The sequence below is a fragment of the Variovorax sp. P4_B10 genome (assembly GCF_056402375.1).
Map to the genome: position 1 here is coordinate 1 of NZ_JBFUHN010000052.1, position 50,095 is coordinate 50,095.

Genomic DNA, 50,095 nt, shown 5'->3' on the forward strand with positions numbered 1-50,095 from the left:
GGGCGCTGATCCTCCACGGGATCATCCTGCGCGTGCGGCCCGCCAAGTCGGCGGCCAAGTACGCGAGCATCTGGATGCCCGAGGGCTCGCCGCTCAAGGTCTGGACGCAGAAGCAGGCCAGCCTGCTGGCAGGCTGGCTCGGCGAGCGCGGCCACCGCGTGACGGTGCGCGACGCGATGCGCTACGCCAACCCGTCGATCGCTTCGCGGCTCGATGCGCTGCAGGCCGAAGGCGCAACGCGCGTGCTGGTGCTGCAGGCCTATCCGCAGTACTCGGCGACCACCACCGCGAGCGTGATCGATGCGGTGAACGACTGGAGCCGCCGCCAGCGCCGCGTACCCGAATTCCGCTTCGTCAACCAGTACCACGACGACCCCGCCTACATCGAGGCGCTCGCGCAAGGCATCGAGCGCCACTGGAAAGCCGAAGGCCGCGGCGAGGTGCTGCTGATGAGCTTTCACGGCATCCCCGCGCGCAACATCGCGCTTGGCGATCCGTACCAGGCACAGTGCCTCGAAACCGCGCGCCTGCTGGCCGCACGCCTGCGCCTCACGGCCGCACAGCACCGCGTGACCTTCCAATCGCGCTTCGGCCGCGCCAAGTGGCTCGAGCCCTACACCGAGCCGACCCTGCGCGAGCTCGGCACAAGCGGCGTGAAGCGGGTCGACGTGGTATGCCCGGGCTTTCCGGCCGACTGCCTCGAAACACTGGAAGAGATCGCAATGGAAGGCCGCGAAGCCTTCATGCATGCCGGCGGCCAGGCCTTCAGCTACATCCCCTGCCTCAACGACAGTCCGGCGTGGATCACTGCGCTCGCGGGCATTGCCGAACGCAACCTCGCGGGCTGGCCCACCCGACCACCGGCGGCGTAAGCGGCTTCTGCTGCGAACTCAGCCGACCGCCTTCTTCGCCAACAGCGCCTGGATCGCCGCCTCCATCTCGGCGTACTCGCCTTCGCCGAAGTGCTGCCGCATCACCTGGCCCCTGCTGTCGACCAGATAAAAAGCCGGCCAGTACTGGTTGCTGTACGCCTTCCAGGTGGTGAAGCTGTTGTCCTGCGCCACGGGGTATCGGATGTTGAAGCGCTCGATCGCGTCCTGCACGTTGCGCGTCGACCGCTCGTAGGCGAACTCCGGCGAGTGGACGCCCACCACGACGAAGCCCTGGTCCTTGTACGTCTCGTACCAGCGCACCACATGCGGCAGCGTGCGGATGCAGTTGATGCAGGTGTAGGTCCAGAAGTCGACCAGCACCACCTTGCCGGCCAGGCCCTGCATCGTGAGCGGGCCCGAGTTGAGCCACTTGTCGATGCCCGCGAACTCCGGGGCGCGTCCGTAGTCCTTGAGGCCCGGCGATGCAGCGAGCGCGCCCCGCATCGGCCAGCCAGCCCCTACGGCAGCACCCGCGGCGAACCCCGAAAAAGCCCTTCTCGACAGCAACTTGCCCATGATCGCAACCTCGCTCGTGTCAGACCGACAGCGGTCTGGCGCGATTGTTGGGCGCGCGCGCCGTCGGCGCGCATGTATCACGGCAATTTGAAGTTTGTCGCGAGGCCGTGAAGACCTGCGCTCAGAACTTGCCGAGATAGTCCATCTTGCCGATCGGCATGCCGCTGTGGCGCAGCACGTCATAGGCCGTGGTCACGTGGAAGAAGAAGTTGGGCAGTGCGAACTGCAGCAGGTAGCGCTGTGCGGTGAAGGTCGCCTCGCCTTCGCGCGTCTTGATGGTCACGGCACGGTCTTCGTGGCCGTCGATCAACGCACGGTCCACGGTCGCGAGGAAATCCTGCGTCTTCGCGATGCGGGCCAGCAGGTCGTCCCAGGTCTTTTCCTCGTCGGGGAAGCTGGGCGCCGTGATGCCCGCGATGCGCGCCACGCCGAGTTTCGACGCATCGCTCGCGCGCTGGACCTGGCCGGCCAGCGTGAGCATGTCGGGTGCGAGCCGCGCCTCGACCAGCGTGGCCGGGTCGATGCCATTGGCCCTGGCGTGCGCCAGGCTCTTGTCGAACAGGTGGGTCAGTTGGCCGAGTCCGCGGGTGAAGACCGGGACGGACAGGTCATACATCGAGAGCGACATGGTGAGGTGAGCCTTGTTGTGGTTGAAGTCGGCGGCGATTGTGCTGCCGCCGCCCATTCAACGACCGGCGGCGCGAATAAACCCTTCGATGGGGTCCAGTTGTTCGGGCACGTTGAGCGCGGGCGCGTGGCCGCACCCCTGGATTTCGAGCACCTGCAGCAGCCCCTCTGTGCCCGGCCCCCGCCGCCGCATCTCCTCGACGACAGCGGGCAGCACCAGGTCCGACTCGGCGCCGCGCAGGCACAGCACCGGCACCTCGATGGCGTCGTAGTGCGGCCAGATCAGGTAGTCGTTGTCGTGCGCGCTGAACTGCCGGACCATGGCCGGGTCGTAATGCGGCGTCACGCGGCCGTCGGGCAGGCGGCGCGTGGAGCTTTCGGTCAGGCGGCGCCACTGCGCATCGCTGAGCCAGCCGTAGGGTTTGTAGACGGTGCGGAAGAAGGCCTCGAGCTCGGCCACCGTGTCGAACGCAGGCGGCTGGCCCGCATAGGCGCGGATGCGCTCGATGGCGGCCTGCGCCAGCTCCGGCGCGTTGTCGTTGAGCACCAGGCTCGCGATGCGCGCCTTCATGCGCGGCTCGAACAGCCCCGACGCGCAGACCGTGCCGATGGCCCCGCCCATCGATGTGCCGACCCAGTGCACGCGGCCCAGCCGCAGCTCGTCGCACAGCGCATTGGCGATGCGCGCGTAGAACGAGAGCTTGTACTCCTCGTCGGGCAGCGGGCTCCACTGGCTCAGGCCGCGGCCGATGGTGTCGGGGCAGATCACGCGGAAACCGCGCGCCGCAAACTGCTGTGCAAGTTCGTCCATGTCACGGCTGGTGCGCGCGAGGCCGTGCCAGGCGATGACCACCGGTGCGTCGGGTGCACCCCATTCGAGCCAGTGAATCTCGCGGCCCGCGAGCTGCGCGTAGCGCGACAACGGCGTCATGAGGTTGTCGCTCATCGTGCGGCCCTCGCGCGCAGCCTGCCGACGATGCCGGTGGGAAAGTAATACACCGACAGCACGAACAGCACGCCCAGCCACAGCAGCCAACGGTCGGGCGACAGCAGCGCCGAGAGCCAAGGCAGCCCGCTGGCCGCCTCGCTGCCGACGCGCAGCAAGTCCTGCAGATAGCTCTGCGCCACCACGAACAGCACCGCGCCGATGGCTGCGCCGTAGATCGTGCCCATGCCGCCGATCACCACGATCAACAGCACGTCGATCATGATCTCGAAGCTCAGCGAGGTGTCGGGCCCGTTGTAGCGCAGCCAGATCGCGAGCATCGCGCCGGCCAGCGTGGCAAAGAGCGCCGACAGCACGGCCGCCGTCGTGCGGTACACCACCACGCGGTAGCCGATGGCCTCGGCGCGGAACTCGTTCTCGCGAATTGCCTGCAGCACGCGGCCGAAGGGCGAATTCACGATGCGCAGCAATGCGAGCAGCAGCACCACGGCAACCACGAACAGCATGTAGTAGCACAGCAGCCGGCCATCGAGCGAAACACCGAGAAAAGGCTCCTCGGCGAACTCGAAGCTCGGCGAGATCAGCTCGGGCAGCTTGAAGGTCAGGCCGTCTTCGCCGCCCGTGAAGTCGGAGAGCTGCGAGGCCAGCGTCTGGAAGGCCGAGGCCACGGCCAGCGTGATCATCGCGAAGAAGATCGCCCGCACCCGCAGCGAGAACAGCCCGATGGCGAACGAGAGCACCAGCGAGATCGCCAGCGACGCGCCGAGCCCGAGCAGCACCGCGCCCCAGCTGGGCCCGAGCCGCGTGGCCGAGATGGCGATGCCGTAGGCGCCGATGCCGAAGAACATGGTGTGCGCGAAGCTCACGATGCCGGTGTAGCCCAGCAGCAGGTCGAAGCTCGCGACCAGCACCACGAACACCAGGATCTTGGCCGCGACGCTGAGCGCCTTGACGCCCGGGAAGATGAAAGGCGCGAAGGCCAGCGCGATGAACAGCGCCACCAGCAGCAGTGCCAGCAGGCGGCTGCGCGGCATGTCGTTGGAGAGAAGTCGTTTCAGGAACATGGCGACTTCTTTCTCAACGGTTCGCCACGGGATACACGCCCTGCGGGCGCCACAACAGCACGGCCACCATCAGCAGGATGCTCGCGAACTGCGTGACCGTGGGCAGCAGGAAGCCGATGTAGTTGGTCATGAGCCCCACGAGCAATGCACCGATCAGCGCCCCGCCCGTCGAGCCCAGCCCGCCGATGATGATCACGATGAAGATCAGCACATTGACCTGTGCGCCCATCTGCGGCACGAGGTTCTGCTGGAACAGCCCCCACATCACGCCGCCCAGCCCGGCCAGCGCACTGCCCACCACGAACACGCCGACGAAGAGCCGGCCGATGCGGTAGCCGAGCGACTCGACCATCTCGCGGTCCTGCACGCCGGCGCGGATCAGGAGGCCGATCTTGGTGCGGCCCAGCGTCCATGCGAGCAGGCCGAACACCACGATGCCCACTGCAACGGCCAGCAGCCGGTACTTGCTGATGGCCGCATCGCCGATCAGCAGCGAGCCGCGCAGCGCCTCGGGCAGCGGCAGCGGAATCTGCGCCGGCCCCCAGATCACCTTGATGAGTTCCTCGCCGATGATCATGCCGCCCATCGTGATGAGGATCTGCTTCAAGTGCTGGCCGTATACCGGCCGCACGATGAAGCGCTCGAAGGCCAGCCCCACCGCGCCGGCCACCGCCATCGCAACCAGCATCGCCGGGAACACGGCAACCAGGTTGCGCCAGAGTTCACCCGAGCCGGTCCAGTCGCCCATGAGGCCGAGCACGCTGCTGGCCACGAAGGCGCCCAGGGCGATGAACACGCCGTGGCCGAAGTTGAGCACGTCCATCAGGCCGAACACCAGCGTGAGGCCCGAGGCGATGATGAAGATGATCATGCCCATCGCGAGGCCCGCGACCGTGAGCGTGAGCCAGGTCGAGAACGAGCCGGTGAGCGGCAGCGCGACGAGCGCGAGGATGGGAGCAAGAAGCAGCGGCTTCCAGTCGAAGTCGAGTGCCTTCATTGCAGTGCTCCCTTCTCTTGCTCCCTCTCCCGCTTGCGGGAGAGGGTTGGGGTGAGGGCCAGCGGCACCGGTGTGAGGGCGAGGCCATTGCACAGGCCGCCAGCCCTCACCCTAGCCCTCTCCCAGAGGGAGAGGGGACAAGACATCAAGTACGTCATAGCGCGAGACCCAATAGAGATTGCTGCAGTTGCGCGTCGGCGGAGAACGCCGCCATGGAGCCGCTGTGCACCACGCGGCCGTTGTCCATCACCGCGACGGTGTCGCCCAGGCGCTGGGCGAAGTTGATGTTCTGCTCCACCAGCAGGATCGTCACGCCGCTGCGCTTGAGCTCGGCGAAGGCATCGATCATGTTGTTGATCATCACGGGCGCGAGGCCCTTGCTGGGCTCGTCGATCAGCAGCAGCTCGCGCGGCTCGACGATGGCGCGCGACACGGCCAGCATCTGCTTCTGCCCGCCCGACAGCTTGCCGGCCGGGTGGTTCCAGAACTTCTCCACTGCGGGGAAGAGCTTGAAGATCCACTTCAGCCGCGTGTCGTCGATCTGCTGCGCGTTCTTGGCGCTGCGCGCAGCAAGCAGCATGTTCTCCTTCACCGTGAGGTCGGAGAAGATGCCCATGTTCTCGGGCACGTAGGCGATGCCGAGTTCGGCGATCTGCGGCGTGTGCATCGCCGTGATGTCCCTGTCACCGAAACGCACCCTGCCCTGCGACGCATGCCACAGGCCCATGATGGTCCGCAGCGTGGTCGTCTTGCCCGCGCCGTTGCGGCCCAGCAGCATGGTGAGCTGGCCACGGGGCACGGCGAGGTCGACGCCGTGCAGGATGTGGTACGCCCCGATGTGCGTCTGCACGCCTTCGAGGGTCAAGAGATTCGTGCTCATGCCGCCTCCTTCGCAATGCCCAGGTAGGCCTCCTGGACCACCGGCGAGGCAATCACCTCTGCCGGCTCGCCGTCGGCCACCAGCGTGCCGTTGTGCAGCACGATGATGCGGTCCGCGAGTTCGCGCACCACGTCCATCTTGTGTTCGACCAGCAGGATGGTCTTGGTCTTGTCCTGCTTGAGCTTGCGGATCAGGTCGAGGATGACGGGCGCCTCGGCCGTGTTCATGCCGGCGGTCGGCTCGTCGAACATGAAGACCTTGGGCTCCAGCGCCATCAGCAGCGCCACCTCGAGCTTGCGCTGGTCGCCGTGCGGCAGGCTCGCCACGGTCGCGTGTTCACGCGATTTGAGCGCCACGTCCGCCAGGATCTGGTCCGCGCGTTCGGTCAGCGCCTTGTGGTCGCTCCAGATGCTCCACAGGTTGAGCCCGCGCCGGTGCGCGCCCTCGCGCGTGGCCTGCACCGCCAGGCGCACGTTCTCCAGCACCGTAAGGTTTGGGAACAGGTTGGTGAGCTGGAAGGCCCGCCCCAGCCCCGCGTGCGTGCGTGCCGACGGCGACAGGCCCGAGAGCGGCTGCCCGTCGAGCGACACCGTGCCCGCGCTCGCCTTGAGCTGGCCCGAGATCAGGTTGAAGTAGGTGGTCTTGCCCGCCCCGTTGGGGCCGACGATGGCCGTCAGCGTGCCCGGCGCGAAGGCGCAGCTCACGCTGTTGACGGCCACGTGCCCACCGAAGCGGATGGTCAGGTCTCGGGTCTCAAGCATCGTTGGTCATTGCAAATGGAAAGTGTGTGGAGATCGGCCTCAACAGCTGCCGATCACGTAGTAGTTGGGGCCGGTCTGCTTCAGCGTGGTGGTGACGTAGATGTTCCACAGGCCCATGGCCTGCCCCGAGCCGTAGGCATAGGTGAGGCCCCACAACGCGTAGGCACGACCGGCCATGGTGTGCGCATAGTTGCTGGCGGTGTAGCAGGTTCCGCCGGTGCCGCCCGAGGTGGTGGTGCCGGTGGCTGCAGTCGACATCGCACCCTCGGCATTGCTGGCGTCCAGCGCGGCCACTGTCCAGCTGTAGGTGGTGGACGCGGCGAGGCCGCTGTCGGTGTAGCTGGTGCCGGCGACGGGCGCGGCGTTGACCTTGCTGCCGCCGCGGTAGACGTTGTAGCCGCTGGCGCCCGAGACGCCGTTCCAGCCGATCACCATGCTGCTGCTGGTCGCGCCCGAGGTACCCACGCCGGTCGGTGCCGGCAGCGACGAACCGCCGCCGGAGCCGGTCACGCGATCGACCATGGCCTTGAGCGCCGCCATCTGCGGACCCGACTTCTTCGCATAGTTCGCGCTGTCGTAGCCCCACCAGTCCCAGCAGCTGTTGGTGGCGGCGGTGCTGGTCTGCGGGTAGATCAGGACGATGTTGTTGGTATCGGCCCAGCGGTTGTAGCCGGTCTTGCGCACGTACTGGTCGCTCACGTCGGTGTAGTTCTGCTTGCAGCCGTGCAGCACCAGGTGCACGCGGCACGACGCGGTCGTGCAGGCCTGCGGCACATAGATCCAGCCGGTGGCGGCCACGCCGTGGCCGGTGATGAATTCCGACTGGTTGAACTCGGTGAAGGTGCCGCCCAGCGTGCCGTTGTTGCGCGGATTCAGCGGCCCGTAGAGCTGCGTCAGGATCTCACCCGCGAGGTCGAAGCCGCAGTTGTTGATGTAGGGCGCGGCGGTGGTGCTGCAGGCGCCGCCGTAGTCGTCGGTGATCATCGCGTGGCCGGAGCCGATGTTGTTCTTGTAGACAACATTGGCCGCGGGCACGAAGCTCTGGTAGTAGGTCTTGAGGTCGTCCATCACCGCCTGCTTGACGGTGTTGTCCGAGGTGCCCGAGTACAGGTACACCTTGGAACCGGTCATGTTCGACACCGGGTCGATCGCCCCGCTGGCGGCCCAGCTGTTGGTGGTGCTCACGAGCGACGACACCGGGATGCTGGTGCTGTGCGCCATGCAGCGCCCAGTGGCGTTGGTCACCGAACCCTCGGCACAGTAGTAAGGCCCGCCGGCGACCACGCCGGCGCCGCGCTTGAATGTGGCCGAATAGGCCACGTGCAGCTGCACGGCCGCGAAGCCGCCCGCCGACAGGCCGGACACGCTCACCTCCGCAGGATTGGCGCCGAGCGCCGGGAGCGGCACCGCCGCCGTTGCGGCCTGCGCCGCCATCGTGATCGCCGCGGCTGCGGCCAGTCCCTTCCAGTTCCATCGTTTCGCTGCCATCGCTGTCTCCTTCTGTTCTAGGTGTATCGAACGCTTGCTTGCTGACGAATCGGCCGTTGGTTGCGCCGTGCCTGTGCCGCGAAGGCGCAGGCTGGCGCTCCGCCCGGCGGCCGGCCGGGGCGAAAGGAGTGCGGCCTCAGGGCCGCGGCTGTGGGTTGGCGCTCAGCGCTTGTTCTTGATGGGGATGTCCATCTCTTCGGGCTTGATCTCGTGCACCAGCTCGGGCACGCCCCAGGCGAACGCGGGGTCGACCTTGATCTTGAAGTGGTACATCGACTGCATCGCCTGATGGTCTTCCTTGCGGAAGGTCATCTTGCCCTTGGGCGTGTCGAAGCTCATGCCTTCCATCGTGCTGATGAGCTTGTTGGTGTTGGTGTCGCCACCCGTCTTCTTGAGCGCGGTCACCACCGCCATCGCGGCCGAGAAGCCGCCGGCCGTGAAGAAGTCCGGCGGCGTCTTGAACTGCTTGTAGTGCGCCGACACCAGCGCCTCGTTGACCGGGTTCTTCGGAATGCCGAAGTAGTAGTACGCCGCGCCCTCCATGCCCGGCAGGCTCTTGTAGGCCGCCATCGCCGGCAGGATGTTGCCGCCGGTGGCGATCTCGATGCCGTAGCGCTTCAGGTCGAGGTCGACGATCTTGAACGGGTTGCCCGCGCCGGCCCAGACGATCCAGATGATCTTGCGGCCCGGCTGGTCCTTGAGCTTGTCGATCAGGCGCTGCGCGCCGGCCGTGAAGTCGGTGGTGGCGGGCGGCAGGTATTCCTCGTGCACCAGCTTCGCCTTCTTGAGCGCGCTGCCGAAGGCCTTCACGCCGTCGCGGCCGAAGGCGTTGTCCTGCGCGAGCGTGGCAACCGTGACGCCGGCCTTGTCGACGGCCACGGCATTGGAGATCGCGTCCTGGCTCGAATTGCGGCCGGTGCGGAAGATGTACTTGTTCCACTTGTCGCCGGTGATCGAATCGGCCACGGCCGGCTCGACCAGCAGGATCTTCTTGTATTCCTCGGCCACCGGCAGCATCGCCAGCGCCACGCCCGAGGCGGTCGGGCCCACGGCCAGCGCGGCCTTGTCGTCGGAATACGCGGCGGCCAGCAGCGACTTGCCGAGGTCGGGCTTGCCCTGGTCGTCCTTCTCGATGACCACGAGCTTCTTGCCGTTGACCATCATCGTGCCGCCGGTGGCGTAGTCCAGGCCCATGGTGAAGCCGGTCTGGGTCTGCTTGCCGTAGGCTTCCAGCGCGCCGGTCTTGCTGTAGATGTGGGCGATGCGGATTTCGTTGGATTGGGCCCAGGCGGGGGCTGCGGCGGCGCAGGCGGAAAGCGCGGCCAGCGCGACGAGGTGGCGACGGTTCATATTTTTGTCTCCTGAAAGTGGTGACTGAATATTGCACAGTTCGTGCCACCCGCCCAACTCATTGATAACAAAGGCTTCCTCATTGGAGAGGAACCTCTATCGCCTGATTTAAGAACACTTGTTATGTCTTGTTTTCAGGCAATTGTCTTTTTATCAGTCAGGGTTTACCAACAGCCTTCCGCATCGCAATCCAGCGCTGGAATTCGCGCTCGGCCTGCAGCCTGAATTCGTTGCGTGTGTGATTGCAGATGGCATGCGCCAGCCGCCGGTGCTTTTGCGTGCGCACGCCGCCCAGCGTCGCATCGATGAGGTGCTCGATGGTCGCGGACTCGGGCCTGCCATGCGGCTCGTCGAAGTCCATGGGGAGGCCGCACCAGTGGCAGTTGGGGCCGAAGGTGGAACGCAGGGCCCGGACGCTCACGGTGCGAATCTCATTTGAGGTTCATGTCGGCGAATCGACTTCATCCCACTCCTTGTTCTCGAACCGGACCAGCCAGTTCAGCGCATGGTGACGCTCGAGGATCACGCCGGCATCGAGCCCCTCTGGCACGGCCTGCTCCTTGACCTGGGCCTGGCGCGTCAGCCAGTGGAGGCGGTAGTGCAGATCGAGGACGTCGAGGATTTCGCTGTCCGGCCGCATCCGCATCGCGCGCATCAAGCCTTGCTCGTCGTGCGCGTCCAGCAGGATGCGGGACGTCAATGGCACGTCGCAAATGGCGGCGGGAAAGGGCAGTTCGTCCACCAGGCCCATGACCCATTCCAGAAGGAACACGCACTCGTAGCGCCAGCCGAACTGCGCGACTTCCGATTCCGACGGCGCCTCCTGCAGGAGAAAGGCCTGCTCCTTCGGCGTCAGGTGTGCCCGCGCGGACGGCAGGCTCTCGAACAGGGACGCGACGGGCAGCGGGTCCTTGATCGCCACCGACTCGGCCTGGATCGCCACAGCAAGCAGCGCGAACGCCCTGCCCGCGATTTCCTGCGGTGTGCGCAATCGCAGCTCAGGTTCCGAGATGAGCGGCGGCAGGTGTTGCGGCGGCGGCATCTGCTTTTCCGAAAGAAACGCCTCGGTGCGCGCTTTTCTTTCCCATGCCTGCGGTGGGTATGGAAGGGCGGCGCGTCCATCGCCCTCCTCGCCGCCCGCGGACAGCAGGATCACGCCGCGGGGATCGCGGATGCCTCCGTCGCGCAAAAACAGGATCGCATTGGCCTGCACGGCCCAATCGGCGAAAGCGTCGAGTTGCGCGTCTTCGACGACGAGACTCAGGTGCTGCCGCACCCGCTGGATGTGTCGCTTCACGTGATAGCGGTTGCGCGACATCTCTCCGTTACCCCGACTCAGCACGTAGCCAATGAAACCTTCGAGGTGCGGGGCAAGCTCCGGATCGGAGAGGTCGCGGCGCGCCACCATCGTGTGCGCGAATTGGAGCGCCGGGACATCGACGCAGGTGCAATAGGCGTTGATCAGCATGCCCTCTTCCGGGCGTGCATCCGCCTGCGCCACTGGCGCGGGCGCCGCGGGTTTCACCAGCGCGTCTTTCAGTTTCGCGAACAGACCCTTCATCGAATCCTCTCCCTCGTGGTGGTAGTCGGTCGGATTTCAGCGCTCCTGGTTCGTCATGCGCTCGTACAAGGTCGCGCGCGAAATGCCGAGCAGCCGCGACGTGGCGAGCTTGTTGCCGCCCGTGCTGGCCATGGCCGCGGCGATGGCCTTGCGCTCCAGCTCGGCCACCTGTTGCGCCAGCGGCCGCAGCAGCGCCGCCTCTTCGTCGCCCGACGATTGCAGGACATCGGGCGGCGCGATCTGCTCCAGCCCGGCTTCGCGCAGGATGCGTTCGAGCTGCGCGGCATCGATGCGCTGCGAGTCGCTGCGCATGGTCACCTGCTCCAGCACGTTGCGCAGCTCGCGGATGTTGCCGCGCCAGTGCTGGCCCGCCAGCAGCGCGAGCGCATCGGGCGTGAGCTCGGGCGGTGCTTCGCCGCTGCGCAGCGCCATGTCTTCGCCCAGCGCCTCGACCAGCGCCGGGATGTCGCTGCGCCGCTCGCGCAGCGGCGGCACGCGCAGCGGGAGCACGTTGAGGCGGTAGTACAGGTCTTCGCGGAACAGGCCGCGGCGCACCAGCTCGGGCAGGTCGCGCGAGGTGGCGGCGATCACGCGCGCATCGAAGGGCACGAGCTTGTTGGAGCCGAGCGGTTCTATCTCGCCTTCCTGCAGTGCGCGCAGCAGCTTGGCCTGCAGGCCGAGCGGCATGTCGCCGATCTCGTCGAGAAACAGGCTGCCGCCGTCGGCCAGCTTGAACTTGCCTTCGCGCCCCCGCCTGTCGGCGCCGGTGAACGCGCCGGGCGCGAAGCCGAAGAACTCGGCTTCGAGCAGCGTGTCGGGCACGGCCGCGATGTTGACGCTGACGAACAGGCCCTTGGCGCGCGCCGACGACGCATGAATCGCATGTGCCAGCAGTTCCTTGCCGGTGCCGGTTTCGCCCAACAGCAACACCGGGCTCGTCGATTGCGCCGCACGGCGTGCGTGGCGCTTCACTTCCACCGCCGCCGGGCTGCTGCCGATGAAGCTCGCGAAGGTGTACTTGGAACGACGCTGGCCGTCGGGCGCGTGCTGGTACAGCGGGTTGTTGCGCTGGCTTGCAAGCTCGCGCCGCGCGTCGTCGAGGTCGCGCTGCAGCAGCGCGAACTTGCTGATCAGCGGCTGCAGCGTGGTCTCGGGCTGGTCGAACAGCACGATGCCGATGGCGCCGATCACGTCGCCCGCACCGCGCACACCGCCCTCGTTCCCGCCGCTCTCGGCGCGCAGCGGAATGCGGCTGACAACGAAAGTACCTGCCTTGTTGGTCAGCAGGTCGACCAGGATCGGCTCGCCGGTCTCGAGCACGCGGCGCATCTGCGTGTTGGGAATCACGTCCTCGACCATGTGGCCCAGGAACTGGTCGATCGACGAGAAGCCCAACGCCGGCAGAAAGCGCCGGTAGCCCTCGTTCACCCACACGATGCGCCCGCTGCTGTCCACCAGGAACATGCCCTGGCTGATGCTGGAAAACAGATGAAACATCGAGCGCGCGGCGAGCGCGAGGATGCCCTCGGCGTCGAGGGGCAAGGCGGGCGGTGCGGCAACAGGTGGAACGGCTGGCATGGGCGGATCGTACTGTGCATCAAAGCGCAACAAATCCGCCATCCGTGCAAGGCATGAAACGCCCGTATTTCCGTCGAACACAAAAGCCTTCAGGATTCCTTAAGTAAATCAATCGTTTGATTTCGCTCATGGTTTAATGGCAGCCATGAACGCGAGGGATCCCATCACAACCACGCCGCGCCGCGCCCCCCGCAGCGACGGCGCCGAAGCGCGCCATCGCCTTCTCCACACCGCGCTGCGGCTCTTCGCGCAAAAGGGTTTCGCCAAGACCTCGACGCGCGAGATCGCACGCGAGGCCGAGGTCAACATCTCGGCCATCAGCTACTACTTCAACGACAAGAACGGCCTGTATGGCGCCTGCTTCAGCGAACCGATGGGCGGCGACTCCGACGACCTGGTGGCGATCTGCAGCGCGCCGGGCCTCACGCTCGAAGCCGCACTGCGCACCTGCTTTTCCTCGGTGATCGAGCCGCTCAAGCAGGGCGAGATCGTCCGGCAGTGCATCCAGCTGCACATGCGCGAGATGCTGGAGCCGACCAGCCAGTGGGCGGAAGAGCTCGAGCGCGACATCAAGGGGCCGCACCGCGCCATCACCGACCTGCTGTGCCGCCACCTGAAGGTGGACCGTGCCGACGACGACATCCACCGCCTGACCTTCGCGATCACCGGGCTGTCGATGCAGCTCTATGTGAACCAGGATTTCATCGAGGCCGTCCGGCCCTCGCTGCTGCGCACGCCGCGGGCCATCGACACCTGGGCCGATCGCCTGACCGGCTACGCGATGGCGCTGGTCCAGGCCGAAGCGGCGCGCCGGCACGCGACGGCCGACGCCGGAACATCCGCACCTGCGCCTGCGCGCACCGCGAGAAAGAAGCCATGAGACGACTCCGACTGATTGCCGCCCTCTGCCTCCCGCTGGGCCTCGGCCTCGCGGGCTGCGGCCTGACACGCCCGCCGGCCACGGTGGAAGCGCCCTTCCCCGCGCAATGGCATGCGCCCCTGCCCCACGGTGGCTCGCTCGCGTCGCTGGCCGACTGGTGGCGCCAGCTCGACGATCCGCTGCTGGTCGAACTGATTGCCGCGGCCGAAGCCGCCAGCCCGAATCTCGCGAGCGCCGCGGCGCGCGTGGCCGAGGCGCGCTCCACACGCGTGCAGGCCGGCGCGGCGCTGCTGCCCAGCCTGGATGGCACGGCCTCGGCCAGCCGCGGGGTCTCGGGCTCGTCCTTCGGCTCGGGTTCCACTTCGAGCAGCAGCAGCACCTCCATCGCGCCGGTGACCACGCTGCAGGCCGGCCTGCAGTCCAAGTGGGAGATCGACCTCTTCGGCCGCCTGCGCGCCGACCGCGATGCGGCCGAGCAGAAGCTCAACAGCGCCACCGCCAAATGGCACGATGCGCGCGTCGCGGTGGCGGCCGAAACGGCCAACGCCTATTTCGCCGAACGCGCCTGCCAGCAGCAACTGCGCGTGGCCGAGTCCGACACGAAATCGCGCAGCGAAACCGCGCGGCTCAACGACCTGTCGGCGCGCGCCGGCTTCACCGCACCGGCCGATGCCGCATTGGCCCGCGCCAGCGCCTCGGACGCCTCGGGCCGTCTCACCCAGCAGCGCGCCCAGTGCGCGGTGCAACGCAAGGCGCTGGTGGCGCTCAGCGGCATCGACGAAACCACGCTCGAGCAGAAGCTCGCCGCCTCGCCCACGCAGCGTGCGCTGCCGGTGGTCGGCAGCATCGCCAGCGTGCCGGCCCAGACGATCTCGCAGCGGCCCGATGTGTATTCGGCCGAACTCGGCGTGGCCTCGGCCAGCGCCGAGGTGGGTTCGGCCGAAGCCGAGCGCTATCCCAAGCTCAGCATCTCGGGCTCCATCGGCCGCATGCAGATCCGCACCAGCGGGTTCCGCGAGTCGCTCGACACCTGGACGGTCGGGCCGGTGTCGCTCACCGTGCCGCTGCTCGACGGCGGCGCCCGCGTGGCCAACACCGAAGCGGCCAAGGCGCGCTACACCGAAGCCGTGTCGCTCTACCGCGCGAACGTGCGGCAGGCGGTGCGCGAGGTCGAGGAAGCACTCGTCAACCTCGACGCCACCGATGCGCGCACCACCGACGCCGACACCGCGGTGAAGAACTACCAGGCCTCCTTCGACGCCACGCAGGCCCGCTACAGCAGCGGCCTCGCGAGCCTGTTCGAGCTGGAGGATTCGCGCCGCACGCTGTTCACCGCGCAGACCGCGCGCGTCTCGCTGCAGCGCGAGCGCGCCGAAGCCTGGGTTTCGCTGTACCGCTCGATGGGCGGYGGCTGGAGCCGGCCCGAATCGTCCTCAATGACTTCCACATCGACCTCTACGGTTGCGACGTCGCCATGAAAACAATGAAGCGTTCCACCCTCGTCATCGCGCTGCTGGCGCTCGTCATCGTCGTCGCCGCTGCCGTGTGGCTGACGCGCAAGCCGTCGGGCACGCCCGCCGAGCAGGCCGCTGCGGCCAAGACCAAGGACGGTGCACCGGCGCCCAAGCCGGCGCTGACCGTCACCGTCGCCAAGCCGCAAGCCACCGAGCTCACCCTCACGCTCGCAGCCAACGGCAATGTGGCAGCCTGGCAGGAGGCGGTCATCAGCTCCGAGTCCAACAGCCTCAAGCTCGCCGAAGTGCGCGTGAACGTGGGCGACGTGGTCAAGAAGGGCCAGGTGCTCGCGGTCTTCTCGCCCGAGACGGTGCAGGCCGACATCGCGCAGTCGCGTGCCTCGCTGGCGGAAGCCAGGGCGACGGCCGCCGACGCCGCCGGCAATGCCGCCCGCGCCCGCACGCTGCAGGCCACCGGCGCGCTGAGCCAGCAGCAGATCAACCAGTACCAGACGACCGAGCAGACCGCCAAGGCACGCGTCGAGGCGGCCGAAGCCGTGCTGGCCGCGCAGCAGGTGCGAGGCCGCAACACGCAGGTGCTGGCACCGGACGACGGCGTGATTTCGGCGCGCATTGCCACGGTGGGCAGCGTGGTCTCGGCCGGCACCGAGCTGTTTCGCCTGATCCGCCAGGGCCGACTCGAATGGCGCGCCGAGGTCACCTCGGCCGAACTCAGCCGCATCGCGGTCGGCACGCCGGCCTTCGTGGTCAGCGCCAGCGGCGCGCAGGTGCGCGGCAAGGTGCGCAGCATCGCACCCACGGTCGACCCGCAGACGCGTGCGGCGCTGGTCTATGTCGACCTGCCCAACGTGCTGCAGAACACCGGCATCAAGGCCGGCATGTTCGCGCGCGGCGATTTCGAGCTCGGCCGCAGCTCGGCGCCCACCGTGCCGCAGGCCTCCATCGTTCCGCGCGACGGCTTCAACAATGTGTTCATGCTGCTGCCCGACAACCGCGTGGCGCAGCTCAAGGTGCAGATCGGCCGCCGCCTGAACGACCGCATCGAGATCACCAGCGCATTGCCCGAGGGCGCGCAGGTCGTCGTGCAGGGCGCCGGCTTCCTCAACGACGGCGACCTGGTGCGCGTGGTGGCGACAACGCCGCCTGCCACCGCAGAGGCCCAGCCGTCGCAGTCCGCGGCATCCGCCGCGGCCGCCAAGTAAGACAACAAGGACACGCCATGAACGTTTCCGCCTGGTCCATACGCAACCCGATTCCGGCGGTGATGCTGTTCGTGCTGCTCACCTTCGGTGGGCTGCTGTCGTTCAACGCGATGAAGGTGCAGAACTTTCCGGACATCGACCTGCCGACCGTCACGGTCTCGGCGTCGCTGCCCGGTGCCGCGCCTTCGCAGCTGGAAACCGACGTCGCGCGCAAGCTCGAGAACTCCATCGCCACCGTGCAGGGCCTGAAGCACATCACCACCAAGGTGCAGGATGGCGCCGCCACGCTGATCGTCGAGTTCCGCCTCGAGAAGCCGGTGCAGGAAGCCGTGGACGACGTGCGCTCCGCGGTGCAGCGCGTGCGCGCCGACCTGCCGGCCGACGTGCGCGACCCGGTGGTCACCAAGCTCGACTTCGCGGCCCAGCCGGTGCTGGCGTTCACCATCGCCTCGTCGCGCATGGACGGCGAGGCGCTGAGCTGGTTCGTCGACAACGACATCACCAAGAAGCTGCTCGCCCAGCCCGGCGTGGGCGCGGTGAACCGCGTGGGCGGCGTCACGCGCCAAGTGCACGTCGACCTCGACCCGAGCAAGCTGCAGGCGCTGGGCGCCTCGGCCGCCGACATCTCGCGCCAGCTGCGCCAGGTGCAGACCGAAAGCGCAGGCGGCCGCTTCGACCTGGGCGGCAGCGAACAGCCGGTGCGCACGATGGCCACGGTGCAGTCGGCCGCACAGCTGGCCGACATGCAGATCGCCCTGTCGGACGGCCGCCGCATCCGGCTCGACCAGGTGGCGCGCATCAGCGACACCATTGCCGAGCCGCGCGCCGCGGCCCTGCTCAACGGCAAGCCGGTGGTCGGTTTCGAGGTGGCCCGCAGCCGCGGCGCCAGCGAAGTCGAAGTCGGCCACGCGGTGCAGAAGGCGCTGGCCGACCTGCGCGTGCAGCGGCCCGACATCGAGCTGACCGAGGCCTTCAACTTCGTCGACCCGGTCGAGGAGGAATACAACGGCTCGCTGCACCTGCTGTACGAGGGCGCCATCCTCGCGGTGATCGTGGTGTGGCTGTTCCTGCGCGACTGGCGTGCCACCTTCGTCTCGGCGGTGGCGCTGCCGATGTCGGTGATTCCGGCCTTCATCGGCATGTACCTGCTGGGCTTCTCGGTCAACGTGATCTCGCTGCTCGCGCTCTCGCTGGTGGTCGGGATATTGGTGGACGATGCGATCGTGGAGGTCGAGAACATCGTGCGCCACCTGCGCATGGGCAAGTCGCCCTACCAGGCGGCCATGGAGGCAGCCGACGAAATCGGGCTCGCCGTGATCGCCACCACCTTCACGCTGATCGCGGTGTTCCTGCCCACGGCTTTCATGAGCGGCGTGGCCGGCAAGTTCTTCAAGCAATTCGGCTGGACCGCATCGCTCGCGGTGTTCGCCTCGCTGGTGGTCGCGCGGGTGCTCACGCCCATGATGGCGGCCTACATCCTGAAGCCGATCGTCACGGCCGAAAAGGAACCGGGCTGGCTGCGCGTCTACATGCGCGCGGTGGCGTGGAGCACGCACAACCGCTTCAAGACGATGGTGCTCGCCACCCTCTTCTTCTTCGGCTCGCTGGCGATGATTCCGCTGCTCAAGACGGGCTTCATTCCGCCCGACGACAACTCGCAGACGCAGATCTACCTCTCGCTCGCGCCCGGCTCCACGCTGGCGCAAACCACGGCAGCCGCCGAGGAAACGCGACACCGCGTGATGAAGATCGACCACGTGCGCAGCGTCTACACCACGGTGGCCGGCGGCAGCGCGGGCGGCGATCCCTTCGCCAACTTCGGCACGCCCGAAACACGCAAGGCGACGCTCACGATCAAGCTCGATACGCGCGGCGACCGGCCGCGCAAGCAGGTGATCGAGAACCAGATCCGCGCCGCGCTCGAGACCCTGCCCGGCGTGCGCAGCACGGTGGGCCTGGGCGGCTCCGGCGAGAAATACATCCTGGCGCTCACGGGCGAAGACCCGCTGGCGCTGGCGACTGCGGCCAGCGCCGTCGAGAAAGACCTGCGCACGATCCACGGCCTGGGCAACATCACATCCACCGCGAGCCTGATCCGCCCCGAGATCGCGGTGCGGCCCGATTTCGCGCGCGCCGCCGACCTGGGCGTAACCAGTTCCGCCATTGCCGAGACGCTGCGCGTGGCCACGCTGGGCGACTACGACCAGGCGCTCGCCAAGCTCAACCTCGCACAGCGCCAGGTGCCGATCCTGGTGAAGCTGCAGGACTCCGCGCGGCAAGACCTCGACCTGCTTGGCCGCCTCTCGGTGCCCGGCGCACGCGGCCCCGTCATGCTGAGCCAAGTGGCCTCGCTCACGATGGAAGGCGGCCCGGCCGTGATCGACCGCTACGACCGCTCGCGCAACGTCAACTTCGAGATCGAACTCTCGAGCGTAGGCCTGGGCGACGCCAAGACGGCGGTGATGGCCCTGCCCTCGATCCAGAACCTGCCGCCCGGCGTGCGCGTGACCGAGGTGGGCGACGCCGAGGTCATGACCGAGCTGTTCGCGAGCTTCGGCCTCGCGATGCTGACCGGCGTGCTGTGCATCTATATCGTGCTGGTACTGCTGTTCAAGGACTTCCTGCACCCGGTGACCATCCTGTGCGCGCTGCCGCTCGCACTCGGCGGCGCCTTCGTGGGGCTTCTGATCGGGCAGAAGGCGCTCTCGATGCCTTCGCTGATCGGCCTGATCATGCTGATGGGCATTGCGACGAAGAACTCGATCCTGCTGGTGGAATACGCCATCGTGGCGCGCCGCGACCACGGCATGAGCCGGTGGGACGCGCTGCGCGACGCCTGCCACAAGCGGGCCCGCCCCATCATCATGACCACCCTCGCCATGGGCGCCGGCATGCTGCCGATTGCGGTGGGCTTCGGCGCCGCCGACTCGAGCTTCCGCTCGCCGATGGCGATGGCGGTGATCGGCGGGCTGATCACCTCGACGGTGCTGAGCCTGCTGGTGGTGCCGGCGGTGTTCACCTACGTGGACGACATCGAGCACTGGATCCGGCGCACCGTGCGCAAGCTGCGCGGGCAGCCAGCCGATCCGCACATCGACGACGACCTGGTCGAGACGCCGCGGCCGGCGGCCTGACTTTCTCTCTTGTTCCCTCTCCCTCCGGGAGAGGGTTAGGGTGAGGGCAGCGGCCCGTACCGGTATCGCGCATCCTCCGATCGCCGCCGGCCCTCACCCCAGCCCTCTCCCCGAGGGGAGAGGGAGCAAGACTTCAGACAGCGAACGTCGTATCGAGCCAGTCGCCAATGCGGGCCATCGCAAGCCGCTGCGCCCCCGCATGGCAGTGCGCGCCGGCACCCAGCGTGTCGTCGAGCGCCAGGAAGGTCTTCGGGCACGTGAGGTGCGCATACAGCGCCTCGGGCTGCCCCTTGAAGAACATGTCGTTCGCCGCCGCACACACCAGCGTCGGACACTGGATGCGTTCGGCCACGCCGTCGACCACGTTGTAGTCGAGCAGCGTCGAGAGGTAGCCGCGCGCCGTGCCCTTGCCGGTGACCCAGGCGCCATGGCCGAAGGCCCAACGGGCCTGCGCATCGTGCGCGGCCATCTGCGCCAGCGCCTTGTCGATGTCGGGCGCCGTAGGCGCGGTGAGAACGCGCCGGGCCACCTCGCGCTGGCCGTCGAACATCGGGAGCGTCTTGACGCCCATGTCGTAGATGCCGTCGAGCGCGATCAGCGCGCGAATGCGCGGCTCGAAGGCCGCGGCGCGCGGCGCCAGCACGCCGCCGAGGCTGTTGCCCAGCAGCGCGACGCGCTTCGGGTCGACATCGGGCCGCGCCAGCACATGGTCGAGCACCGGGCCGACCACGCGCTCCCAGTCGGGCCGCAGCACCAGGCCCTCGCGGTGCATCGGGCCGGGCTGGCCGGGGCCGTCGAAGCTCAGCACGTTGTAGCCGCGTTCGGCCAGCGCGGCGGCGGCGACGTAGTGCATTTCTTCCACCGAGCCGTCGAAGCCGTTGTGCATGACCACCGTCGGCCGGCGCTTGCTGCCCTTGCCGGCGGCGCGATAGAAGTACCCTGGCAGGCTGGTGCCCTCGTAGCGGATGCGCACCGGCTCGATGGCGCCGTTCGTGAGCCGCACCGCGGCGCGGAAGCACTCGACGCTGCGGTCGTAGGCCGCGTTGATGCGCGGATCGGCAGGATTGCCGTGCAGGAAGAACTCCGCGCTGCGGTAGTAGTTGGAGGCACGGAAAAAGGCGTCGCGTGCGCTGACGGTGTGGCCGGCAGCGAGGCTGCGCTGCGCTTCGGCGGCCACCCGGTCGGCGGTGAGGCGCCACTCGTCGTGCCAGCTGTCGTAGTCGCCGCCGCGGATGCGCTGGGCGGTGACCACCACTTCGCCGAAATCCGCGCCGCCATAGGCGATGTGGCCGAAGGAGCGCAGCGTCTCGTACCAGAAGGTCTCGTCCTTCTCGAAGAGGAAGGGCTTCAGGCCGGATGCGGCGGGCGCGGGCGATGCGGCGGACGGGGCCTGCGGGGTCGGCTCGTCGGCCCGGGCGCCCAGGGCGACGGCACCGGCGGCGGCAAGGATCGAGCGGGCGAAATGACGGCGTTCCATGGCGAGGTTCCTTTCGTTGAGGTCTTGTGGGCGAAGACACTGCGTCTTCGGTGCCGGACTCTAGGAACGCGCGCTGCGCGGTGCACCCGGCTTGCGACGAAATGCGGCTGGCGCAGCGCGAACGGCCACCATGGCGCGCCAGCGGCTGCCCGTTCGGCCGGCGGAATAGGCTGCATGGCGGATTTCGCGGAAGGACGACCCTTCGAATAATTCCGGTGCCAGCCCACACACGACACACCGGCACTGCCGGGGGAGACATGCCATGCCCAGACCCACCCTGCGATTCGGATCCAGCGGCCCCGACGTCTCGCTGCTGCAATCGGCCCTGAACCAGTGGGTGGCCTCCCGGCTCCCGCAGCTGGTGCCCGATGGACAGTTCGGGCCCAAGACCACGTCGAAGGTCAAGGAATACCAGGGCTTTTCCAAGCTGGTGCCCGATGCCATCGTCGGGCCGAATACCTGGGCCATGCTCGAAGCGCTGATCGCCCAGATCATCGGCACGGCGACACCACCGACCGGCAACAAGAATACGTCCGAGCTGGGCAACAGCGTGGTCGCGACGGCGGAAGCGGCCTTGGCCAAGTGGGGTTGGACGCTGGCCTCGCAGCCCAACCCGAGCATCGAGCGCATTGCCGCGGCACTGTGCGCCGACGCCACGAATCCGAAGCGCCCGCGCCAGGGCGGCATGGGCCTGCAGAAGATCTTTCAGGACGCCAACGTCACCGGCGCCTACATCGGCCGCTGCCCCACCATCACCGCGGAGGCCGTGCAGAAGTGGCAGGCCATGAACGAGGGCAACTGGCGCAACGCCAACGACCTCTGCGCCTGGTGCGGCATCTTCTGCATCTACGTGTACCGCACTGCCGGCGTCAACGTGCCGGGCGGCTGGGCCCAGCACAGCAAGAACGTGTTCGACGACAACGTGTTCCACCGCATCACCGACTACTCGGCCGTGTTCCCGGGCTGCATCGGCGTGGTGAGCGGCATCAAGCCGGGCGGGCGCAACCACCACTTCATCGTCACCTCGAACGCCAACGACCGCATGGAGAGCATCGACGGCAACGCCTTCGGTCCCGACCGCAACGACAAGAGCAAGGGCAACAAGAGCGTGATCGCGCGCAACGAGTACAGCTACGCCGCGCTGCGGCAGGAAACGGCCTATTTCCTCGCGCCCGTGACGGCCGCCTGAAGGAGAAACAAGAAAAATGCCGCGGGGCCAGGGCGCCGCGGCACTTCGGAGAGAAAGCGAAGGAGGGTCAGGCGTCGAGTTGCGCCAGCCGCTTCAGCTTGCGTTCGCTCATGCGCTTGGCCAGGCGCGGCAGCACCAGCACGGCAACCACGACGATCACCAGCACGATCGACATCGGACGCTGGAAGAACACGACGGCACTGCCTTCGCCGATGGACATCGCGTTGCGCAGCTGCGCTTCGGCGAGCGGGCCGAGGATCATGCCGACCACCACCGGGGCGGTCGGGAAGTCGAAGCGCCGCATCACCACGCCGAGCAGGCCGATGGCATAGAGCAGGAACAGGTCGAACGCGCTCTGGCGCATGCCGTAGGCACCCACCGTCGCGAAGATCAGGATGCCCGCGTAGAGCTGCGGCTTCGGAATCTTCAGCAGCTTGACCCAGAGGCCCACCATCGGCAGGTTCAGCACCAGCAGCATGACGTTGCCGATGTAGAGCGAGGCGATCAGCGCCCACACCAGCGCGGCCGATGTGGTGAACAGCTGCGGTCCGGGCTGGATGCCGTAGTTCTGGAACGCGCCGAGCAGGATGGCGGTGGTGTTCGAGGTGGGGATGCCGAGCGTGAGCAGCGGAATCAGCGCCGCGGTCACCGTGGCGTTGTTGGCGGCCTCGGGGCCGGCCACGCCTTCGATGGCGCCGGTGGTGCCGAACTCGGCCTTGGCGTCCTTGTCCTTGGCGAGCTTCTTTTCCATCGCATAGCTCAGGAACGTCGGAATCTCGGTGCCGCCGGCCGGGATGCAGCCGAAGGGCGTGCCGATGGCGGTGCCGCGCAGCCACGCGGGAATCGAACGCCTCCAGTCGCGCTTGCTCATGTGGACGCGGCTCAGCTTGTTCTGGGCCTCGACGACCTTGCCTTCGTACAGCACGGCGTAGAGCACTTCGGCCACGGCGAACAGGCCGACGGCCACCAGCACGATCTCGATGCCGTCGAGCAGCTCGGGTACGCCACCGGTGTAGCGGCCCTGGCCCGAGATCTGGTCGAGCCCGACACAGCCGGCCGCAAGGCCGACGAACAGCGCCGTCATGCCGCGCAGCGTGCTCTTGCCGAGCACCGCGCTCACCGTGGTGAAGGCCAGCAGCATCAGCAGGAAATACTCGGGCGGGCCGAGCTTGACCGCGAACTCGGCCACGAACGGCGCGAACAGCGTGACGATGACCGTGGCGATGGTGCCGGCCACGAAGGAGCCGATGGCGGCGGTGGCGAGCGCCGCGCCCGCCCTGCCGCTCTTGGCCATCTTGTTGCCTTCCATCGCCGTCACCATGCTGGCGGTTTCGCCGGGCGTGTTGAGCAGGATCGAGGTGGTCGAGCCGCCGTACATGGCACCGTAGTAGATGCCCGAGAAGAAGATCATCGAGGCCGTGATGTCGACCTTGCCGGTGATGGGCAGCAGCATGGCCACCGCCACGGCCGGGCCGATGCCGGGCAGCACGCCCACGGCGGTGCCGAGGGCACAGCCCACCAGGCACCAGAGCAGATTGACAGGGGTGATCGCCGCGGCGAAACCCATCATGAGTGCGTTGAAGATATCCATGTCAGAACCAACCCGTCGAAGTGAGGCCCGGCAGGTTGATCGCCAGGAACTGCGTGAACATCCAGAACACCGGGGCGGAGATCAGCGCGCCCGTGACGATATCGATGGCCCAGGTGCGCGGCGCGTTCACGCCGGCCTGCCCGCTCGCGCGGCGCAGCCCCTGCACGGCCAGCAGGTAGCACAGCGTGCAGCTGAGGATGAAGCCGAGGGTGGTGATCAGCGCCGCGTTGAGCAGCAGGCCGGCCGAGACCCAGACGAAGCCGGGCCAGTAAGCGCGATCGGCGCCCGTGGGCGGATCGAGTTCGCGAAAGCCACCGGTACGCGCTTCCYAGAGGATCCAGCCGCCGCACAGCACGAGCACCACGGACACCAGCCAGGGCAGGAAATTGGGGCCGACGCCGCCGTAGCCGGCTTCGGAAGAGATGCCGATGGCGCCGAAAGCCAGCGCCAGGCCGGTCAGCAGCACGCCGGCGCCGACGAGGGTTTGCGGCCATACGGCCGCAGCTTTGGCGGCCTCGTCAGACGGCGAGACCGAGGATTCTGGAGTTGTCATTTTTTGCTCCCGGCATGTGGTTCTGGATTTGAAAACGGCACGCCGTCAGCTCTTGCGAGGACAGCGTGCCATTCGGCAGGCAGTTGGTGCGCCGGGGGTCAGACCATGCCGGACTTGGTCATGATCGCGCGGAGGCTGGCAAAGTCGTCGTCGACGAACTTGGCAAAAGCCTCGCCCGTCAGCACGGCCGGCGTCCAGTCGTTCTTCTTCAGCGACTCGGCCCACGACGGGCTCTTCATGGCAGCCAGCACCATGTCGGTCAGCGCCTTGCGCTGCTCGGGCGAGATGCCGGGGGCGCCGTAGACACCGCGCCAATTGCCGATCTCGACGTCGATGCCCTGTTCCTTGAGCGTGGGCACGTTGATGCCCGGCAGGCGCTGGGCGGAGGTGACGGCGATGGCTTTCATCTTGCCGGCGGCGATGTATTCGGCGAATTCGCTGTAGCCGCTGCCGCCGACGGTGACGTTGCCGCCGAGGATGGCGGCGGTGGCTTCACCGCCCCCACGGAAGGCCACGTAGTTGATCTTGGACGGGTCGGCGCCGACCTTCTGCGCGATCATGGCCGCGGCGATGTGCTCGGTGGAGCCGCGCGAACCGCCGCCCCACTTGACGCTGCCCGGATCCTTCTTGAGCTGGTCGACCACGTCCTTCATGCTCTTGAGCGGCGAGTTGGCCGGCAGCACGAACACGTTGTATTCGGTGGTCAGGCGCGCGATCGGCGTGGCCTGCTCGAGCTTGACCGGCGGCTTGCCGGTGATGATGCCGCCCAGCATGACCGAGCCCATGACCATCAGCGCGTTCGCGTCGCCCTTGGAGCCGTTCACGAACTGGGCCAGGCCCAGCGCGCCGGCGGCACCGCCCTTGTTGTCGTAGGTGACGGTGTCGGCCACCTTGGCATCACTCAGGGCCTTGCCCAGCGCGCGACCGGTGGTGTCCCAGCCGCCGCCCGGGTTGGCGGGGATCATCATCTTGACGTTGGCTGCAGCACGCGCCGAGAGCGGCAGGGCTCCGGCGGCGGCCAGCGCGGCCAAGGACTTCAAAAAGGTATCGCGACGCATTGTTGTCTCCAGAGGGCTGAAAGGAAAGTGAGAGGAACCTGACTTGGGCCTGAGCCGCTATCATGCGCCGCCCCGCTGTCAGTTGGCTGTCCAGCAGACTGGGGAAAACACCAAAGTACCCATCCCGCCACCACCGTATGAAGCTGCTGCTGGTCGAAGACGATCCCTCGATGCAAATCACCCTGCAGCGCACCCTCGGGCGCCGCCGGATCGACGTGCGCGTCTGCGGCGACGGGGCCGAAGCCGTGGCCATGTGGCGCGCCATCGAGCCCGACGTGGTGGCCCTCGACCTGAGCCTGCCCAACCTCGACGGCCTGCAGGTGCTGGCCCAGGCCCGTGCCGAGGGCCTGCGCACGCCGGTGCTGCTGCTGACCGCCCGCGGCACGGTGGGCGACCGGATCGTCGGCCTCAATGCCGGCGCCGACGACTACCTGCCCAAGCCCTTCGACCTCGACGAGCTGGAAGCCCGCATCCGCGCGCTGCGGCGGCGCAGCCAGAGCACCGGGCCCGACACCGGCCTCAATCCGCAGGAGATCGGCGGCCTGCGCTTCGAGCCCGACAACGGCGCGATCTACAACCGCGCGGACCTGCTCGAACTCACGCCGCGCGAACTGGCCTTGATGAAGGCGCTGATGATGAAGCCGGGCCATGCCGTCACGAAGGAGCGCCTCTTCGAGCTGGTGTTTCCGGGCGAGGCCGATGTGCAGTACGAAGCCATCGAGGTCGTGGTGTACCGCCTGCGCAAGAAGCTCGTGGGCACGGGCGCGGTGCTGATGACGATGCGCGGCCTGGGCTACCTCTTGAGGCCGGAAACATGAAGGCCGTATGAGGACGGTCTCCTCGCTGCGCGCACGGCTGCTGATCGGCATCCTCGCGCCGGTGGCGGTGTTCATCGTGATCAACAGCGTGAGCCTGTACCGCCAGAGCCTCGCTGCTGCCACCACGGCCTACGACCGCACGCTGCTCGCCTCGGCCAAGACCATCGGCGAACAGCTCGACGTGGAAGGCTTCGACGAAAAGGCGCAACTGCGCGCCATCGTGCCCTACTCCGCGCTCGAAGCCTTCGAGGCCGACAACCGCAGCCGGCTCTTCTACCGCGTCTCCGCGCTCGACGGCGAGCTGATCTCGGGCTTCGCCGAGCTGCCGTTCTGGCGCGGCCGCATTCCGGACCGCAGTGCCTACGCGGCGCTGGTCGATTTCTACGACGCGCAGTTCCGCAACCAGCCGGTGCGGGTCGCGGTGCTGCTGCAGCCGGTGGCCAGTGCACGCGGCCGCGGCATGGCCGTGGTGCAGGTGGCCGAGACGCTCGAACTGCGCGAGACGCTGGTGCGCAAGCTGCTGGTCGATACGCTGTGGCGCCAGCTGCTCCTGATGGGCGTGATCGCGGGGGTCACCGTGTTCGTCGTGCACCGCGCCACGCGCTCGGTGCGCGAGCTGGGCGAAGCCATCGAGAAGCGCCCGGCCGACGACCTGTCGCCCATCGATGCGCCCGATGCGCCGCGCGAGCTGCGCCCGCTGATCGATGCCACCACCGAGGTAATGGGCCGGCTGCAGCGGCTGCTCGATCATCAGAAGCGTTTTGTGCGAGACAGCGCTCACCAGTTGCGCACGCCGCTGGCGGTGCTCAAGGCGCAGGTGCAGTCGGCGCGCCGCGGCGACGTGGCGCCCGAGCAGGCGCTGGGCGAGATCAGCCAGACGGTCGAACGCGCCACGACGCTGGCCAACCAGATGCTCTCGCTGGCGAAGGTGGAGCAGTTGCGCCAGCAGCCCGAGTCGGTGACGCTCGACCTCGGCGAGGTGGTGCGGAACATCGTGCTCGACCTGTCCCCGCTGGTGGCCGACAAGGCGCTCGATTTCGAACTGGTCATCGACGAACCGGCCGCCGTTCGCGCGCATCAGTGGATGCTTCAGGAGCTCACGCGCAACCTGCTGCACAACGCGATCAAGCAGAGCCCGGCGGGCGCGGCGCTGTCGGTGACGGTGCGCGCAGTGGACGGGTACGCGGTGCTCATCGTGCGCGACGAGGGACCGGGCATCTCCCCCGAACTCCGGCAACGCCTGTTCGCGCCCTTCTCCGCCGGGAGCACATCGAGCGGCTCGGGGCTGGGCCTGGCCATCTGCCGCGAGATCGTGCTCGCGCTCGATGGGCGCATCGACCTGGGCAACCGCACCGCGCAAGACAACACCGCACAGGTCATCGGGCTCGACGCCGTCGTGCATCTTCCGCTCTGGAGGCACAATTCCTGATCTATGGAACGTCTGCGCATCGACAAATGGCTCTGGGCCGCCCGCTTCTTCAAGACGCGGTCGCTGGCCGCGGAGGAAATCGGCAAGAACCGGGTGCAGGTGAACGGCGACGTCGCCAAGGCCTCGCGCGAGGTCAAGGCTGGCGACACCGTGACGATGCGCCTCGGCGTGCAGACGCGGACCGTGACGGTGCGCGGCATCAGCGGCCAGCGCGGGCCGGCGCCCATCGCGCAGCAGCTGTACGAAGAAACACCCGAGAGCATCGCGGCGCAGGCCGCCCTGCGCGAGCAGCGCCGCATGGGCAGCGAGCCGGCCCTGGCCATCGAGCAAGGGCGCCCGACCAAGCGCGACCGGCGCGAGCTCGACGGCGCGGTGCGCCATGCCGAATGGGACAACCGATGGAGCGCCTCGATCGACCCTGAAGATACCGAGCGCTGATTCGCGTACGCTGTCGCTTTTCCTTTTTCAGGGGGTTCCGGTTCATGGCCAGCTTCAAGAAATATCGCGCCGGCAGCAGGTTCAAGCTTTCGCACATCGACCCCGGCGACACCGCCTTCTGCGAAGGCGATGAAGTCGCCCAGCGCGAAGCGGTCGACGCCCTGGCGCTCGAACTCGACGAGATGCAGAACCTGCTGCATGCCGAAGGCCGCCGCAAGGTGCTGCTGGTACTGCAGGGCATGGACACCAGCGGCAAGGACGGCACGGTGCGCTGGGTGTTCTCCCGCACCTCTCCCCTGGGTGTGCGCGTGGCCGCCTTCAAGGTGCCGAGCGAAGAAGAACGGGCGCGCGATTTCCTCTGGCGCTGCCACGCCGTCGTTCCGCGCAACGGCGAGATCGCGGTGTGGAACCGCAGCCACTACGAAGACGTGCTGGTGCCGGTGGTCGAAGGCTGGATCGACAAGGCCGAGACGAAGCAGCGCTACGCGCAGATCAACGACTTCGAGCGCCTGCTGGTCGAGACCGGCACGGTCATCGTCAAATGCATGCTGCACATCGACAAGGACGAACAGCGCACGCGCCTGCAGGCCCGCATCGACACACCCGGCAAGCAGTGGAAATTCAGCACGGGCGACCTCGAGGTTCGCACCAAGTGGAGTGCCTACCAGCGGGCCTATGAGAATGCGCTGGAGGCCACCTCGACCGAACACGCCCCCTGGTACGTGATACCGGCCAACAACAAGCGGCATCGCAACCTGATGATTGCGCAGCTGCTGATGAAGACGCTGCGGCAGATGAAGCTCAAGGCGCCGCCGGCGGACCCGGCGCTGAAGGGAATGATCGTCAAGTGAGCGGCCTGGCGGCCGCCCCCGGATTTCGCCGCTGCTGCTGCGGTTGCCCGAGCGAACGGACTCAGGAACGGCGAACCGGCGCCTGGGCCAGCACGCGGCACTTGCCGAATTCGCAGCGAACCGCCCAGGTTCCACCGTTCTCGCAAGGCACGTTGTACGACTCGAAGCCGGGGCCCTTGGCCGTCAGTTCGGCGCGCGGCTGCAGGTTGCAACGCCCGGCCTTGGCCAGGGTTTCGACGTTGTAGGTGTCGACACCGGTGCGGCGGGGCTTCGCTGCGACGATGGGGTTGAAGCTGTGCCCATAGAACGTGTCGCGCACTTCGGGATCGAGGTTGCGATAGCCGCGCTTGGCCATGCAGTGGACGATCGCGATCTGCTGGTGTTCGGCGATCAGTTCCGAGCTCGGGCGCCCGTTCCAGTCGATGATGGCCGCGCTGATGCCCGTGTAGGAGGCTGCAGCGACGATGCCCTGCCCGTGCACCGTGATCAGGCCGAGACCGAGCGCCACCCACATGGCGTCGCTGCTCTCGCTGCGGGCCGTGATGCGGGTGGCGGCCGTGCGGCAATCCGCCACGTCGCTGTCGTAGCGCACCTTGTCCACGCCTTCCATGGCGACCATGGGCACGTAGGAGAGTCCAGTCCCTGTTCCGGGCTCGGTCGGTGTCGGCGGCGGCGCACTGGCGCAGCCAGCCAGGGCCACAGCGGCGAACGCAATGCTCAGCAACAGCTTCATGGAATTCCCTCGTCCTCTTTCGCGATAGTTCCGCGGATTTAACCATACATATAGTTACTCTTGAATCGACTTGTCGCGAATGCACGACGACGGGCGGGAGGGCATGCGACGATGCGCCACCCAGCCCCGCCCGCCCGCAAACCAAAGTGCCTACACCTGCCGCATGAAGATCGAAACCATTGCCCAATCCTGGCGACCGCGGGTGCAATTTCGGGCACCGTCCGGTGCGACCGTCGAGGTTTCCTTGCAGCCTTCGAACCCGAGGGATGTTTCCTGTTTTGGCTGGCTGACGCGCCCGATGACCGGGCACGTCCTGGCCGCGGCAGCATTCCTGCTCCCTGTCGCCCCGACGGCCATGGCTCAGACCTCGCCAGCAGACCTGGCAAGGAAGAACGGCTGCATGTCCTGCCATGGCCTGCTCCACCGGCAGGTGGGGCCGGGTTTCGCACAGATCTCGGACCGCTATCGAAGCGACGTCGAAGCACCCGTGCGCCTGACGGGCAAGATTCGCAACGGCAGTGTCGGCGCCTGGGGCCGCGTCATCATGCCGCGACAAGCGCATGTCTCCGAGTCCGACGCGCGGGCTCTGGCGGGATGGGTGTTGTCCCAGCCGCCATCGGACGCGGGCTCAAGGTAAGAAGCCTCGCGAACCGTTCACACCCCCTGCGTCCCGGCCTGGCACACGGCGCGGATGACGTACTCGGTTTCGCCGTCGGTGAGCATCGGGTAGAGAGGCAGTGCCAGCGAGCAGCCGGCCAGCCTTTCGCTGTGCGGCAGCGCGCGCGCTCCGTGCCAGGGCCGCAGCGCCTCGTGCAGGTGCAGCGGCTGCTCATAGTAGACGCGGGTGGCGATTCCCGAAGCAGCGAGACGGGCGGCCAGCGCATTGCGCTCGTGCGGGCCTGGCAAGGTGACGACAAAGTAGTTCCAGGCGTGGCCCGCTGCATCGCGCGGCAACTGCATCGGGCAGTCGGCCCATGCCGCCAGGTAGCGCGCAGCGATGGTGCGGCGCCGGCCGATGGCGGCCGGGAAGTCGTCCAGCGCTGCTTGCAGCAGGCAGGCCTGCAACTCGTCCATGCGGCTGTTGTGCCCGAGATGGCGGTGCAGGCCGTCGTGGTAGCCGTGGTTGCGCAGGAGCCGCGCCCGCTGGGCGTGGTGTGGATTCCTGAAGGCCAGCGCTCCGGCATCGCCTGCCGCACCCAGTGTCTTGGTCGGATAGAAGCTCATCGCTGCCGCATCCCCCCAGGTGCCGGCGCTGCGCCCGAAACCGTCGGCGTCGCAGGCGCTGGCGCCGAGGCACTGCGCCACGTCCTCGATCAGGTACAGGCGCTCGTCACGGCAATAGGCTGCGAGTTCGGGCAGGCCGGTGGGATCGCCGAAGAGGCCGACCGCGAGGATCGCGCGGGTGTTCGGTGTGCGAGCGCTCCGGAAATGCGCGAGCGGTGCAAGGAAATCATCCGGCGCACTGTCGACGAACACCGGCCGCGCTCCCGCGGCAAGCACCGCCTCGGCGCACGCAACGAAAGTGTAGGAAGGAAGCAGGACTTCGTCCTCCGGATGGCCGCCGCCTGCGCTTCCGATGCCCATGCTCTTGAACGCCAGCAGCAAGGCCTCGGAGCCCGAACTCACCGCCACCGCCTCGCGGCCGTCCAGCAGGCCTGAGAGCCGGGCTTCGAAGGCCTCGACCTGCGGACCGAGGATGTAGACACCGCTGCGCAACACCTCGGCCCATGCCCGGGTCAGGCGCTCCACCATGGGCTCGGCAGAGACCGCCGATCGGAACAACGGGATCTTCACGCGTGCAGCACCTGGCAGGCCCGTGTCACAGCCACCAGCCCATCGACGCCCGACGCGATGCAACTGCCCTCCCCGTGGATGGCGCGCCGGAAGTCCCGGTACTGCCGCGCCAACGCATCGTCGCCCGCCACCATGCGCCGGGCGTTGCCGCGCAGGTTCAGCATCTGCTGTCGGCCATCGATACACACCTGCAGCTGGGCGCTCGCCGGCGTGCTGTCGTAGCCGCTTTCGAGATCGGCGACCAGATCGCCCAGGCGCACCCGCGCATGGACGCTGCGCGCACCGATGCGCCGCGTGATCACCTCCAGCGGCGCATCGGCCGGAATCGCGCACAACCAGGCGAGCAGGTCGATGTCGTGCACCATCAGGTCCAGCACGCTGTCCCTGGCCGTGGCGTCGCGGGACGAATAGCGGCGAAATCGCAGGATCGGCTGCGCGCTGTGCCGATGGTTCGCTACCGCATGTCGAAGCCGCCGCAGCACGCTTTCGTCGAATGCGGGATTGAAGCGTTCGATATGACCGGTGCTCAGGGTGACGCCGCATTGCCGGGCGGTACGAATCATGAGAGCGCCATCGAACCGGTCGACGCACAGCGGCTTTTCGACCAGCACATGGCAGCCTCGCCGCATCAGCGCCAGCGCGACCTCGGCATGCGCCTCGTCACTGGTGGCGACGGTGGCCGATTCGATGTCCGGGGGCAAATCGTCCACGCTGGACAACAGGGGCAGCGCCGCGAGTTCGGCACAGGGGCGAGCTGCCGGCGAGCAATCCACCATCGCATGCAGACGGAAGCCCGGGAGGCTGGCGAGCTTGCGTGCATGGGTGCTGCCGAAACGACCGAGGCCCACGACGGCATGGATCAGTGCGGCTTCGACAGGAAGAGCGACTGTCGGATCGACGGATCTGGCGATCAGGGCATCGTCGATGGCAGGCGTTGTAAAGGTCATCGCGCCGGATGACGTGAACGGGCAATGCTCATCAGGGCATGAGCGGTTGTGCAATTCATCATGGCCGAGCCGGGTCAGGAGACGCCCGCGACGCTTTCGAAGCATCGCGCAACTGGTCGGCCACGGCCTGCAGGTGGGCGCCGCGTATGACGTACTTGTAGACGCCCGCGGCAACGCGCTCCGCGCCGATGGTCTCGAAAGAAGGCTTGGCTGCGGGCGCTTCGGTTTGCTCGTAACGCGTGGGCCGCGCAGCGAAAAGGCACTCCCGGCCGTATGCCTGCGTGCCGAATTCGGCGATGAAGCCGTCGAGCTCGCGTTGCAACTGCCCGCCGACGCTGTGGGCGTAGCGATACATGTCGTCCAGCTTGGCCTGCAACTCCTGCGCGTCGAGTGTGGCCATCAGATGGCGTTCGGTGTCCAGGCGCCCTGGCGGGCTGGGATGACCGACGGTGGGATAGCCGAACGCGCTGACCGGATGGCCGCGCGCCGCCGCCTGCGCGGCAACCTGGTTGGCCAGAAGGCGGCACAGGTCATGGGAAGGGTTGTAGTCCTCCGCTTCGTCCGCGACGATGCAGTCGATACCCTGCGCGAGCACATGGGCCGTCAAGGCGTCGAGCCATTGCGCGAACATGCGGACGTCTCCCTCGAGCAGGGCTCGGTAGATGTCCGCGTCTGCCACCGGTTCCACCACCTGCGGAATCCAGTTCGCACCTGCGCGCGCAAGGTTGTCGATCGTGGGTTCGAGTCGCGGTATGCCACTCGAACCGGCACCGTTGGTCAGCACCACGAAGTCCGGCCGTTCGTTGCGCAGCCATTTCCACAACAGCAGTTCATGCCCCGCGTGCGCGGCGATCACCAGGGGCTTCATGCGCGACGGGCTCTTGATTGGACGAGGGATGAGATCAGGCGCAGCGGCGCACTCACGCGCCACGAACGGCTGGCGTAGACAGCGCGCAATTGTGCCTGCAGCCCGGCGAGTTCGGCGCGCGCCTGCAGCACCTGCTGCTCGGCGTCCATCAGTCGTGTGCCGGACGCGGTGCACGCAGCTTCCGCGGCCTGCAATTGCTGGGCCTGCGAGGCCGAAGCAGCCTCGGCGACCTGCAATTGCCGAGCCTGCGAGGCCGCATGGTCGGCATGCCGCTGCGCCTCGGCCTGGTGCGCGTGCTGGTGGTCGTTGAGGGCTTGCTGCAGCGCCAGGGCGTGCTGGCGCAACGAGGCCAGCCCGAGATGTGCCGCCGTGGGGCTGCCGCGCCGGATCCAGTCATCCATGTAGCGTGCCACCTCGTCTGCGCGCCGTTCGGCGGGCACCTCGATCACCGCGTATTGCTGCGTCATGCGCCGCGCGCAACTTTCGAGCGCGCAAAGCGTTGCATCCAGCCCGCCATGCGCGCGCATCCAGGCCCCGGCCTCGCGCGCATCTTCGGCATCGTATCGGTCCAGTTCGGCGCCGACGTTCTCCCGCGTGATCGGTCGCGTCATGAGCGCCCGGCCGAAATTCCAACGCCGTGCGTGCGCCGCAGTCGCCGCCGTCACCATTTCGCCCATACCCGAACTCGGGTCGAGCACCACCACCGCGTTGCCGGTGACCAGCGCCTCGGTGGCGCAGCGCCCCTTGGCAAACACGATGTCGTAGTGGCCAAGCGCTGCGGCCGGGTCGGGCAGATGATTGCCGCTGCCGCTGCCGATCACGTCGAGCGCAAGGCCACGTTGCGTGCAGGCGGCGCGTACTTCCTCGAGCTGCGCATCGTGCGATGCATAGTTGCTGAAGACCAGCGCCTTGAAGGGCCTGGCCGGCAGCGCGGTGCGCTGGAGAAAGCGCGAGAGGTCGACCCCGTTCTGGATCAGTTCGATGCGCTCGCGCGCGATGCCGAACTCGTGCACCAGGCRCTCGGCGCAGTTCTCGTCGACGGCCACATGGCACACGACCTGCGGGAACTGCGCCGGGCGGCCATGGTCATCGCTGCGATCGTGGCAGATCGTGAGTACCGGTACGTCGTGGAAATGAAGCAGGGCGCGCACCGTCTCATGGTGGGTATTGCCGATGATCACGTCGGGCCGCACGGCCATGTCGGCCATGTCGGTGATGCAGGCGATCGAGGCATGGCGCAACTCGTCCGCCATGTCGCCGAAGGCCGTGGCAAAAATGGTCACGGCGTGCCCCCGCCGCCGAAGCCATAGCGCCAGATCGCGGGTGAACATCTCCGCACCCGTGCGATGCACCAGATAGCACATCGTCAGCAGGATGCGCAACGGGCGCGCAACCAGAGGGCCGGCGGCGTCTGCCGGATGCGACGGCATGTTCAGTCGTGCAGCGCTGACGCGCCCCCGGTTTGCCATCTGCGAGACTTGCCAGGAAATGCAACAACCCGCCTCGATATTTCAGGATTTGAAGGAAGGGCATTCATAGGCTGGGGGAAGTAGGTCGGAGCCGACGAAACGGGAAGGATAGCCGAGAGCGGATCCCAGGTACCGCGGGTCCCTGCCTCGATTTCACGTACAGCAAACGGAGGCACTACCCACGGATATATCGCGGCACAAAAACAACAGGCACCCCTGCGAATGTGCTCATCCGGCCCAGGGCGAAGAGCCCCGTTTCAGAAGGGCCGCACGAAAAGCGCGACACGCAACAAAAAGCCCCAGTAGCTGGACAGCTACGGGGGCTTTGATTTGGCGGAACCGGATGTTTACGCCCCTACACCTTGCCGCGCTTGAGGTAGTCCGCGCCCTTCGTCACGCGATAAACAGCACGCTTCACAGCGGACACCGACACGCCGTGTCGTTCGGCTAACTCGCGGTACGTCACCCCCCCTTGGCGGTACTCAGCAACCGCCCGAGCTTCAGCCTCAGCCTCAAGGCTCCGCACCCGCCCAGGCTCCCTTCCACGCTCACGTGCAGCGTTCTGCCCAGCAATCGACCGCTCACGGATCATTGACCGCTCAAGCTGCGCCACCGCACCTAGGATCTGGACCACGAACATGCCCATGCTATTGGTCGTGTCGATAGGCTCAGTCAGACTCTTAATGCTCGCACCGACCTTCTCCAGTCGCCGCAGTATGTCAAGCAAGTCTGAAAGGCTACGTGCGATGCGATCGATCTTGTAAATCATCAGCACATCGCCACGCGTCAGTGACGACAAGCAACGCGCCAACTCCGGCCGCCCCCTCTGAGACGCCCCGCTCGCTTTTTCCTGAAAGATGACATCACAGCCAGCCCTGTTCAGGGCATCAAGCTGAAGGTGATTTTCTTGTTCTCGCGTGGACACACGCGCATAGCCATACATCGTCATAAATCGCCCCACGAGGCTGGATCACAGGCGCGACCTCCCTCCGTTAGACACGCCCAATCCCTACGCGCTTAGGCCCCGTGCACCCCTGCCAAGTGCTATTGTTTTAATAGCATAGTACATTTAGCAACAACACGTCGAGGAGCGGGAATGAATAGACAAATGCAGCAGCTAGAAAACGCCATGGCGCAAGCCGTGCTGTTCGAGATCGTCATCAGCAGCATCGTTATCACGCTGTTGTTTTTCGCCCTCTACTACGCGATCCGAGCCGGCATTCGCGATGGCATCCGAGATGCACAGCAAGGCCAACGAGCAGGAAGAGAACCAGCCCGAGAGCGTGCAGCAACAACCGCACACCTCCCCGACATACGAGCCGACTGACCAATCTCATGCTACGCGGCGGACTGCCGCATCGTTCGCCGCACGACTCACTGGGTCAGGCTCGCTATACAGAAGCCAAACGGTGTTGAGCTTATTGCAAATGTGTTGCACTACCACATGCCCCTCTGGCAGCTCCCACGCGAGGCTGATCGCATCAGCCATCGTTGTCCCGGGACAATGCATGATCGACGGATGCGGGGGCGTGAGGCCACGAGAGCTATCCCACATGCGCGCACCGGTCTCGCCGTTCTCATGGTCCTTGGTGAGGTACTTCGAGACATAGCCCGCGATCTTGGCCGGACTACGATAGCGGTTGAAACGGCCGTCTTTGCCGCCGACGAAGCACATGCCATTGTTGGCGCCCACCACGTCGCGCCAAAGGGCCGTGCCGACCTTCCAACTGAGCACCTTGCAGCCCCGATGCTGGATCAGCACGGGAAGGCGATCACAGGCCACGTGGACGTGCCATGCGCCACGTTCCTGCCGCTCAAAGCCCCACACCCCACGGAAGCACGGAAGAGCCTTGCGCATCTTGCGCAGCCACGCCGCGAAGTGCTTACGACAGAGAGCCAAATCCTGTTGATTCGCCCGGTAGGTCAGAGTCAGCATTTCGTTGAAGCCCGCTTGCTTGATCTTCCAGCGGCAATTGCGCTTGGCGCGCTGACCGGACTTCCAGGCTGATCGCTTTGCGCGCTCCTCGAGCATGCGCAGTTCTTCCAGGGTGCCGGACTGATCGACCTCGACCACGTGCGCATCCGGATCGTCGGGATCACTGGTGGCCGGGATGTAGAGGTAGCGCGGCTGAATCAGCGTTTCGCGCTGGCCGTTGTCGAAGACCTGAGAACGAACGGTCACACCGTCCTGCACTTTCTCGCACCAGAAGCCTTTGTGCTTTACCATCGCGCTCATATCGCATCCCTCGAACAATGTTGCGGTATCACGTCCCCGGTGGCCTGCCAGCTACGCGGGGACTTTCTTTTTGTGGCCACGTCGACCACCTGAATCAACGCCTCGAGGAGATTTGAATCAGCTCCGATCAGCGGATTCTTGAATCACTTTTCCCGAGATCTCGCGGGTTTTGATTCAGCCAGCTGCAACTGGCTCACCGCGCGATCGAGAAGCCACGCAGCAGTGCGATCACGGGACCAAGGCCGCGACCACGACGGCCGCTTGCCGGGCTGACCATTGCACTCTGCAATCTCATCGATCTTGGCCAACAGATCGTCAGACACTGCTACAGAAAAACGCTTCATAGGACACCCTCAGCGGCTTGTTGAAACCGCGCCCGTGAGGGTGTCGGTCGTAATGTGTTCTTTTAATAAATTAAGGCCGCGCTGCGCGCGGCCTTGGTCCTCGTACCTCAGCCCTGCGGCCGGCTCAGCGCGTGCCTGATCGCACCCACAACCGCACACCAACGACAGGAGCCCGCAGCCGCGGGCGTGCTGCTTCACGTTGGGCACATAAGCCGGGGCACGTGCCATCACCACGCCAGTCCGATGCGTGTCTGCGCTTCGCTCCGACGTTGGCTTTGCAGTAGCGCGAGCGCTGGCGCAGGGGCACGTAATGAGCATCCCGCAGCGGTTGCTGCAGGCGGTGTAGCTGTAGATCAATCGCCACCCGCCTGAAACGACCACTTCGATCCCGACTGCACCCGAGGTTGCGGCGCTGGTGCCGGTGCGGCCGCAATAGCCGTAGGCGCTCCGGGCGACTTGCCACCACTGTCGATCAAGACAATGCCGGGAGGCGCAGGAAGGGCCGTTTCCGGGCCTTGACGGGGGGTCTGCGGCTGATCGAAGGCCCTGCGCTCACCTTCAGCCGCGAAGGCGTAGAACGCCCCATGGCGCACGAGGCCTTCGCACATCGCCTGATCGATCGGGTACGGAGTAGCGTCCTGAGTGAAGCATTTGCAACCCTTCGACTGCATCGAGATGCACGCAGCAGCGACGGGCACGCGCTTGGGCTCGGTCAGCTTGTCGTAGGCCGGCGCGGTGTGCATCAGACCCGCGATACGCGGCCGATAGCTCGCAGCGTATTCCGCCGGAGTCGATGGCCGCTCACGCGGCGCACCAGGTGCCCCACCAACCGCGCCAGATGCCGAAGCGGAACCAGCGGCCACAGCAGGAGCCTTGTGCGTGCGATCCCACAGCAGCTTGCCCGCCATGTACATCATCGACAGCGCGACGGGCACGCCGATAACGACCATCCAGAACTGCTTCGGGATCTTGCGCTTACCGGTGTGGAGCTCGGCACTGTCGTACCAGTCGTACACCTCTTTCGGCTGACCACGCATCGTGACCTGTGCCGACTTGCCGGAGCCGTCTTTCTCGCAGACGTTGTTAACCGCCGACCACTGAAGCACGCTGGTCATGTTCGACGCACCGAACGCACGCTTCAAATGCTGGTGCCAGCCGGGCGAACCCACAAGCTTCGTGACGAAGCTATCGATGTTGCTGGGGTGCTGGGTGAGCAGGAAGAAGTCGAAGCCGCGTGCACGATGCTCGGCCAGCTTGCTGACGTAGAGCGGGACCGCCGAACCATTGGGCCGCTTAGGCAAATCGAGATGGCACTCATCCATCAGAAAGATGGTGCCATCCGGCTCTGCCTGCCAATCCTTGAATTCGATCAGCTTCCAGCCAAATTCTTTGAGCTTTTCAGGCTTGAGCTTGAACCGCCCGTTGTAGCAAACGGGGCGCAACTCCTTCAGCTGCATTTCACGCACGTCTTTGAGCGTGAACAGGGTCTTACAGGAGCCATTGGCCCCGGTGCGGAGGTACAGCATTACTTCATCACCCAGCGCTTGACGGTGTCACTGGTGACGCCCTGCATCACCGCACGCGCAACGATCGCACTCGTAATGATGCTGATGCACACGCCCACCTTCATGTACGAGAGCAAGGCGATGTACTCGCCGCCCATACCCTGCAGCGCCGACACCGCTTGCGACTTGAGAAACGACAGGCTCGCATTGGCCCCGGTGAAAGTCACCGCACCGATGCCCAACCGCAAGAGCACCTGTCCGGCAATGCTGCCGGAGACCCAGAGAAGCCCGCGCAACAGCAGCGCAATGATCAATGGCATGACTACCCCCTTGTGAGAATGCGCGCCGCAAGCAGCAAAGACACGGCGACGAGGATTTGCCCGAGGACCGCAAGCGGGTCACAGAGCACGTTGAAGGGCAGGGCGACCGAATAGCCGCGCACCACCACTGTCTTGTTGAGACTGCACCCACCACCGCCGAGTGAATCGCCCATATCGAAGTTGCCGGGACCGATGTTCACCGTGCTGTTGTTCGGGTTGTCCTTCATGGCGTTGTCAGTCTTCTGACCCTCAGCCGCAGCCCACGTAGAAGGCTCGGCGTCGGTGCGCAGAGTCTCGCAATTGCGCTTGTGCTGTTCCTCCGCCATCGCATTCAACACCGCGTCATCGCTCACCGCCTTAAAGCCACTCGCACACGATCCTCCGAATGAAGTGTCTGCACCATCGCCATCGCACTGCTTGTCCTTCGGATTCGCAGTACAGAACTCCGACTGTGCCTGCGTCCCGGTGGCACTGGTCGTGCCGGTGCATGTCGTGCGGCTCTGCCCGTCAACCGTCGTAGTGCCAGATGTCTGCCCAGCCGGACAAGTAGTGTTGCCCGCCGCATTCACCGTCGTGTTGGTGTTGTTCGTGATCGTCGTGCACTGACCATTGAGGCACGTCGTTCGCCCGCTCTGCGTGCTGGTGGTGGACGAACCATCCGAGTTGTTCACCGTTGACGAACCATTGCCAGGCGCAGGCGTGCTGCTCTCCGTTCCACTCCCCGTAGGAACGCAAATCCTTGTACCGTTGAAATCACCAGGGGCCTGCCCTGCGGGACAACGCGCTGGAGCAGGCTGACCAGGCGAAGGAAGCTTGTCCGGATTGAGCGGGTCTTTCACCGGTGCCGGCGAGGGACCATCCGCACTCTCACCCGTCCCAACACACGATGACGCACGACCACCGGTTGCATATGCATTCCCCCGACACGTGTAGCCAACTTGCCCGGGAACCTGCGTGGTGTAGTCACACACCGCCACCGTCTGACAAGACGCTAGCTGCCCCTCCCCACCAAGGCAACTGTAGTTATTGCCCTTGGTTGTAGACGCCCATTCGATCTCACCGTAGAGCGCACCCTTTAAAGCAAGGCAGGGATCAGGCGGTGGCACACACGAAGTATGCATAGAGTCCTCGACGAAAGGCGACGTACAAACGCAACTCGACCCAGACAACGTGCTGTTCGCTGGACAGACATTGGCACCACCACCAATCGAAACGTATCCACCCAACTGCACAGCACCAGTGGTCTTCGCAACACTCTTCGAGCGGCAATAACCAGACGGACTGTCCTCGACAAAGGTTGTCCCCGACGCCCAACCAAGACTCACAGCGTTGGCATTGACCGCGCTCTGCAACGCCGAATCCAGACACGAATCGGACTTCGACGGAAAGAGCGCAAACGTCGTTCCATTAAACGTCGCACGCCAACCCGGCACAGTGGGAATAGCGGCCTGCGACGCCAACGAAAAAACCGCCACGAAGGCAGCAACGATCAGGCGGAGAAGATCAACCATAGTGCCCCGCAGATCGCAATGATGATGAACAGTCCCATGACGTTTTGCCCTGTGCGAAGCAGTCGGCGACCGCTTTGAACAAGGCACCTGCAGGCGTCCCCGCAGATGCGCTCAGCGGTGGATCAGCTCAGGGCCGAACGCACCCACTTGAAAGCCTTCACAGCGCCGTAGATCAGCAGCACGGCCACGCCGATCAGGCCCACGGGGGCGGCTTGTGCGCCGATGTCGGTAACGACAGCGGCAACGTCCACCGCCGCAGCATTGGCGCCGCCAGCGAGGGTCAAGACACCAGCGGCAACGAGGCCGCGAATCACGTTTGCGTTCATTTCAGTTTCCCTACTCAGGTTGGTTTCCATCGGAAGTACTGAGCGTCTTCAAGACCATTCGCACGGCCCATCCAACGACCCAGACCGCGCTGATGGCAAGCGCGATTTGTGCGCCTTCTTCCAGCGTGAGCTGGAGCGGAGGCAAAGAAAGTTCGTGCACCACGGTGACGGTGCACGCAGAGGCGCAATCGATGACGGTGGGATCAGCCATGGCGCACACGCTTCGGAGCGGTCAACGTGGAGAGAACCCACATGCACGCGATGGCTGAAGGGATCGCCAGCGTGAACGCGATGGCGTTGAGCATCAGGTGCCAGCCGGTGCCGGTTGCGAACCGCGCCCACCCTTCGGAGGCAGAGGCGTAAGGCCCACCAGCTTCGCCACGATGCGTCCTTGGTTCTCGCCGAAGGACGCGGCTTCGAGGGCGAATGCGCCGGTGTACGTACCGGGCTTCGCGACCTCTTCCAACTGCTTGGGGATGACCAGCACGCCGACCGCCGCCACGGTGCCGTCATCGTTGATCAACACGCACTGCGCTTCGGGAATCTTGTACGGCTGACCGGACTTCTTGGAGGTGCCCTCCTTGGTGTTGACCACGAGGATTTGAAGGATGGATTGCATGGTGTGTTCGTCCTGGGAAGACGCAGCCAAATCGACTGCCGGATGCTCGCGTTGGAAGCGAGCAACGAGCGGGCGACTCAGCCAGTTAGGCAACGACGCCACCAGCGAGGTACGCAGACCGCACACGAGCGGTGAAGAAACGATCACCGCCGCAATGACGTACCCACTCGTTCCAGATGCCCGGACCGGCACCCTTCGCGAGCACAGCCCGACCATCGCCATGAAACACGGACAACGGCAACGGGCCGAAGAACTCGGTGACCTCAATGCCGGGGATCACCAGCGGAAGCGGGAGGGTGCGGCTGTCTGTTTGGTCGCGCATGGAAGGCTCCTAAAATGAGCAATCGGCTACTGAAGCAAATTGCTATAGGTAGCAGACTATCACACACGGAAGCAATTTGCTACACCCCATGGACGTAAAACAACTCATCGAGGCAGCCGCCGAGATCGCAGGCAGTCAGGTCAAGCTGGCAGCACTACTGGACATGGCTGCGCCAACACTGATCCAGATGAAAAACGGGACAAGGCCATGCAACTGGCGAGTGCGCGGCAAGCTGCGAGCAGTCCTGGGAGAAGACCCGACACGGGCCTTTATCACCGCGATGGCGGAAGACCTCGAACAGTCGGAGCGGGAAGATGAAAAACAAGCCGCAGAGGGCTTCAAGGCGATGCTCGCCGCTTTCCCGGAGCATGAAAAAAGCCCCGTCAATCCTGAGATCAACGGGGCTTCATCAACTTGGCGGAACCGGAGGGATTCGAACCCTCGATGAGGCTCTACACCCCATACTCCCTTAGCAGGGGAGCACCTTCGGCCACTCGGTCACAGTTCCTGAAAGAAGCTGAGATTATGCCATCCTCAGACGGCCGGTTGGTCCAGATCGAAGGCTTTGTGCAACGCGCGCACGGCCAATTCCATATATTTTTCGTCGATCACGACCGAGGTCTTGATCTCGCTGGTCGAAATCATCTGGATGTTGATGCCCTCTTCGCTCAGCACGCGGAACATCTTGCTCGCCACGCCCACGTGGCTGCGCATGCCGATGCCGACGATGCTGACCTTGCAGATCTTGGTGTCGCCCACGATCTCGGTCGCGCCCAGCGAGGGCATGACCTTCGACTGCAGCAGGTCGATCGTCTTCGCGTACTCGTTGCGGTGAACGGTGAAGCTGAAGTCGGTCTTGCCGTCCTTGCTGAGGTTCTGGATGATCACATCGACCTCGATGTTGGCGTCTGCCACGGCACCGAGGATGTGGTACGCGATGCCGGGCTTGTCGGGCACGCCGAGCACCGAGATCTTGGCTTCGTCGCGGTTGAATGCGATGCCGGATACGACGGCTTGTTCCATGTTTTCGTCTTCCTCGAAAGTGATCAGCGTGCCTGACTTGGCTTCTTCATTGATGTCGATGTCCCAGGACGTGAAGCTCGAAAGCACACGCAGCGGCACCTTGTACTTGCCGGCGAATTCCACCGAGCGGATTTGCAGCACCTTGGAGCCCAGGCTCGCCATTTCGAGCATTTCTTCGAAGCTCACGGTCGACAGGCGGCGCGCATCGGGCTCGACGCGCGGATCGGTGGTGTAGACGCCGTCGACGTCGGTGTAGATCAGGCACTCGTGCGCCTTCATGGCGGCGGCAATGGCCACGGCCGAGGTGTCGCTGCCGCCGCGGCCCAGCGTGGTGATGTTGCCGGAGTCGTCCACGCCCTGGAAGCCGGTGATGACCACCACCTTGCCGGCGTCCAGATCGGCCATCACGCGCGCGTCGTCGATGCTTTCGATACGGGCCTTGGTGTAGGAGTTGTCGGTACGCACCGACACCTGCCAGCCCGCGTAGCTCACAGCCTCCATGCCCTCGGCCTGCAGCGCAATGGCCAGCAGCGCGGACGAAGCCTGTTCGCCGGTCGATGCCAGCATGTCGAGTTCGCGGTTGTGGGCGTCGCCGGGTTTGCTGGGCGCCAGCTCCTTGGCGAGGCCGAGCAGGCGGTTGGTTTCGCCGCTCATGGCACTCGGAACCACGATCATCTGGTGGCCGGCGCGTGCCCACTTGGCGACGCGCTTGGCGACATTCCTGATGCGCTCGGTCGAGCCCATCGACGTACCGCCGTATTTGTGAACGATCAATGCCATGGGTGAAATCAGAGAAAGAAAAAGGGCCGCTGGATAGGCGGCGCCCTGCAAGCTGTCGGAGCTAAGTCTTCGGCGAGGGCGGGGCATTGTACCAATGCAGCCGGTCGCCCTTCCGCTCGGCGAAACCGCCGGCCACTTTCAGGTGGATACGGTGGCCGCGCGTGGTGCAGGCACGGATCTGGTCGAGCAGCTGGTCGAGCTGCGCCGCGCTGGGCGCGCAGCCATGCGCCTGCATCAGCCAATGGCGCAGCACGTTGGCCTGCCGGGCCCGTGAAAGCGCCTGCAATGCCTTGATGCGGGGCGGATCGCCGCCCATGGCTTCCAGGTCTTGCGCCGCGAGTTCGACCAGCAGTTGCTGCGCCTGCGCCGCGTGGCCGATGCTGCGGGAGAAGGTGGCCCGAAACTGCGGAAAAGCCTGTTCCAGCGCGGGCAGGAGCACCGCGCGAATCCGGTTGCGGGTGTAGCGCGCGTCGACGTTGCTGGGGTCTTCGATCCACGGCAGATCGCGCTGCGCGAGCCAGCTGCGAATGTCGGCAGCAGGCACCGCAAGCAGGGGCCGGTAGATGTCCAGGCCGTTGCGCGCGGCATGCGCAGGCATGGCGGCGAGGCCCGGGAGGCCGGCACCGCGCGACAGCGCCAGCAGAAGGGTCTCGATCTGGTCGTCGGCGTGGTGCCCCAAGGCAATGGACCGGATGGCGGGCCGCTCCGCATTCCCGCGCGCCATGACGGCGAAAGCCTCGTAGCGGGCGCGCCGTGCCGTGTCTTCGGGACTGTCACCCGGCGCGTGCCGCGCATCGACCCGGTGAACGACGAGCGGCACGCCGAGCCGCCCGCAAACCACGCCGCAATGCCGCTCGAAATCGTCGGCCGCGGCTTGCAGGCCATGGTGTACGTGAAAGGCAAGCACCTGCCCCGGCCAGCGCGATGCGCATGCGGCCAGCAAGGCGGTGGAATCCGCACCGCCACTGAAGCCCACCGCCAGCGGCCATTGCGCCGGCTCGAACGCGGCCATGGCGCGTTCGAAGGCTTCGTTCATGGATGCTTACCGGCCGGCGTCGGCCTTGGTGTCGTTGAAACGGCCGTAGCTCTGCAGGCGCTCGTAGCGGCGCTCCAGCAGTTCCTTCGGCTTCAGATCGCTGACCTGGCGGAACGCGTCGTTGAGCGCGCGCTTGAGGAAAGCCGCCATCTGGCGATGGTCGCGGTGCGCCCCACCGACCGGCTCATTGACGATCTTGTCGACCAGGCCCAGCGCCTTCAGGCGGTGCGCCGTGATGCCGAGTGCATCGGCCGCTTCCTGCGCCTTGTCGCTGGTCTTCCAGAGAATGGAAGCGCAGCCTTCGGGGCTGATCACCGAATAGATCGAATACTGCAGCATCACGAGCTGGTCGCCGACCGAAATGGCCAGCGCGCCGCCGGAGCCGCCCTCGCCGATGATCGTGACGATGATCGGCACTTCCAGCTGCGCCATCTCGAAGATGTTGCGGCCGATGGCTTCGGACTGGCCGCGCTCCTCGGCGTCGATGCCGGGGTAGGCACCGGGCGTGTCCACGAAGGTGAAGACCGGGAGCTTGAACTTCTCGGCCGTTTTCATGAGCCGCAAGGCCTTGCGGTAGCCCTCGGGCTTGCTCATGCCGAAGTTGCGCGCGGTGCGCTCCTTCGTGTCGCGGCCCTTCTGGTGGCCGAGCACCATGCAGGGCACGCCGTTGAAGCGCGCCAGACCACCCACGATCGACAAGTCATCGGAAAAGTGACGGTCGCCGTGCAACTCAACGAAATCGGTGAAGATTTCGTTCACGTAGTCGAGCGTGTAGGGGCGCTCCGGATGCCGGGCGATCTTGGTGATCTGCCAGGGCGTCAGGTCGCTGTAGATGTCCTTGGTGAGCTGCTGGCTTTTCTTGCCGAGCTGATCGATTTCTTCCGAGATGTCGACCGCCGATTCGGTCTGTACATAGCGCAATTCTTCGATCTTTGTTTCAAGTTCAGCAATGGGCTGCTCGAAATCGAGGAAGGTTCGTTTCGCCAACGTCTTCTCCTGTTTTATTCAATACGCGACCGGCACGGGGTCCAGCGATCGCCAAATATACCAAGTCGCCACACTGCAGTACGGCGCCCAGGCCACGGCAACGTCGCGGGCATCGCTCCGGCTCACCGGATCGCCCGAAAAATAATTGACGCTGATGCCGTTGAGCAGCCCGAGGTCGTCCACGGGCAGCACGTTCGGGCGCATCAGGTGAAAAATGAGGAACATCTCGGCTGTCCAGCGGCCGATGCCGCGGATGGCCACGAGTTCTTCGATGATGAGTTCATCGGACATGTCCTTCCACGAATCGACGTGCACCACGCCCGAATCGAAATGAAGGGCCAGGTCGACCAGGTACTCGATCTTGCGCGCCGACAGCCCTGCCCCGCGCATGTCGTCGACCTTGAGCTTGAGCACGCTGGCCGGCGTCAGCTTGCGCGGCAACACCGCGAACTTGTCCCAGACCGTCTGCGCGGCCTTCACCGAAATCTGCTGGCCGACGATGCTGCGCGCCAGCGTGGTGAAGGCGTCGCCGCGCGATTCGAGGCAGGCGTCGCCGAACTTCGGAATCAGCCGCTTCATCACGCGGTCTTTTTTCGAGAGATGCTTGCAGGCCTCCTCCCAATAGTCCGGCGTATAGATCTGAACGCTGGATTTCTGGGTGGCAGGCATGGGGTTGGTGGTTCCGTTCACTGGGCGGCGGCCCAGGTCGTGCCTGTGGGCGAATCCTTGAGCACGATGCCCTGCTCCAGCAACTCCTGGCGAATGCGATCGGCTTCGGCGAAATTCTTCGCGGCCTTGGCGGCTGCACGTGCATCGATCTTGGCCTGGATGGTGGCTTCATCGAGCGTGGTGCCCGCACGCAGGAAGCGCTTCGGGTCGTCCTGCAGGATCTGGACGCACGCACCCAGCGCCTTGAGCAGGCCAGCCTGCGTGGCCGATTGCGTGCGGTTGACCTCGCCGGCCAGATCGAACAGCACCGCCACGGCTTCAGGCGTCGCGAAGTCCTCGTCCATCGCGGCCTTGAAGCGCGCGGCGTAGGGATCGGCCCAGTCGATCTTCACGTCGGCCGGCGCCACCAGGTCGAGCGCCGTGTAGAGCCGCTTCAGCGAGGCGCGCGCATCGTCGAGGTGCACGTCGCTGTAGTTGAGCGGGCGGCGGTAGTGCGCCCGCAGCACGAAAAAGCGGATGGTCTCGGCGTCGTACTTCTTGAGCACATCTCGGATCAGGAAGAAGTTGCCCAGGCTCTTGGACATCTTCTCGTTGTCGGTCACGATGAAGCCGTTGTGCATCCAGTAGTTGGCCAGCGGCTTGCCGTTTGCGCCTTCGCTCTGCGCAATTTCGTTCTCGTGGTGCGGGAACTGCAGGTCCTCGCCGCCACCGTGGATGTCCAGGGTTTCGCCGAGCAGTTCGCAGGCCATGGCGGAGCATTCGATGTGCCAGCCCGGGCGGCCGGCACCGAACTCGCTGGCCCATTTCACCTCGTCGGGCTCGCTCGCCTTGGCACTCTTCCAGAGCACCGGGTCGAGCGGATCGTCCTTGCCGTCGAGCACGGCCACGCGTTCGCCGGCATGCAGTTCGTCGATCGACTTGCCGCTGAGCTTGCCGTAGCCCGGGAACTTGCGCACCGCGTAGTTCACGTCGCCGTTGTCGGCACGATAGGCCAGGCCCTTCTTCTCGAGCGTGCCGATCATCGACAGCATCTGCGGGATGTAGTCGGTGGCACGCGGCTCGTGCGCGGGGCGCTCAATGCCGAGCGCGTCGGCGTCTTCATGCAGCGCGTCGATCATGCGATCGGTCAGCGAGCGGATCGTCTCGCCGTTTTCCACGGCGCGGCGAATGATCTTGTCGTCGATGTCGGTGATGTTGCGAACATAAGTGACGTCGAACCCGCTGGCCTTGAGCCAGCGCTGCACCACGTCGAAGGCGATCATCGAGCGGGCATGGCCCAGGTGGCAGTAGTCGTAGACCGTCATACCGCAAACGTACATGCGCACCTTGCCAGGTTGCAATGGGGAGAATTCCTCCAATTCACGCGAAAGCGTGTTGTAGATGCGCAGACTCATGAGGCTCGGAAAGCGTCGCTCCGCGCACGTGCGGCACGGGCGAACGACGGTGTATTTCAGGGGTGACGGGACAGTGGCTACGAGGGGTTGGACATGGCCCCTCGGCTACAATGCAACGCAGTATAAACGGCTACCGCCGAGTATCTCCCGGGTGTTCTCCAGGCCCGCATCCCCCAATCCTGCCGAGGCTTCATGAAGCACGCCGCGTTCTCCAAACTCCCCATCGCCTTCGCGCTCCTGTTCAGCCTGTGGGGCTCTGCCGCGCATGCCAACGACTACGACGATGTGAATCTTCTGCTGCGCCAGGGCAAKCCCGCCGAAGCACTCGCCAAGGCCGACACCTACATCGCCGGCAAGCCGCGCGATCCGCAGATGCGCTTCCTGCGCGGCGTGATCCTCACCGAGCAGAACAAGCCGGCCGAAGCCATCATCGCCTTCACCCAGCTGACGCAGGATTTCCCCGAACTGCCCGAGCCGTACAACAACCTCGCGGCGCTGTACGCGGCGCAGAGCAAGTTCGATCAGGCACGCGCCGCGCTGGAAACAGCCCTCAAGCTCAACCCGAACTACGCCACGGCGCATGAAAACCTCGGCGACGTCTACGCGCGCCTCGCGGCCCAGGAATACGTGCGGGCACAGCAGTTCGCCAGCACCAACGCGAGCGTCGCCCCCAAACTCACGCTGATCCGCCAGATCTTCTCGTCGAAGACCGAGGCCGAAGCCGCAGCCCTGCCCGCCGCATCACCTGTCATTCGCAAGCCGGTCGGCCGCGTCAGCAAGTAGCCACAGCCGGCGTGGGGACTGCGGCAACAGCCTTCGTTGCACGCCCCGCGTCCTCCATCATTCGCATACGGAGCATCTCTTGACGATCCACGCCTTTTCCAGCCTCAGCCGTCGCAGCGCCCTCGTCCTGGCGGCAGCGCTCACCTTTGCCGCCACCGGTTACGCCCAACAGACCGCACCGCGCGTCAAGCTCGCCACCTCGGCTGGCGACATCGTGGTCGAGCTCGATGCAGCCAAGGCGCCCAAGACGGTCGAAAACTTCCTTCAGTACGTGAAGGACAAGCACTACGACGGCACGGTGTTCCACCGCGTGATCGACGGCTTCATGATCCAGGGCGGCGGCTTCACGGCCGACATGCAGCAAAAGCCCACGCGCGCGCCCATTCCGCTCGAAGCGGGCAACGGCCTGAAGAACGACAAGTACACCATCGCGATGGCGCGCACCGGCAACCCGAACTCGGCCACCTCGCAGTTCTTCATCAACGTGAAGAACAACGACTCGCTCAACGCACCCAATCCCGACGGCTACGGCTACACCGTGTTCGGCAAGGTCGTGGCCGGCACTGACGTGGTCGACAAGATCCGCGCCGTGCAAACGGGCAACAAGGGCGGCATGCAGAACGTGCCCGCCGAAACCATCACCATCCAATCCGCCACCCTGGCGAAGTAACCTCATTTCCGAAGAAGGAGTCCCCTCATGAGCAATCCCCAAGTCGAACTGCACATCAAGAACTACGGCGTGATCACGCTGGAACTCGATGCTGCCAAGGCGCCGAAGTCGGCCGAGAACTTCATCGCCTACGTGAAGAAGGGCCACTACGACAACACGGTGTTCCATCGCGTGATCCCCGGTTTCATGGTGCAAGGCGGCGGCTTCGAGCCCGGCATGAAGCAGAAGCCCACCGGCGCCGAAATCGAGAACGAAGCCAACAACGGCCTCAAGAACGCCAACTACACCGTGGCCATGGCTCGCACCAGCGCGCCGCATTCGGCCACCGCGCAGTTCTTCATCAACGTGGCGGACAACGGCTTCCTGAACCACACCGCGCCTTCGGCCCAGGGCTGGGGCTATGCGGTGTTCGGCAAGGTGATCAACGGCACCGACGTGGTCGACAAGATCAAGGCCGTGAAGACGGGCCGCAAGGGCTTCCACGACGACGTGCCGCTCGAAGACGTGGTGATCGAAAAGGCCGTCGTCATCTCGGAATGACCCACAGGCACGGCGTGGCATGACCAAGGTGGCGAACCAGGCTTTTTCGGAGCTGGTGGCGCCACCCGCGTGGCGCACCGTGGACCTGATTTCCGACCTGCACCTGCAGGCCGGCGAACCCGCCACCTTCGAGGCCTGGCTGGGCTATTTGCAGACCACGCCGGCCGATGCGCTGTTCATCCTCGGCGACCTGTTCGAGGTCTGGGTGGGCGACGATGCCGCCGCCCTGCCCGGCTTCGAGGCGCAATGCGCCGAGTTGCTGCGCCGCACGGCACAGCGCCTGCCGGTGTTCTTCATGCACGGCAACCGCGACTTCCTCGTCGGCCCCGCGCTTGCAGCCCAATGCGGCTTCACGCTGCTCGAGGACCCGACAGTGCTGGTGCTGCACGGCCAGCGCTGGCTCCTGAGCCACGGCGACATCCTC

The 50,095-nt window shown here is 65.9% G+C and carries 52 protein-coding genes and 1 tRNA gene; 17 read left to right on the plus strand and 36 right to left on the minus strand.

The features are described from left to right. A partial coding sequence (gene hemH / locus AC1DXX_RS22175; RefSeq protein WP_478136371.1) for a ferrochelatase occupies positions 1-872 on the plus strand: 872 nt, incomplete at its 5' end. Between the two features lie 18 nt (positions 873-890). Here hemH and AC1DXX_RS22180 read toward each other — a convergent pair. The 12 genes from AC1DXX_RS22180 to AC1DXX_RS22235 form a co-directional block, all read right to left on the minus strand. Further along, entirely contained in the window at positions 891-1,448 is a 558-nt protein-coding gene (locus AC1DXX_RS22180) for a thioredoxin family protein (RefSeq protein WP_478136372.1), read from the minus strand. Between the two features lie 121 nt (positions 1,449-1,569). Further along, complete coding sequence (locus AC1DXX_RS22185; protein ID WP_478136373.1) at positions 1,570-2,076, minus strand: DUF1993 domain-containing protein; 507 nt, start codon at positions 2,074-2,076, stop codon at positions 1,570-1,572. 57 nt (positions 2,077-2,133) lie between these two features. Next, the gene (locus AC1DXX_RS22190; protein ID WP_478136421.1) at positions 2,134-3,006 is read right to left on the minus strand and encodes an alpha/beta fold hydrolase; all 873 of its coding nucleotides are present in this window, start codon (positions 3,004-3,006) and stop codon (positions 2,134-2,136) included. Positions 3,007-3,017: 11 nt separating this feature from the next. Then, a complete protein-coding gene (locus tag AC1DXX_RS22195) occupies positions 3,018-4,085 on the minus strand; it encodes a branched-chain amino acid ABC transporter permease (RefSeq protein WP_478136374.1) in 1,068 nt (355 codons plus the stop codon). A gap of 13 nt (positions 4,086-4,098) precedes the next feature. After that, complete coding sequence (locus AC1DXX_RS22200; RefSeq protein WP_478136375.1) at positions 4,099-5,082, minus strand: branched-chain amino acid ABC transporter permease; 984 nt, start codon at positions 5,080-5,082, stop codon at positions 4,099-4,101. A 154-nt stretch (positions 5,083-5,236) separates the two neighbouring features. Next, complete coding sequence (locus AC1DXX_RS22205) at positions 5,237-5,962, minus strand: ABC transporter ATP-binding protein (RefSeq protein ID WP_478136376.1); 726 nt, start codon at positions 5,960-5,962, stop codon at positions 5,237-5,239. Further along, positions 5,959-6,723: an ABC transporter ATP-binding protein gene (locus tag AC1DXX_RS22210; RefSeq protein ID WP_478136377.1), complete on the minus strand. Its 765-nt coding sequence runs from the start codon at positions 6,721-6,723 to the stop codon at positions 5,959-5,961. Before AC1DXX_RS22210 ends, AC1DXX_RS22205 begins: the two co-directional genes overlap by 4 nt. A 39-nt stretch (positions 6,724-6,762) precedes the next feature. After that, positions 6,763-8,211 (minus strand): extracellular catalytic domain type 2 short-chain-length polyhydroxyalkanoate depolymerase, encoded by a 1,449-nt coding sequence (locus tag AC1DXX_RS22215; protein WP_478136378.1) that lies wholly within the window; start codon positions 8,209-8,211, stop codon positions 6,763-6,765. Positions 8,212-8,373: 162 nt separating this feature from the next. Then, positions 8,374-9,561, minus strand: a complete 1,188-nt coding sequence (locus AC1DXX_RS22220) for a substrate-binding domain-containing protein (RefSeq protein WP_478136379.1) — start codon at positions 9,559-9,561, stop codon at positions 8,374-8,376. A gap of 157 nt (positions 9,562-9,718) precedes the next feature. After that, positions 9,719-9,982: a hypothetical protein gene (locus tag AC1DXX_RS22225; RefSeq protein WP_478136380.1), complete on the minus strand. Its 264-nt coding sequence runs from the start codon at positions 9,980-9,982 to the stop codon at positions 9,719-9,721. Positions 9,983-10,003: 21 nt separating this feature from the next. Further along, positions 10,004-11,122: a DUF4272 domain-containing protein gene (locus AC1DXX_RS22230; protein WP_478136381.1), complete on the minus strand. Its 1,119-nt coding sequence runs from the start codon at positions 11,120-11,122 to the stop codon at positions 10,004-10,006. A 36-nt stretch (positions 11,123-11,158) separates the two neighbouring features. Continuing rightward, positions 11,159-12,700, minus strand: a complete 1,542-nt coding sequence (locus AC1DXX_RS22235; protein WP_478136382.1) for a sigma-54 interaction domain-containing protein — start codon at positions 12,698-12,700, stop codon at positions 11,159-11,161. A gap of 145 nt (positions 12,701-12,845) precedes the next feature. On the opposite strand from AC1DXX_RS22235, the gene AC1DXX_RS22240 reads away from it, so the two are divergent. Genes AC1DXX_RS22240 through AC1DXX_RS22255 form a run of 4 tightly spaced genes read left to right on the plus strand, consistent with a single transcriptional unit; the run spans position 12,846 to position 19,391 of the window. Next, complete coding sequence (locus tag AC1DXX_RS22240) at positions 12,846-13,580, plus strand: CerR family C-terminal domain-containing protein (protein WP_478136383.1); 735 nt, start codon at positions 12,846-12,848, stop codon at positions 13,578-13,580. Further along, positions 13,577-15,058 carry an efflux transporter outer membrane subunit gene (locus AC1DXX_RS22245; RefSeq protein WP_478136384.1) on the plus strand — a complete coding sequence of 494 codons (1,482 nt, stop codon included), beginning with the start codon at positions 13,577-13,579 and terminating at the stop codon, positions 15,056-15,058. The genes AC1DXX_RS22240 and AC1DXX_RS22245 overlap by 4 nt, the downstream gene beginning before the upstream one ends. Next, positions 15,055-16,257 (plus strand): efflux RND transporter periplasmic adaptor subunit, encoded by a 1,203-nt coding sequence (locus AC1DXX_RS22250; RefSeq protein WP_478136385.1) that lies wholly within the window; start codon positions 15,055-15,057, stop codon positions 16,255-16,257. The genes AC1DXX_RS22245 and AC1DXX_RS22250 overlap by 4 nt, the downstream gene beginning before the upstream one ends. Before the next feature lie 17 nt (positions 16,258-16,274). Then, a complete protein-coding gene (locus AC1DXX_RS22255; protein ID WP_478136386.1) occupies positions 16,275-19,391 on the plus strand; it encodes an efflux RND transporter permease subunit in 3,117 nt (1,038 codons plus the stop codon). A 133-nt stretch (positions 19,392-19,524) separates the two neighbouring features. On the opposite strand, the gene AC1DXX_RS22260 is transcribed toward AC1DXX_RS22255, so the two are convergent. Continuing rightward, positions 19,525-20,868, minus strand: coding sequence for an alpha/beta hydrolase family protein (locus tag AC1DXX_RS22260; RefSeq protein ID WP_478136387.1), 1,344 nt, complete (start codon positions 20,866-20,868; stop codon positions 19,525-19,527). Between the two features lie 262 nt (positions 20,869-21,130). Here AC1DXX_RS22260 and AC1DXX_RS22265 point away from each other — a divergent pair, with 262 nt between their 5' ends. Next, a complete protein-coding gene (locus tag AC1DXX_RS22265; protein WP_478136388.1) occupies positions 21,131-22,057 on the plus strand; it encodes a peptidoglycan-binding domain-containing protein in 927 nt (308 codons plus the stop codon). Between the two features lie 67 nt (positions 22,058-22,124). Here the strand turns inward: AC1DXX_RS22265 and AC1DXX_RS22270 are convergent, their stop codons facing one another. The 3 genes from AC1DXX_RS22270 to AC1DXX_RS22280 all read right to left on the minus strand — a co-directional run bounded on the left by AC1DXX_RS22270 (position 22,125) and on the right by AC1DXX_RS22280 (position 25,259). Beyond that, positions 22,125-23,648 carry a tripartite tricarboxylate transporter permease gene (locus AC1DXX_RS22270; protein ID WP_478136389.1) on the minus strand — a complete coding sequence of 508 codons (1,524 nt, stop codon included), beginning with the start codon at positions 23,646-23,648 and terminating at the stop codon, positions 22,125-22,127. Position 23,649: 1 nt separating this feature from the next. Continuing rightward, a complete protein-coding gene (locus AC1DXX_RS22275) occupies positions 23,650-24,201 on the minus strand; it encodes a tripartite tricarboxylate transporter TctB family protein (protein WP_478136390.1) in 552 nt (183 codons plus the stop codon). Positions 24,202-24,299: 98 nt separating this feature from the next. Continuing rightward, positions 24,300-25,259: a tripartite tricarboxylate transporter substrate binding protein gene (locus AC1DXX_RS22280; protein WP_478136391.1), complete on the minus strand. Its 960-nt coding sequence runs from the start codon at positions 25,257-25,259 to the stop codon at positions 24,300-24,302. A 137-nt stretch (positions 25,260-25,396) separates the two neighbouring features. Between AC1DXX_RS22280 and AC1DXX_RS22285 the strand changes: the two genes are divergently transcribed. The 4 genes from AC1DXX_RS22285 to AC1DXX_RS22300 are packed head-to-tail and all read left to right on the plus strand — an operon-like array spanning position 25,397 to position 28,795. Then, positions 25,397-26,077, plus strand: coding sequence for a response regulator (locus tag AC1DXX_RS22285; protein WP_478136392.1), 681 nt, complete (start codon positions 25,397-25,399; stop codon positions 26,075-26,077). A 7-nt stretch (positions 26,078-26,084) separates the two neighbouring features. Continuing rightward, the gene (locus AC1DXX_RS22290) at positions 26,085-27,506 is read left to right on the plus strand and encodes a sensor histidine kinase (RefSeq protein WP_478136393.1); all 1,422 of its coding nucleotides are present in this window, start codon (positions 26,085-26,087) and stop codon (positions 27,504-27,506) included. A 3-nt stretch (positions 27,507-27,509) separates the two neighbouring features. Further along, positions 27,510-27,944: an RNA-binding S4 domain-containing protein gene (locus tag AC1DXX_RS22295; protein WP_478136394.1), complete on the plus strand. Its 435-nt coding sequence runs from the start codon at positions 27,510-27,512 to the stop codon at positions 27,942-27,944. A 44-nt stretch (positions 27,945-27,988) separates the two neighbouring features. After that, entirely contained in the window at positions 27,989-28,795 is an 807-nt protein-coding gene (locus AC1DXX_RS22300; RefSeq protein WP_478136395.1) for a PPK2 family polyphosphate kinase, read from the plus strand. Between the two features lie 61 nt (positions 28,796-28,856). Here the strand turns inward: AC1DXX_RS22300 and AC1DXX_RS22305 are convergent, their stop codons facing one another. Beyond that, on the minus strand, positions 28,857-29,528 hold the full coding sequence (locus tag AC1DXX_RS22305; protein ID WP_478136396.1) for a hypothetical protein: 672 nt from the start codon (positions 29,526-29,528) through the stop codon (positions 28,857-28,859). Positions 29,529-29,691: 163 nt separating this feature from the next. On the opposite strand from AC1DXX_RS22305, the gene AC1DXX_RS22310 reads away from it, so the two are divergent. Next, positions 29,692-30,165 (plus strand): c-type cytochrome, encoded by a 474-nt coding sequence (locus tag AC1DXX_RS22310; protein WP_478136397.1) that lies wholly within the window; start codon positions 29,692-29,694, stop codon positions 30,163-30,165. Positions 30,166-30,182: 17 nt separating this feature from the next. On the opposite strand, the gene AC1DXX_RS22315 is transcribed toward AC1DXX_RS22310, so the two are convergent. The 5 genes from AC1DXX_RS22315 to AC1DXX_RS22335 form a co-directional block, all read right to left on the minus strand. Continuing rightward, positions 30,183-31,322 carry a DegT/DnrJ/EryC1/StrS family aminotransferase gene (locus AC1DXX_RS22315; protein ID WP_478136398.1) on the minus strand — a complete coding sequence of 380 codons (1,140 nt, stop codon included), beginning with the start codon at positions 31,320-31,322 and terminating at the stop codon, positions 30,183-30,185. Beyond that, positions 31,319-32,374 (minus strand): Gfo/Idh/MocA family protein, encoded by a 1,056-nt coding sequence (locus AC1DXX_RS22320; RefSeq protein ID WP_478136399.1) that lies wholly within the window; start codon positions 32,372-32,374, stop codon positions 31,319-31,321. Before AC1DXX_RS22320 ends, AC1DXX_RS22315 begins: the two co-directional genes overlap by 4 nt. Continuing rightward, on the minus strand, positions 32,328-33,137 hold the full coding sequence (locus tag AC1DXX_RS22325) for a hypothetical protein (protein ID WP_478136400.1): 810 nt from the start codon (positions 33,135-33,137) through the stop codon (positions 32,328-32,330). Before AC1DXX_RS22325 ends, AC1DXX_RS22320 begins: the two co-directional genes overlap by 47 nt. Continuing rightward, on the minus strand, positions 33,134-34,420 hold the full coding sequence (locus tag AC1DXX_RS22330) for a glycosyltransferase family 4 protein (protein ID WP_478136401.1): 1,287 nt from the start codon (positions 34,418-34,420) through the stop codon (positions 33,134-33,136). Before AC1DXX_RS22330 ends, AC1DXX_RS22325 begins: the two co-directional genes overlap by 4 nt. A gap of 541 nt (positions 34,421-34,961) precedes the next feature. Continuing rightward, a complete protein-coding gene (locus AC1DXX_RS22335; protein ID WP_478136402.1) occupies positions 34,962-35,555 on the minus strand; it encodes a recombinase family protein in 594 nt (197 codons plus the stop codon). Between the two features lie 159 nt (positions 35,556-35,714). Between AC1DXX_RS22335 and AC1DXX_RS22340 the strand changes: the two genes are divergently transcribed. Continuing rightward, the gene (locus AC1DXX_RS22340) at positions 35,715-35,933 is read left to right on the plus strand and encodes a hypothetical protein (RefSeq protein ID WP_478136403.1); all 219 of its coding nucleotides are present in this window, start codon (positions 35,715-35,717) and stop codon (positions 35,931-35,933) included. 6 nt (positions 35,934-35,939) lie between these two features. Here AC1DXX_RS22340 and AC1DXX_RS22345 read toward each other — a convergent pair whose 3' ends face one another. The 8 genes from AC1DXX_RS22345 to AC1DXX_RS22380 all read right to left on the minus strand — a co-directional run bounded on the left by AC1DXX_RS22345 (position 35,940) and on the right by AC1DXX_RS22380 (position 41,789). Next, complete coding sequence (locus AC1DXX_RS22345; protein ID WP_478136404.1) at positions 35,940-36,842, minus strand: rolling circle replication-associated protein; 903 nt, start codon at positions 36,840-36,842, stop codon at positions 35,940-35,942. Between the two features lie 697 nt (positions 36,843-37,539). Then, positions 37,540-38,712 (minus strand): zonular occludens toxin domain-containing protein, encoded by a 1,173-nt coding sequence (locus tag AC1DXX_RS22350; protein ID WP_478136405.1) that lies wholly within the window; start codon positions 38,710-38,712, stop codon positions 37,540-37,542. Continuing rightward, positions 38,712-39,011, minus strand: coding sequence for a DUF2523 domain-containing protein (locus AC1DXX_RS22355; protein WP_478136406.1), 300 nt, complete (start codon positions 39,009-39,011; stop codon positions 38,712-38,714). Before AC1DXX_RS22355 ends, AC1DXX_RS22350 begins: the two co-directional genes overlap by 1 nt. A gap of 2 nt (positions 39,012-39,013) precedes the next feature. After that, entirely contained in the window at positions 39,014-39,682 is a 669-nt protein-coding gene (locus AC1DXX_RS22360) for a hypothetical protein (protein WP_478136407.1), read from the minus strand. 962 nt (positions 39,683-40,644) lie between these two features. Next, positions 40,645-40,848, minus strand: a complete 204-nt coding sequence (locus tag AC1DXX_RS22365; RefSeq protein ID WP_478136408.1) for a major capsid protein — start codon at positions 40,846-40,848, stop codon at positions 40,645-40,647. Between the two features lie 10 nt (positions 40,849-40,858). Next, positions 40,859-41,059: a hypothetical protein gene (locus tag AC1DXX_RS22370; protein WP_176666686.1), complete on the minus strand. Its 201-nt coding sequence runs from the start codon at positions 41,057-41,059 to the stop codon at positions 40,859-40,861. 93 nt (positions 41,060-41,152) lie between these two features. Further along, positions 41,153-41,467, minus strand: coding sequence for a cellulose synthase (locus AC1DXX_RS22375; RefSeq protein ID WP_478136409.1), 315 nt, complete (start codon positions 41,465-41,467; stop codon positions 41,153-41,155). An 85-nt stretch (positions 41,468-41,552) separates the two neighbouring features. Beyond that, on the minus strand, positions 41,553-41,789 hold the full coding sequence (locus AC1DXX_RS22380; RefSeq protein WP_478136410.1) for a hypothetical protein: 237 nt from the start codon (positions 41,787-41,789) through the stop codon (positions 41,553-41,555). Between the two features lie 88 nt (positions 41,790-41,877). On the opposite strand from AC1DXX_RS22380, the gene AC1DXX_RS22385 reads away from it, so the two are divergent. Then, a complete protein-coding gene (locus AC1DXX_RS22385) occupies positions 41,878-42,237 on the plus strand; it encodes a hypothetical protein (protein ID WP_478136411.1) in 360 nt (119 codons plus the stop codon). Here the strand turns inward: AC1DXX_RS22385 and AC1DXX_RS22390 are convergent. The 6 genes from AC1DXX_RS22390 to cysS form a co-directional block, all read right to left on the minus strand. After that, a tRNA-Ser gene (locus tag AC1DXX_RS22390) sits at positions 42,205-42,297 on the minus strand. The two genes, AC1DXX_RS22385 and AC1DXX_RS22390, sit on opposite strands and share 33 nt — an antisense overlap. Before the next feature lie 26 nt (positions 42,298-42,323). Then, positions 42,324-43,592 carry an aspartate kinase gene (locus AC1DXX_RS22395; RefSeq protein ID WP_478136412.1) on the minus strand — a complete coding sequence of 423 codons (1,269 nt, stop codon included), beginning with the start codon at positions 43,590-43,592 and terminating at the stop codon, positions 42,324-42,326. A gap of 61 nt (positions 43,593-43,653) precedes the next feature. Next, complete coding sequence (gene tilS / locus AC1DXX_RS22400; RefSeq protein WP_478136413.1) at positions 43,654-44,628, minus strand: tRNA lysidine(34) synthetase TilS; 975 nt, start codon at positions 44,626-44,628, stop codon at positions 43,654-43,656. A 6-nt stretch (positions 44,629-44,634) separates the two neighbouring features. Beyond that, positions 44,635-45,615: an acetyl-CoA carboxylase carboxyltransferase subunit alpha gene (locus AC1DXX_RS22405; RefSeq protein ID WP_478136414.1), complete on the minus strand. Its 981-nt coding sequence runs from the start codon at positions 45,613-45,615 to the stop codon at positions 44,635-44,637. Positions 45,616-45,633: 18 nt separating this feature from the next. Beyond that, the gene (locus AC1DXX_RS22410) at positions 45,634-46,284 is read right to left on the minus strand and encodes a DNA-3-methyladenine glycosylase family protein (RefSeq protein WP_478136415.1); all 651 of its coding nucleotides are present in this window, start codon (positions 46,282-46,284) and stop codon (positions 45,634-45,636) included. 17 nt (positions 46,285-46,301) lie between these two features. Further along, on the minus strand, positions 46,302-47,678 hold the full coding sequence (cysS, locus tag AC1DXX_RS22415) for a cysteine--tRNA ligase (protein WP_478136416.1): 1,377 nt from the start codon (positions 47,676-47,678) through the stop codon (positions 46,302-46,304). Between the two features lie 192 nt (positions 47,679-47,870). Between cysS and AC1DXX_RS22420 the strand changes: the two genes are divergently transcribed. The 4 genes from AC1DXX_RS22420 to AC1DXX_RS22435 all read left to right on the plus strand — a co-directional run. Continuing rightward, positions 47,871-48,461 carry a tetratricopeptide repeat protein gene (locus AC1DXX_RS22420; RefSeq protein ID WP_478136417.1) on the plus strand — a complete coding sequence of 197 codons (591 nt, stop codon included), beginning with the start codon at positions 47,871-47,873 and terminating at the stop codon, positions 48,459-48,461. Positions 48,462-48,540: 79 nt separating this feature from the next. Continuing rightward, positions 48,541-49,131 (plus strand): peptidylprolyl isomerase, encoded by a 591-nt coding sequence (locus tag AC1DXX_RS22425; protein ID WP_478136418.1) that lies wholly within the window; start codon positions 48,541-48,543, stop codon positions 49,129-49,131. Between the two features lie 27 nt (positions 49,132-49,158). Further along, entirely contained in the window at positions 49,159-49,671 is a 513-nt protein-coding gene (locus AC1DXX_RS22430; protein WP_478136419.1) for a peptidylprolyl isomerase, read from the plus strand. Between the two features lie 19 nt (positions 49,672-49,690). Further along, a partial coding sequence (locus AC1DXX_RS22435) for a metallophosphoesterase (protein ID WP_478136420.1) occupies positions 49,691-50,095 on the plus strand: 405 nt, incomplete at its 3' end.

Excerpts from the sequence above, each read along its gene's own strand:
- AC1DXX_RS22280 (WP_478136391.1), bottom strand. The coding sequence starts at position 25,259 with ATGCGTCGCGATACCTTTTTGAAGTCCTTGGCCGCGCTGGCCGCCGCC.
- AC1DXX_RS22270 (WP_478136389.1), bottom strand. The coding sequence starts at position 23,648 with ATGGATATCTTCAACGCACTCATGATGGGTTTCGCCGCGGCGATCACC.
- AC1DXX_RS22185 (WP_478136373.1), bottom strand. The coding sequence starts at position 2,076 with ATGTCGCTCTCGATGTATGACCTGTCCGTCCCGGTCTTCACCCGCGGA.
- AC1DXX_RS22235 (WP_478136382.1), bottom strand. The coding sequence starts at position 12,700 with ATGCCAGCCGTTCCACCTGTTGCCGCACCGCCCGCCTTGCCCCTCGAC.
- AC1DXX_RS22190 (WP_478136421.1), bottom strand. The coding sequence starts at position 3,006 with ATGACGCCGTTGTCGCGCTACGCGCAGCTCGCGGGCCGCGAGATTCAC.
- AC1DXX_RS22265 (WP_478136388.1), top strand. The coding sequence starts at position 21,131 with ATGCCCAGACCCACCCTGCGATTCGGATCCAGCGGCCCCGACGTCTCG.
- AC1DXX_RS22255 (WP_478136386.1), top strand. The coding sequence starts at position 16,275 with ATGAACGTTTCCGCCTGGTCCATACGCAACCCGATTCCGGCGGTGATG.
- AC1DXX_RS22335 (WP_478136402.1), bottom strand. The coding sequence starts at position 35,555 with ATGACGATGTATGGCTATGCGCGTGTGTCCACGCGAGAACAAGAAAAT.
- AC1DXX_RS22295 (WP_478136394.1), top strand. The coding sequence starts at position 27,510 with ATGGAACGTCTGCGCATCGACAAATGGCTCTGGGCCGCCCGCTTCTTC.
- AC1DXX_RS22205 (WP_478136376.1), bottom strand. The coding sequence starts at position 5,962 with ATGAGCACGAATCTCTTGACCCTCGAAGGCGTGCAGACGCACATCGGG.
- AC1DXX_RS22305 (WP_478136396.1), bottom strand. The coding sequence starts at position 29,528 with ATGAAGCTGTTGCTGAGCATTGCGTTCGCCGCTGTGGCCCTGGCTGGC.
- AC1DXX_RS22215 (WP_478136378.1), bottom strand. The coding sequence starts at position 8,211 with ATGGCAGCGAAACGATGGAACTGGAAGGGACTGGCCGCAGCCGCGGCG.
- tilS (WP_478136413.1), bottom strand. The coding sequence starts at position 44,628 with ATGAACGAAGCCTTCGAACGCGCCATGGCCGCGTTCGAGCCGGCGCAA.
- AC1DXX_RS22385 (WP_478136411.1), top strand. The coding sequence starts at position 41,878 with ATGGACGTAAAACAACTCATCGAGGCAGCCGCCGAGATCGCAGGCAGT.
- AC1DXX_RS22320 (WP_478136399.1), bottom strand. The coding sequence starts at position 32,374 with ATGCTTCGAAAGCGTCGCGGGCGTCTCCTGACCCGGCTCGGCCATGAT.
- AC1DXX_RS22355 (WP_478136406.1), bottom strand. The coding sequence starts at position 39,011 with ATGCCATTGATCATTGCGCTGCTGTTGCGCGGGCTTCTCTGGGTCTCC.
- AC1DXX_RS22220 (WP_478136379.1), bottom strand. The coding sequence starts at position 9,561 with ATGAACCGTCGCCACCTCGTCGCGCTGGCCGCGCTTTCCGCCTGCGCC.
- AC1DXX_RS22430 (WP_478136419.1), top strand. The coding sequence starts at position 49,159 with ATGAGCAATCCCCAAGTCGAACTGCACATCAAGAACTACGGCGTGATC.
- AC1DXX_RS22210 (WP_478136377.1), bottom strand. The coding sequence starts at position 6,723 with ATGCTTGAGACCCGAGACCTGACCATCCGCTTCGGTGGGCACGTGGCC.
- AC1DXX_RS22410 (WP_478136415.1), bottom strand. The coding sequence starts at position 46,284 with ATGCCTGCCACCCAGAAATCCAGCGTTCAGATCTATACGCCGGACTAT.
- AC1DXX_RS22365 (WP_478136408.1), bottom strand. The coding sequence starts at position 40,848 with ATGAACGCAAACGTGATTCGCGGCCTCGTTGCCGCTGGTGTCTTGACC.
- AC1DXX_RS22250 (WP_478136385.1), top strand. The coding sequence starts at position 15,055 with ATGAAAACAATGAAGCGTTCCACCCTCGTCATCGCGCTGCTGGCGCTC.
- AC1DXX_RS22350 (WP_478136405.1), bottom strand. The coding sequence starts at position 38,712 with ATGCTGTACCTCCGCACCGGGGCCAATGGCTCCTGTAAGACCCTGTTC.
- AC1DXX_RS22290 (WP_478136393.1), top strand. The coding sequence starts at position 26,085 with ATGAGGACGGTCTCCTCGCTGCGCGCACGGCTGCTGATCGGCATCCTC.
- AC1DXX_RS22325 (WP_478136400.1), bottom strand. The coding sequence starts at position 33,137 with ATGAAGCCCCTGGTGATCGCCGCGCACGCGGGGCATGAACTGCTGTTG.
- AC1DXX_RS22195 (WP_478136374.1), bottom strand. The coding sequence starts at position 4,085 with ATGTTCCTGAAACGACTTCTCTCCAACGACATGCCGCGCAGCCGCCTG.
- AC1DXX_RS22340 (WP_478136403.1), top strand. The coding sequence starts at position 35,715 with ATGCAGCAGCTAGAAAACGCCATGGCGCAAGCCGTGCTGTTCGAGATC.
- AC1DXX_RS22370 (WP_176666686.1), bottom strand. The coding sequence starts at position 41,059 with ATGGCTGATCCCACCGTCATCGATTGCGCCTCTGCGTGCACCGTCACC.
- AC1DXX_RS22345 (WP_478136404.1), bottom strand. The coding sequence starts at position 36,842 with ATGAGCGCGATGGTAAAGCACAAAGGCTTCTGGTGCGAGAAAGTGCAG.
- AC1DXX_RS22285 (WP_478136392.1), top strand. The coding sequence starts at position 25,397 with ATGAAGCTGCTGCTGGTCGAAGACGATCCCTCGATGCAAATCACCCTG.
- AC1DXX_RS22300 (WP_478136395.1), top strand. The coding sequence starts at position 27,989 with ATGGCCAGCTTCAAGAAATATCGCGCCGGCAGCAGGTTCAAGCTTTCG.
- AC1DXX_RS22310 (WP_478136397.1), top strand. The coding sequence starts at position 29,692 with ATGAAGATCGAAACCATTGCCCAATCCTGGCGACCGCGGGTGCAATTT.
- cysS (WP_478136416.1), bottom strand. The coding sequence starts at position 47,678 with ATGAGTCTGCGCATCTACAACACGCTTTCGCGTGAATTGGAGGAATTC.
- AC1DXX_RS22240 (WP_478136383.1), top strand. The coding sequence starts at position 12,846 with ATGAACGCGAGGGATCCCATCACAACCACGCCGCGCCGCGCCCCCCGC.
- AC1DXX_RS22395 (WP_478136412.1), bottom strand. The coding sequence starts at position 43,592 with ATGGCATTGATCGTTCACAAATACGGCGGTACGTCGATGGGCTCGACC.
- AC1DXX_RS22380 (WP_478136410.1), bottom strand. The coding sequence starts at position 41,789 with ATGCGCGACCAAACAGACAGCCGCACCCTCCCGCTTCCGCTGGTGATC.
- AC1DXX_RS22260 (WP_478136387.1), bottom strand. The coding sequence starts at position 20,868 with ATGGAACGCCGTCATTTCGCCCGCTCGATCCTTGCCGCCGCCGGTGCC.
- AC1DXX_RS22230 (WP_478136381.1), bottom strand. The coding sequence starts at position 11,122 with ATGAAGGGTCTGTTCGCGAAACTGAAAGACGCGCTGGTGAAACCCGCG.
- AC1DXX_RS22375 (WP_478136409.1), bottom strand. The coding sequence starts at position 41,467 with ATGCAATCCATCCTTCAAATCCTCGTGGTCAACACCAAGGAGGGCACC.
- AC1DXX_RS22180 (WP_478136372.1), bottom strand. The coding sequence starts at position 1,448 with ATGGGCAAGTTGCTGTCGAGAAGGGCTTTTTCGGGGTTCGCCGCGGGT.
- AC1DXX_RS22200 (WP_478136375.1), bottom strand. The coding sequence starts at position 5,082 with ATGAAGGCACTCGACTTCGACTGGAAGCCGCTGCTTCTTGCTCCCATC.